The organism is Trinickia sp. (assembly GCF_036503415.1).
GTDB lineage: Bacteria > Pseudomonadota > Gammaproteobacteria > Burkholderiales > Burkholderiaceae > Trinickia.
Genome location: NZ_DASXWY010000079.1, coordinates 1 through 57,671, shown reverse-complemented (window position 1 = coordinate 57,671; position 57,671 = coordinate 1). Strand labels below are relative to the sequence as shown.

The window sequence follows — 57,671 nt, the reverse complement described above, 5'->3', positions numbered from 1 at the left end:
CCAGTGCCCGCCAGTACGCGCCCCCATTAGTGCAGGAGTGCAGAACAAGGCGAGGCGAGAACGCGGGATGAAAAGCACGACTATGACCTCAAGTCAGTGGCCAGCGAGTAATCAAATCAAGAATGCGGCAGTCGTTCCATTAGAGCGCATCTGTAAGCATTTTGCAAGGTTACCGGGTGATATCGCCGTGCGGCATTGGGACGCAAAGGCATTTCATCCTGGGCGCCCCAATCCTGGATGCCGTAAACCGAAATGTGGTCACAGGCGACGCACGCCCTTGAAACGCCGGGTGCAACGGCGGAACCGTGTGTGGCCGGCGCAGACGACGGGACCACTCTGTTAGCTGCCTGTGGATGCGCGACCGCGTCACGGAGCAGCGGACACGTCCTTCGCTGCCAATGAGTGGATTCGCGCCAGCGGCGCCGGGGCGATACTCCCCGTGTTGTCGCGGTCGCCCGGCCCTGGGATCGGGGGACGCACGCGCCGCCTGTCCCCAAGACGGACTTTATTACTCGGGATCATCATTGGTGTAAGCGCAACGGCTATCGCCACCACAATACTTGACATCTAAACTATTCCAACCTAAATTTCCTCCATCGCCAAGGAGGATGGAACATGCGCATCGTCTGTATCGGAGGGGGTCCCGCCGGCCTCTACTTCGGCCTCCTGATGAAATTGCGCAATCCGGCGCACCATGTATCGGTCATCGAGCGCAACCGCCCCTACGACACGTTCGGCTGGGGCGTAGTTTTCTCGGATCAAACGCTCGACAATCTCCGCGCAGCCGATCCGCCAAGCGCGGATATGATCCTGGATGCCTTCAACCACTGGGACGACATCGATATCCATTTCCGTGGCCGCACCCTGCGCTCATCGGGTCATGGGTTCTGCGGTATCGGACGCAAACGTCTGCTCAATATCCTGCAAGCCCGTTGCGAAGCGCTCGGTGTCGAACTCGTGTTCGAAACCAGCGTGACAGACGACGACCGCTACGACGCCGACCTGATCATCGCGTCCGACGGCGCGAACAGCGCGATCCGACAGAAGTACGCCGCGACTTACCAACCGGATATCGACTTGCGCGACTGCCGCTTCGTATGGCTCGGCACGAAAAAGCGCTTCGATGCCTTTACATTTGCATTCGAGCAGACGGAATGGGGTTGGTTTCAAGCGCACGCTTATCGCTTCGACGACGACACATCCACATTCATCGTGGAAGCACCCGAGCGCGTCTGGCGTGCCGCCGGACTCGAAGAGATGAGCAAGGAGCAAGGCATTGCGTTTTGCGAGCGCCTCTTCGCGAAGTACCTCGACGGCAACCCGCTGATCTCGAATGCGGCGCACCTGCGCGGCTCCTCGCAGTGGATTCGTTTTCCACGGGTGGTCAATCGCGAGTGGGTTCATCTCAGGCCGCGTTCGGACGGCGGATCGACGCCGGTTGTTCTGATGGGCGACGCAGCCCATACGGCGCATTTTTCCATCGGCTCCGGCACCAAGCTCGCGCTTGAAGACGCAATCGAACTCGCGAACAGTATCGATGCTCATGCCGACGATCTTCCAGCCGCGCTCGATCGATACAAACGCATACGCAGTGTCGACGTGCTGCGGCTGCAAAACGCCGCTCGCAATTCGACGGAGTGGTTCGAGCATGTCGACCGATACGCCTCGTTCGAACCGGAGCAATTCGCCTATTCGCTACTGACGCGATCGCAGCGTATTTCGCATGAAAATCTGCGGGCACGCGATGCCCATTACGTGGCCAGCTTCGAAAACTGGCTCGCCGCGCGCACGGGTACGCCGCAACCGCGCACGGCACGCTCGATTCCGCCGATGTTCACACCCTACGCTGTACGCGGAGTCCGGCTGAAAAACCGCATCGTCGTTTCGCCGATGGCGCAATACTCGGCCGTCGAAGGCACGGTGGGCGACTATCACCTGACCCACCTCGGCGCCCGTGCCATGGGCGGCGCGGCACTGGTAATGACCGAAATGACGTGCGTCAGCGCCGAAGGCCGCATTACGCCCGGCTGCCCAGGCATGTATACAAGCGAACATCGTCAAGCGTGGCAGCGCATCGTCGATTTCGTACACGGCGCAAGCGATGCCAAAATCGGCATGCAGCTCGGCCACGCCGGCGCAAAAGCATCGACGCGCGTCAGTTGGGAAGGCATCGACCAGCCGCTCGACGAAGGCAACTGGCCGCTCGTTTCTGCTTCGCCGCAACAATATCTGGCGGGCATCAGCCAATGGTCACGCGAAGCCACGCTCGACGATTTGCGCGAAATCGAAAACCAGTTCGTGCGCGCAGCGAAGATGGCGGACGAAGCGGGCTTCGATTGGCTCGAACTGCACTGCGCGCACGGCTACTTTCTATCCAGCTTCATTTCTCCATTGACGAATCGGCGCACGGACGAATACGGCGGGGCGCTCGAACATCGGCTGCGCTATCCGCTCGAAGTATTCGCCGCCATTCGCCGTGTATGGCCTGAGAACAAACCGATTTCCGTACGCATCTCGGCGCACGACTGGGTGGAAGGCGGCACGACGCCGGACGACGCGGTACAGATTGCCCGCGCATTCAAAGCGGCCGGCGCCGACATGATCGACGTTTCCTCGGGGCAAGTCAGCAAGCTCGAAAAACCGGTCTACGGCCGCATGTACCAGACGCCGTTTTCCGATCGCATTCGCAACGAGGCCGGCATCGCGACGATAGCGGTTGGCGCGATCTCAGAGGCCGATCACGCGAACAGCATCATCGCAGCCGGTCGCGCGGATTTGTGCGCCGTCGCGCGGCCGCATTTGGCCAACCCGGCATGGACGCTCACCGAGGCCGCAAAAATCGGCTACCTCGACATCGGCTGGCCCAAGCAATACACGGCCGCAAAGGCCCAACTCGAACGCAACGCAGAACGCGAGCGTGCTCAAACCCCATCTTTGCCGATATCGGACACGCAATGAACAACCACTCGCTCAACGGTAAGCATGCCGTCGTGACAGGCGGAGGCAGCGGCATCGGCGCAGCAATTGCACGCTCGCTCGCGCAAGCCGGCGCGCGCCTGACGCTGACGGGCCGCGATGCAAAGAAACTTGCCGCCCAACGCGAACAGCTGGCCGCCTATGACGATGTGGGCTGCGTCACGATGGACGTGACGGAACCCGACTCGGTCGCGCAAGCCTTCGCCGCTGCGGTGCAGGCGATGGGGCCGGTCGATATCCTGATCAACAACGCCGGCCAGGCGCAGGCCTCCCCCTTCACGGCTACCGATCTGGCGCTGTGGCGCCGCATGCTCGACGTCAATCTGACCGGCGTCTTCCTGTGCACGCAGGCGGTCATGCCCGCGATGCTCAAAAGAAAATACGGCCGCATCGTCAATGTGGCCAGCACCGCGGGGCAAATCGGCTATCCCTACGTAGCCGCCTACTGCGCCGCGAAGCATGGCGTCATCGGTCTGACCCGGTCGCTGGCGCTCGAAGTCGCGGCCAAAGGCATCACCGTCAACGCGGTTTGCCCCGGCTACACCGAAACCGAGCTGCTGCATACCGCACTCGATCAAGTCGTCTCCAAAACGGGCCGAAGCATGAACGAAGCCCGCACCGCGTTGCAGCGCGCCAACCCGCAACAACGCTTCATGTCGCCGGAAGAAGTCGCGCATGCGGTGCTCTGGCTCGTGCAGCCCGAATCGTCGGCCATGACCGGGCAATCGATTTCAATCTCTGGTGGAGAAGTAATGTGAGCCGCACTGCCCGTTCCTCGGCAAAAAAAGACGCCGCGCAATCGATCGAAACGACGAAGCCAGCGCACGGCGACAATGTCGTCGATATGGAAGCCCGTACAGGCGCCGATAGCCACATGAGTCTGCGCCTATGGTTGAGATTGCTCGCAACCACCAATCTCGTGCAAGCCGAGCTGCGTCGCCGCCTGCGCGACGAATTCGAGACCACACTGCCGCGCTTCGACTTGATGGCCCAACTCGAACGCCATCCCGAAGGACTGAAGATGAGCGAAATCTCGCGGCGCCTGATGGTCACCGGCGGCAACGTGACAGGCATCACCGATCAACTCGAGAAAGAGGGTTTCGTTGCACGCGAGGCGGACCCGAACGACCGACGCGCCTTCAGCGTGCGTCTGACGCCTGCGGGCCGCATCGCTTTCGACAAGATGGCGCGCGCCCACGAACAATGGGTCGTGGAGCTGTTGGGCGGCCTGGGCCGCGACGAGAAGTCGAAGATGTATCAGCGTCTCGGCAAATTGAAAACGCATTTGGTCGGAAACGCGCAGCGTTGAATGGTCGCTTACGCGCCATCACGCACTGTGCCTGACGTCCAACGAACGATTCGAACCCGCCCATGACTCATTCACCCTCATCCGCCGCACGCCTTCGCGCAGGCAACGCCGTCGCCCTCGCCGGCTATGCAGCCCACCACTTCGGCTGGTCCGTCAGCGACGGCGTGGGCACGATCGTGCTGAACCGTCCCGAGCGCAAGAATCCACTGACCTTCGATTCCTATGCCGAACTGCGCGATCTGTTCCGCCAGCTTGCCTACGCAACAGATGTCAAAACAATCGTCATCTATGGCGCCGGAGAGAACTTCTGCTCGGGCGGCGACGTGCACGAAATCATCGGTCCGCTGATCGGCTTGCCGATGCCGGAGCTGCTGATGTTCACGCGAATGACGGGGGATGTCGTGAAAGCCATGCGCCATTGTCCGCAGCCGATCGTGGCCGCCGTGGACGGCGTATGCGCCGGAGCGGGAGCGATTCTCGCCATGGCGGCCGATCTACGCTACGCCACCGCGCGCAGCAAGCTGGCGTTTCTGTTCACGCGCGTCGGTCTCGCGGGCTGCGATATGGGCGCCTGCGCCATTCTGCCGCGCATCATCGGCCAGGGACGTGCATCGGAGCTTCTTTTTACGGGGCGGGCGGCGAGCGGTGAAGAAGCCTACGCCTGGGGTTTTTATAACCGCCTCTGCGAGCCCGGCGATTTGGTTGCACAGGCAACCGAATTGGCGCGCACACTCGCGAGTGGCCCGACCTTCGCGCACGGCATGACGAAGCGGATGCTGCATCAGGAATGGAGCATGAGCGTCGACGACGCCCTCGAGGCGGAGGCCCAGGCGCAGGCAGTCTGCATGGCCACCCAGGACTTCGAGCGGGCTTACCGCGCATTTGCGGCGAAGGCACGTCCCGAATTCAAAGGAGATTGACGTGGCGATCGATGCCCCTTCGAGCATGCTGGATTGGCCGTTTTTTGAAGCGCGGCACCGCACCCTCGCGACGGATATCGATGCGTGGTGCAACGAGCACTTGCCTGCAGTGAGCTCGCTGTTGCACGAACGCGATGGCGCGGATGAAGGATGTCGCCAACTCGTGCGTATGCTCGGCGAAGCCGGGTGGCTGCGCTACGGCATCGGCGGACGAACGTACGGCGGCGATGGCGACGAGATCGATACCCGTGCGGTCTGTCTGTTACGCGAGACCCTGGCGAAACACGCGGGTCTCGCCGACTTCGCGTTGGCCATGCAGGGGCTGGGTTCGGGCGCAATCACGCTCGCCGGTACGCAAGCGCAAAAGCAGCGGTATCTGCCCGCCGTTGCCAACGGCACGGCGATTGCCGCGTTCGCCTTGACGGAGCCCGAGTCCGGCTCGGATGTGGCCGCACTCACGCTGACAGCGCACGACGACGGCGATGCCTATGTTCTCGATGGCGAGAAGACATGGATTTCGAACGGCGGCATTGCCGACTTCTATATCGTCTTCGCACGCACGGGCGAGGCACCCGGTGCACGCGGCATCAGTGCATTCATCGTCGACGCCGATACGCCCGGACTCACGATCGCGGAGCGCCTCGAAGTCATTGCACCGCATCCGCTCGCCCGGCTGGAATTCGCGGGCGCACGTTTGTCCAAGCGCTGCATGCTCGGCGCGCCCGGCGAAGGGTTCAAGCTTGCCATGCGTACGCTCGACATCTTCCGCACTTCGGTCGCGGCAGCAGCGCTCGGTTTTGCCCGCCGCGCGCTGGCCGAGGCGCTGCACCGCGCAAGCACGCGGCATCTTTTCGGGCAAACGCTTTCCGACTTGCCGTTGACGCAGGCAAAGCTCGCGCAAATGGCGTTGACGATCGATAGTGCCGCACTGCTCGTCTATCGGGCCGCCTGGATGCGCGATCAAGGCAAGCGCGTGACGCGCGAAGCGGCCATGGCGAAGTGGCACGCCACGGAAGGCGCGCAGCAAGTCATCGATGCGGCCGTGCAGATCTGGGGGGCTCAGGGCGTGCAAAGCGGAACGACCGTCGAGACGCTTTATCGCGAGATCCGTGCGTTGCGCATTTACGAAGGCGCGACAGAAGTTCAGCAATTGATCGTTGGGCGCGACCTTCTGGCGCAATATGCTGCGCGCGAAGGGGCTGTGCGATGAGCATTCCGGGCGCCATCCTCTTCGAGCGGTCGGTGCGGGTTCGCTTCTCGCATTGCGACCCGGCCGGCATCGTTTTTTTTCCGCAATATCTGACGCTCACGAACGCCCTTGTCGAAGATTGGTTCAACGAGGGGCTCGGGATCGACTATGCAGCGATGATCGGAACGCGCCGCATCGGCCTGCCGATTGTCAAACTCGAATGCGAATTCGTCCGCCCGAGCCGAATGGGCGAATCGCTATCGATGCGATTGTCACTCGATGCGCTCGGACGACGCTCGATCTCCATCGGCATCGAAGCGCTTCGTCATGACGGTGTCTGCTTCCGATCAAAGCAAGTGCTCGTGACGACATCGCTGGCTTCACATCAATCGATCGATATTCCTGACGATATCCGCATCGCGCTCGAACGCGCTGCATCGTCACCTTTGAGCTTCGAGGCCCAGTCTCTATGAAACGCACTTTTCTGCCATCCGGCTGGACGAAGCCGCGCGGGTACGCCAACGCGGTTGCCGCACGCGGTACGTCCGTTTATATCGCCGGGCAAATCGGCTGGGACGCCGACGAACAATTTCATTCGACAGAGTTTGCGGCGCAGGCGCGTCAGGCGCTGCTCAATGTCGCCGCTGCACTGGAGGCCGCAGGCGGCCGGCCCGAGCATCTCGTGCGCATGACATGGTACGTCACCGACAAGCGCGAATACCTGGCTTCATTGCGGGAAGTGGGACAGGCGTTTCGCGAGGTGATCGGCGACTACGACATCGCCATGAGCGCCATGCAGGTGGCCGCACTGATCGAAGATGAAGCCAAAGTCGAAATCGAAGCCACCGCCGTCATTCCCGACTGATCCCGGAGGGATGTCATGGAACCGTCTGCCCACGTCGATACTTTCGCCCGGGACAATTTGCCCCCGCTCGAGCAATGGCCCGTATTGCGGCTCGACGATCCCGGCCTTGCCTACCCTGCCCGCTTCAATTGCGCCGCGGCGTTGCTCGATGAGGCAATCGACGCGGGGCACGGCGAGCGGGTTGCGATCTGGTCGAACGTCGACGGTGAGCCGAACGCGACGACCTACAACGAGCTTCGTGCCATGGTCGATCGCTGGGCGCACGTGCTCGTAGAGGACTTGGCACTCCGACCCGGCAATCGTGTGCTGCTGCGCGGACCCAATACGCTGCAAATGGCTGCAGCGTTGCTGGCCAGTCTCAAAGCCGGGCTTGTCGTCGTGCCGACGATGCCGCTTTTGCGTGCCAAAGAACTGAAGCAAATCATCGATAAGGCGCGCATCGGCGCTGCGCTGTGCGATGCGCGGCTTGCCGATGAATTGAACCGGTGCCGCGAGCCCGGCGATGAATACTTCGCCCCGGATCTCGCACAGGTGGCGTTCTTTCATAGCGATGCGGACGATTCGCTCGACACGCGCGCCGCTGGGAAGCCTGCACATTTCGATGCTTGCGATACGGCGGCCGACGATGTCTGCCTGATCGCTTTTACCAGCGGCACGACGGGCGCACCGAAAGGCTGCATGCATTTTCATCGCGATGTGCTGGCGATGTGCGACCTTTTCCCGCGCCACGTTCTGCGGCCGAACGCCGACGACGTGTTTTGCGGCACACCTCCGCTCGCATTCACATTCGGGTTGGGCGGTCTGCTCTGCTTTCCCTTGCGTGTCGGCGCATCGACGGTGCTCATCGAAAAGCTCACCCCGGAGTCACTGCTGCAAACGATCGAGCGTTTTCGCGCGACGATCGTGTTCACGGCACCGACGTTTTATCGGCAAATGGCCCCGCACGTCGCGCGCTTCGATCTCTCGAGCCTCGCAAAGACCGTATCGGCCGGCGAAGCGCTGCCCGACGCCACGCGCGCGCTCTGGCGCGAGGCCACGGGTATCGAAATGATCGACGGTCTCGGCGGCACCGAGATGATCCATATTTTTATTTCATGCGCAGCCGAAGATATTCGCCCGCACGCTATCGGCAAGGCGGTGCCGGGCTACGAAATCGCCGTCGTCGACGATGCCATGCGGCGGCTGCCACCGGGTACGGTCGGCAAACTCGCCGTGCGCGGGCCGACGGGCTGCCGCTATCTTGCGGACGAAAGGCAGAAAACGTTTGTGCGCGAAGGCTGGAACCTGCCCGGCGATGCGGTCTATATGGACGAGGACGGCTACGTGTTTTACCAGGCGCGTGCCGACGACATCATCGTATCGGCTGGCTATAACATCTCGGGGCCTGAGGTCGAAAGCGTGCTGCTCGAGCACGAAGCTGTCGCGGAGTGCGGTGTGATCGGCGTGCCCGACGACGAACGCGGGCAAATCGTCAAGGCGTTCGTCGTCGTCAATCCGGGTTATGTGGCGGACGATACGCTGGTTGCCCAGTTACAAGCCTTTGTGAAAAGCCATGTGGCGCCGTACAAGTATCCGCGCGTGATTCGATTCATCGAGGCATTGCCGCGCACAGAGACAGGCAAATTGAAGCGTTTCGCGCTGCGGACAATGTAGGTTCTGTCGGCAGCCGAGATCACAGGGAATTCATAAGCAAATATTACCAATTGCACAAGTTGAGATTCGGAAAAATATTCTTATCGAGTAATTGACGGCTCATTCTATTTTGTGGGAACAAATTTGTGTGTAGAATCGCGCGACCGTCGATATCGGCGATCCGTCAAGCATACAAATGAATACCGACCTGTCCGTTCAAGACCTCCGAAAGCTCGCTGCGGGAGGTCAGAATAATCGGTTTTTGACGCTGTCGTTTCCAGACGGCGACGCTCCCGGGGAAATTCTGCTGGCGAATCGTCTCGAAGGGGAAGAATTCCTGTCGCGCGATTTCCGATTCATTGTCGAAATTCTGTCCGACAATGCGAAGCTCGACCCGAAAGATTTCGTTGGAAAGTTGGTGTCCGCGCGATTGCTGCGCAACGATGGCAACTTTCGGTATTTCACCGGCTATATATTTTCGTTTCGCTTGACGAAGGCGGATGGCGGGATTGCGTTTTACGAAGCCGAGATCGGCCCCTGGTTACGCTATCTGACGCTGCGCAAGAATAACCGGTTGTTCAAGGACTTGACGATAGCCGGTCAAACCGACGCCATCTTTCAAAATTACGGCTACCTCCCCGTCTGGGAGTGGAGAGTCCGCGAGGACGACCCGAGGATGAAGATGGCGTGCCAGTTCGACGAGCACGACCACAATTACGTCCATCGTCGCTGGGAGCACCTGGGCCTCACCTACTGGTACGAACATACGGCCAAAGGTCATAAGCTGATCCTGTCCGATCCGCTTCGCGACGACCAGCCGATCGACGGCAGCACACCGGAGATTCGCTATCAGAGCGAGGCCGGGTCGCAGGAAGCGGATGGTATTGCATCGTGGTCCCCCGTTCAGACGGTCACGTCGACGCACATGGCGCTATCGCGGGCCGACTTCAAGGATCCTGGGCGCACGGCAAATACCGGCGGCCTGGCCGATGCGCAGGTCGACGGATGGGACGGCCGCATTCCGAAGCTGGAATGGTACGAGTACGCCGGTGCGTACGGCTATCGCAACGCCGACGATGGCCAGCGGTTGGCGCAGCGACGCGTCAACGCAATCGAGGCGAACGCGCGGCACTATGAAGCGCGCGGCAATTGCCGCTCCGTGATGCCTGGCCGCTGGTTCCGGTTGACCGATCACTTCGGCGGCATGATCGGCCGCACGAGCCGCGACGACGAATACCTGATCGTTTCCGCGCGTCACGTTGCGACGAACAACTACCTTCAGGGCGTTGACGCGCCGGCTGCGTACGAGAACGCCTTTACGTGTGTCCGTCGGGACCTGCGGTGGCGGCCAGCGCCCGGTTACAACAGCGTCGATACACGCATACTGGCGCCGCAGACCGCCACCGTCGTCGCGCCGCAACCCGTCGTCGACTCGAAAGGCGACAGTATCTTCACGGACGAGCACGGGCGGTGTCTCGTGCAGTTCCATTGGGACAGAGAAGGCAAGTACACGACCTGGGTGCGCGTGTCGAGCGGCTGGGCCGGCGGAAGCCAGGGCATGACAGCGCTGCCGCGAATTGGCGCGGAAGTGGTCGTTCAATGGCTCGACGGTAATCCGGACCATCCGATCGTCACGGGGCGGGTCGGCAATACGACGAATCAGCCGGCGTGGCAGTTGCCGCATCAGCGCGCATTGACGGGCATTCGCAGCCGCGAGTTGGTGGGCGATGCCGGCAACCGGGCGGCGGGCAACAGCAATCATTTGATTTTCGACGATACGGCGGGCGCCATTCAGACGCAATTGCGCAGCGACCATAAGGCCAGCCAATTGTCGCTGGGCAGCGTCACACGTATCGAGGACTGGCAGGGACGGCAGGATGCGCGTGGCGAGGGCTTCGAGTTGCGCACCGACGGAGTCGGGGCGGTCCGCACGGCTCAGGGGATGGTTGTCAGCACCGAGGGCCGGCCGAAGGGTCAAGCGCATATCGCGGATGTGAGTGAACCCGTGTCGCGTCTGTCCAAGGCGCAAACACTGCACGATCAACTTGGCAAGCTCGCTCAGAAGCATGATGCGCAGGACAGCGGCGCCGATCAGAGCCTGGTCGCCGATGAACTGAAATCGCAGGCCGACGGCATCAAGGGCTCAGGCGGTGGCGCTAGCGGCGATGGATCGTTCCCGGAGCTGAACGAACCGCACTTGTTGCTGGCGGGCGCGGCCGGCCTCGAGATGACTACACCTGCAACCGTTCATATGGCGGGCGGCCAGCATGTGGCTGTCACTGCAGGCCAGAACGTCTCGATCGCGGCGGGCAAATCGCTTTTTACGAGCGTCTCGGAAAAGTTCTCGTTGTTCGTGCACCGCATGGGTATGAAGCTCGTCGCGGCGAGCGGTAAGGTTCAAGTGCATGCGCAAAACGACGACCTCGAACTGCTCGCGAAAAAGGTCGTTGCGATCATCAGTACAACGGACTGGATAAATATCACTGCGAAGCAGGGTATCCGGTTGACGGCGGGCAACAGTCAGTTCGAGGTCAGCGCGAAAGGCATCGTCGGTTATACGCCCGGCGAGAACAAGGTTCATGCGGGCAGTCACGATACGGTCGGACCGGAGAGCGTGCCTGCGCAGTTCCCCGGCAACGATTTGTGCGAGCAGGTCGCTGGCGCTGCGTCGCAGGCCGGTCAGGCATCGGTCGCGCTGACCTGAGGAAGCCGTCATGACGATCTCCCAGATGCAGGCCGCCCCAGCGTCTTCGGGGCCATTGATGCACGGCTTTTTGCTCGTCGAACCGACTATGCTCGTCCATGTGCCTGAACTGGCCGCACTGGACATGCGCCCGTGTGTACACCGCACACTTGCCCATCGGGAAGAGCTGATGCCGCAATTGATCGACGTTGCCGCGTTGGACGATGAAGCACGTGTGCTGGCGACTGAGTCCTGGATGGCGGAAACGCATGTCGAACGTCCGCCAGTGGTGTGCGCATGGTTAGATTGCGATGCCGGGGTCGATGCCGTTAGCGAACATATCGCACAGTATTTGGTAGGCCCGGGAGCTGGCGGCAAGTCGGTGTTCTGGCGGTATTACGATCCGCGTGTATTGGCATTGACGTTGGCGATCCTCGATCCGGAGCAGCGCGAGGCGTTGCTCGGCCCGGTCAAGGTATGGCAGTTCGCATGGGCAGGACACCGCTGGAGCGTTACTGGTACTGCCGACGGGTCCAAGGACGCCGATCGATCGTCGGGCTGGCCACGCGCGGAGCAATGGACGCGCATCAATCGTAGCGAAACCGCGGATCGTGTGATGCGTCGTCTACCCGTCATGTCCGTCGAGCAAACTGCTCGGTTGCCGGCGGCCCTCGATCAGTTGTTTTCCGATGTGGCGCTGAACAGCGACGCGGAAGACGTGGATGTGCTTGTGGGGTTCATGTCGGAGCGTGTACGCAATGACTTTGCGCTCGATGCCGAAATTCAGGGATCAAAATCATGACAACTAAAGGATGCCCGTTGTGCGATCGGCAGTCGCTGCTGATCTATCCGGTTCGATATGCCCTCGCGTGCCCGCGCGGTGCGGCGAAAGCGCCGGCCCTGTCCGGCAACTTCAAGATCGATGGTCGCGCTCCGCCGTCAGTTGGTACCGCCAAGTACACCTTGCGTGCACTGCGAGAGGGCTATCTGTACACCTACGATGAAAAGCGTAAGCGGCTCAGCGCGTATATGGTTCTCGACGATGGCTCGTTGTGGTATTTCCCGCCGGATACGACGCCGCCGCCGGGCGCGAAGGACGCGCTCACCCAAAGCTGTGTCTACAACGGCGAAACGGACTTCGAATCGCTTGGGCGATGTATCAGTGTCCAGCACACGCCTGGCAGCGATGAAGCGACGAACCTTTGGATTGGTTGGTCGAATGTCCGATGGACCAAGGATCTCGTTCACAACAAGGTCGTTGATGAGGCTTGGCGCAAGCAGCATATGCAGTGCATCAACGTCCCGGCGATGCTCGCGGGTGGCGCCATCGATACAGGGGAATTTCAAGCCAGTCAAAGCAAGGTGGCGCATTTCGCGATGGACGATCACGCGATGAAGGACGCGTTCGGCTTTAGCAATCGCGCGCCCAAGGACGAAATCCGCCTGCGCCAACGCAACGTCGCAAAACGCATCAGCGACGCGATGGCGAAGTCACCGCTCAAGAAGGGCTTCATCGTCGCGGTCAACGATCCCGTCGGTATCGCGAACGATCTCGCGGAATTGACAGTCCCAAATCTGAATAACGGTTTCGACGAGCAGATCTACTGGAAGTACGTCTCAGCTCAACTTTTGGAGCGGGCCGAAGCCGGTATTCGCGCCAACGCCAAGGCATCGACTGGACTGTCGTACCGAATGTCTCAGACGGCCCAACAAGTCAACGACCTCAATTCGCGAATCGGCAATTACAACGCCCCGCCCATGGCCGATTTGACCGGGCTTTATCGTCTGATCAAGGGGGTCTTCAAGACGGGTAGCTTCGAACAGGCCGCGAAGGAAGAAGATGCGCGGATGGCCAACGTTCCAGCGACGGTAGAGGCGTCGGCCAATGAGGCTTGGGAAGAAGCGTCGACCAAGGTCGGGCCGGATGGCAAGCGAACCAGCGTGTTGGACGAGGAAGCACTGAAACGCTTCCCGCAGGAGTATCAGCAAGCGCTCGAAGCGTTCAAGCCGAAATGGCAGCCGCTAGTGCAAGCGCATGCCGATTGGCTCAATTCAAAGCTGCTCGCAGAATGGATGGCGGGTAATCACGACCCGCAGGATCTTCGTAGCGGCTATGCGTACAGTGAGTCATGTGCACAGGCAATTGGGTCGGCCGCCGGTACGGAACCATGCAAGAAGGTGATCGATGAGTGGCTAAACGGTCAGGCCGCGAATGTCCGCAATGTCTACGTGCGCGCCCTGCTGTTCAATCAGGATGCGATGATAAAAGCAGCGGATGCGCAGGTACACGGTTCCGATATCCAGTACGAGAACTTCCTGAACTTATACAAGGAAGCGTTCAAGAAGATCGAGAGTCTAGGTAACGCGGCCAGCTTGCGGGACCGGCTTATCGTGACTACCGCCAATCATATTGTCGGCGTACTCACAAGTACGGCACGCGGCGCGGCGATCGGATTTGTGACCATTCGTCTGGCGATGCAGTCCGGCGTTCGCCTCAAGCCATCGCAGGTCAGCAAGCTTGCAATTCGAGACTGGGTCCTGCGGGAAGCCCGGGCAGCGGGCGTCCAACTGGACGGCGACCGTACCGACCAGCGCGCATCGGCGACTCAAGTCGGTAAGCAGGTCATAAAAGCCGCGCCACCGCGCGATCCGAATATCGTTGCCTATGAGATGGATGTGGATGCCCTGGTCAAGGACGGAAAGTTGGACGCCGATGCGATCAAGGCCATCAGAGTACCTGGTGTGGACGCCGCAAAGAAGTGGCTCAATTCGTCCCGAGAGTTCAATCTCGGTGTCGTGACGGTGATTTTTCAGATGGCAACACTGACGTTCGCAGCTAAGGATTGGGCTGGCAGTGACCAGTTCAATCAAGGGGAAACCGGGCTCAAGGCGGTTGGCGCTGTCGTTTCGATCGTCGGCACCGTCATAGAGACGGCATCGGAGACCGTCGCCAAGGCACCGGCTCATCCGTTGTCGGCATTCATCATGAAGCAGTGGGCTGGGGCTAGCGAGTGGGCGGAGGTAGGTGCAAAAATCGGTCGCGGATTAGGTGCGATTGCTGGCATCGTTTTGGCTGGATATGACCTTTTCAAGAACGTACCGGAAGCATTTCGCAACAAAGAATATGGCTTAACCGCGCTCTATGCTCTAAGCAGCGTTCTCGGTGCATACGTGGCCGTCGCTGCCTTCTTCAGTCTACCTATGTTCTGGCCTGCCTTGATACTTTCCATTCTGGTTGGTGTCGCAATTGCAATTTTCAAAGCGTCGGCGCTTAAAGACTGGGTGTCAAGGTGCAAGTTCAGCAAGGAGGAACACTACGATTCTCTCGAGGCGGAACTCACGGCATTTAGCTCGGCGGCAGGAGGCTAGCGTATGGACGAACGCGTCATGAAAAAATGCATCGGCCAACCAGTCCCGGAGTGGGATCTGGCGCATCGATTGTCAATCAACCGATCGGCCGGTCCTACCATTCAGGATTTTGGCTCGACGTTCAGTGTCACATCGACCTACATGGATGTGATAGAGCCATCCTTTCTTGAAAAGCAATGGTTCGTCACGGGTACGGTGCTGGCTTTCTTGTGTATAGGAATCGGCCCATATATTTATTTTCTTACACACGCCGATCCGGCTCCTGCATTTTGGATGTTCATATTCAATTGTATCGCTATCCTTCCGGTAGTCCTTTTTGGCACGATTGTTTGGAAGCTCGGACGCGGCCTGTTCTTCGGCTTACTCCACCGCCCAATCCGCTTTCATCGTGAAGCCCGCAAACTATATGCGATCCGCGCGCGACGCTTCTTCGCCAAACCCGGCGAGGGTGACGTGGTCTGGGAGGCACCTTGGACGGAAGACTCGATTTTCTGCCTCCACCGTGAGGTGACATCCTTCGGCACGATCTTCCACATTCGGCACTATACGGTCGACGATCACGGCAATGTCACGCGTGTGTTCTCCATCGGCCGAGAATGGACTGGTAGGCTACAAGTCGAAATGGCGCTTGCACAATGGAACTACTGGCGCCTGTACATGAATGACGGCCCGAACGGTTTGCCTAAACCGATGCTGTTTCACACGCAGCACGAGACGCTGCGCGAGTCGTTCCTTTTTTCGATGTACAGCTTCGGAATGCGAGCTCCCGTCGTCGTTCGACTGTTTATGATGCCGCTTATCCTCGTCTTCACCGTCATGCGGACGTTGGCCAACAAGACTTGCCGCGCTCCTGTCTGGCCCGACGCCATCAAACGAATTTCGGCTGTTGCGTCCGACGATCCGTACGCCGAGCCGCGCCCCGGTACTCCAGTTGGCTGGGGCGACACCGTCTTGGCTCAACAGCGCGGTGAGTATCCAAACGATCCCAAAGCACGGGTTAACGGCTGGTCAGGGGAGGCTGATGGCCGCGAGTACGCGCTGGCTTGGCTTGAGAATCCTCATTCCAAGATGGCGCACTCGGCAGTACAAGGCTAATGACACCGAACAGAAAGATGAAAAGGCAAATCGTCACATCCCTGTATGTAGGACTCGCTTTGCTCGGTAGCTACCCACCAAGTGCATCGGCGAAATATGGCGCTGCAGAAACGGCTGTCAAATCCGCTCTAGCCAGCGCTCGAGATATTAGATTTGACGATGAATACGAAATGACTCATGACTTGCATGGAACGGACCCAGTCCGGAACTTGAAGCGAACTTTCATTTGCGGACATGTCGCATACAAAAATGCGGAAGGTAAAGGTGTCCGGGCGCGCTTTATCTACGTGACAGATTCGAATGATCCGCTACTCGCCGAATATGGCCCGCTTGCATTGGAGAAGCCCGAGCTGGATTACGGGATTCTTGATGAAAGCAATGGAGGGAGGTATGCGACCGCATTCGAATTTTCCGGCTGGAATAAGACTTGCGCCAATGCGCAACATCCCAAGACGTTTAGCGGGGTTGCTCCAAAGAGCGACAATTGAGCCGCACGGAGGAGTCCACGCAGCGGTTCTTGGCCCAGCGCGTCGATGCGACACCGAACTACGGTCCAAGGATGAACGTCCGGCAACCCGCCGGGGCTTGAATAGGGTGACTGCCACGATGACAAACACAGTTGACGGGGAAACGGGCAGCGTGCATGAGTTGCCTCTGACAGAGGAGACCGCTCATGACTTGGCTGATCCGTCCGCTACCGCCGCCAGTGCGGAAGGCATTCCCCATAATCTCGTCTGTCTCAATACATTGTGGACGCTTGCTCTCATTGATCAACCACTTTACGAGCAGGCAAAGAACCAACTAGGCGATCGTCCGGATTTCGCGAAAGACGGTCAGCAGCCGGCCATCGGCGGCCCCGCGGCTGCGCTGGAATGGATGATTGAAAGCAATCTGCTGACAAGGGCTCAATTTGAGGCACTCGCGGAGCGCTACATCCGGGAAGGCGTCGAGAGAGAGAAGAATCAAAAGGAAGATTTGCAACGAATATTGATCGTCGAGACTGTCGATTCTGGCTTCTGCGATGGCGTCTTTCGGAAGGAAATGAGCTTAAAAAAAGCAAGAATCTATAGTCCGTACATCTCCGGCGTCATCCTGTTTATCGCGTTCTTTTATCTGCTTCCTATGCTCGTTAGATTCTTGAGGCATGTTTTTGGTTGACTGTAAGGGGGGAACACTATGACTCGTTCGCAGCAGACTCAACTCACCTGTTCCGGAGTAGGAAGCTGACACATGGACGAACGAGTCATGACCAAATGTATTGGCAAGCCGGTGCCGGAGTGGGACATGGCCCATCGCTTATCGATCAATCGGCCAGCAGGCCCAGATATTCAAGATTTTGGTTCGACGTTCTGCATCAATTCTGTCTTTATGGACGCAATCGAGCCGTCCTTTCTAGAAAAGCAATGGTTCATCACAGGTGTGTTCGTTGCGTTTCTGGCGGCCTTAAATGGCCCATATATGTACAGCTACACTCACAAAGGTGATTCCTCATCGTTTTATCTGTTTGTGGCCGATGTGATGGCTCTATGCTTCGTAGTGTTGTTTGGCGGAATGGCTTGGAGACTGGGGCGAGGTCTGTTCTTCGGCTTGTGCTACCGTCCGATTCGCTTTCATCGTGAAGCCCGTAAGCTATATGCGATCCGCGCGCGACGCTTCTTCGTCAAGCCCGGTGAGGGTGACGTGGTGTGGGAGGCACCTTGGGCGCAAGATTCAATCTTCTGTCTCCACCGCGAGATCACATCCTTCGGCACGATCTTCCACATTCGCCACTATACGGTCGACGACCTCGGCAACGTCACCCGTGTGTTCTCAATCGGCCGTGAATGGACCGGCAGACTGCAAGTCGCAATGGCGCTCGCACAGTGGAACTACTGGTGCGTCTATATGAATGACGGCCCAAACGGTCTGCCCAAGCCGATGCTGTTTCACACGCAACGCGAGACGTTGCGCGAGTCGTTCCTGTTTTCGATGTACAGCTTCGGCATGCGCGCACCCGTCGCCGCCCGATTGCTCATGATGCCGCTGATCCTGGTGTTCACGGTCATGCGGACACTGGCCAACGCGACCTGCCGCGATCCGGTCTGGCCCGACGCGATCGAACGAATTTCAGCCATCGCTTCCGGCGATCCCTATGCCGAACCCCGCCCCGGTACGCCAGTTGGTTGGGGCGACACAGTCTTGGCTCAACAACGCGGCGAGTACCCGAACGATCCGAAAGCCAGGGTTAACGGCTGGTCGGGCGAAGCTGATGGCCGCGAGTACGCGCTGGCATGGCTTGAGAATCCGCACTCCAACCCGGCGCACTCCGCAGCGCGTATCTAGCGCTCATTGACGACGATGGCTCTCGGGTTGCACGGGGCCGCCTTTGCGGCTCACTCGAGGCGGAACTGAAGACAGGCTAGCTCGAGGAAATGAGGCGAATACATGGACGAACGAGTCATGAGGAAGAGTATCGGCAAGCCGGTGCCAGACTGGGATTTGGCGCATCGCTTGCCGATCGGCCGGCCAGGCGGTCCAGACGTTCAGGATTTCGGCGCGACGTTCAGCATCAACTCACTCTTCATGGACGCGATAGAGCCATCTTTTCTCGAAAAGCAATGGTTCATCACAGGTGTATTGCTTGCTTTCGTGTTCATCGGAATCGGGCCGTACATCTATTGGCTCACCAATATTCGCTATCCATACGCGGGCAACATATTGGGGGACGTTTTCGCAGTATGCGTATCCCTAGTTTTTGCCTCCATTGTCTGGAAACTCGGACGAGGCCTCTTGTTCGGCTTGCGCCACCGACCTATCCGCTTTCATCGCGAAGCCCGTAAGCTATACGCGATCCGCGCGCGACGCTTCTTCGCCAAACCCGGCGAGGGTGACGTGGTCTGGGAGGCACCTTGGACAGAAGACTCGATCTTCTGCCTCCACCGCGAGACCACATCCTTCGGCACCGTCTTCCACATTCGACACTATACGATCGACGATCATGGCAATGTCACCCGTGTGTTCTCGATCGGCCGTGAATGGACCGGCAGGCTGCAAGTCGAAATGGCGCTCGCGCAGTGGAACTACTGGTGCGCGTATATGAACGATGGCCCCAACGGTCTGCCTAAACCGATGCTGTTTCATACGCAGCGAGAAACATCGCGCGAGTCGTTCCTTTTTTCGATGTACAGCTTCGGAATGCGCGCACCCGTCCTCGTTCGACTGATGATGATGCCGCTGATTTTGGTCTTCACCGTCATGCGAATAATCGCGAACGCAACGTGCCGCGATCCCGTCTGGCCCGACTCGATCGAACGAATTTCCGTCATCGCTTCAGACGATCCATACGCCGAGCCCCGCCCCGGCACACCGGTCGGCTGGGGCGACACCGTCTTGGCTCAGCAGCGCGGCGAGTACCCGAACGACCCGAAAAGCCGTGCCCAAGATTGGAGCGGTGAATCAGATGGCAGCCTGAACGCAGCGGCTTGGCTCGACAATCCAGCTGCCGGCAGGGGCCGGGTGACGCAACGCGCATGATGCCGAACGGAACACAACGATATATACCAACGCGAGGTTGAGAATGAAAGACGAAAACGGACGCGGGGTAATCCGCTTGAACGACAAGACGACGCACGGCGGTCACGTAACAACCGCCAGCGATGATCTGAAGGCGTTAGGCGTGCCCGTCGCGCTGAAGGGCCATCTGACATGGTGCCCCAAGTGTGGCGGCCACTTTGCCATCGTCCCCGAAAACAGCACGCGCCAACACCATGGCGTACCAGTCGCGTTTCACAACGACCCGACCGAATGCGGCGCGCGCTTGATTTCGTCGCTGTAGCGCGAGAGCACGGAGAAAAAAACGTATGAGCGAACTTCCGAAGGCGCTCGCATTCCAACGCGATCACTGCGGTCGCCGACACGAAGCCTCGAAGAATCATATATAGGCTGATTCCTCTCGCCTCATGCGCCGGGTGGCGAACCGCCCTCACCCCCCAGCCACCCCCTGCGTATTGACATACAACGCATACACCGACTGACACGACGCCATAAAAAGGCGATTGCGCTGCAACCCGCCGAAGCACAGATTCGCGCATCGCTCCGGCAATGCAATACGCCCGATCAGCTTGCCGCGCGGCGAAATCACCATGACGCCGTCGAGCTCCTCGCTACCCATGCCCCAACCACACCAGAGATTGCCGTGAATATCGCAGCGCATGCCGTCGATGGTGCCCTCCCCTGCATCCAGGAACACGCGGCCGTTTTCGATCGTCCTGCCATCGTCGGCCACGTCATACACCCAGATCTTGCGGTTCGGCGTGCCCCGCGATTCGATGAGATAAAACAACCGCTCGTCAGGCGAAAAGCACAGCCCGTTCGGCCCGGCCACATCGGCAGCCACGACCGACGCCTCCCCCGTCGCCGCGTCGACACGATAAACATGCTGCGGTAGCTCAGGCTCCGCCTGATAACCCTCGTAATACCCAAGAATCCCGAAAATCGGATCGGTGAACCAAATGGAGCCGTCGGACTTCACGACAACATCGTTCGGCGAATTCAACGGCTTGCCACCGAAGGAATCGAGGATCACCGTCAGCGAGCCATCGTATTCGGTGCGCGTGACACGCCTGCCGCCATGCTCGCAACTGATAAGCCGCCCCTGGCGATCCCGCGTATGTCCGTTAGCAAAATTCGACGGCTTCCTGAAAACACTCACCGCTCCGGTCTCTTCCTCCCACTTCATGATCCGGTTGTTGGGAATGTCGCTCCACAGCAGATAGCGCCCATCGCCGAACCACACGGGGCCTTCGCACCAGCGAAACCCGGTGGCAATGCGCTCGACGGCCGCAAGCGGCAGACAAAACGCTTCGAACTCCGGATCGATGATCTGAACGCGGGGATCGGGGTATCGCTCGCTCTGCTGCCACATGGAAAAACGCTCCTCCGTTCGAATTCGCTTCGCTCAGAAATAGTTGAAATGCTACGACTCAATTCGCACGCAACGCCGTTGCAATCGGCAAGCGCGCCGCACGAATGGCAGGCAGCAGCCCCCCAAGCATGCCCACGGTACAGGCCAGTACAACGCCCGAAACGAGCAACGATGCCGTGACGGTCAGATGAAACACCACCTGGGTAAAACTGGCGCCAAGCGTATTGACCGTATTGCCGTCGAAAAAAATCCATGCGGCAACGGAGCCGATCGCACTGCCGATCAAGGCGAGCAGCAACGACTCTACCAGAACCGAAATGACGATCGGCAACCCGCCGAAACCAATGGCGCGCAGCGTCGCAATCTCGCGTGTCCGCGTGGAGACAGCCGTATACATGGTATTGAGTGCGCCAAAGCACGCGCCCAGCGCCATGATGCCGCCGACGAAATACGCCAGCAGATTCAGCAGCTTCGAGAGACGGCTCGATTGAGCCGCATAGTAGTCCGTCTCGCGCTCCACGCTGACCTTCAGCGTCGGGTCCGTCGTCAACGCGGCTTTGAAGCGATCGAATGCACCGGCCGACTCGAGCATCACCGAAACCGATTGAAAAAGATTGCGCCGATAAGCGGACAACACGGTCTCGACATCGCCCTGCAACTCGGATTCATGCGCATCTCCACCGGTTTCGAACACGCCCACCACGGTCCACTCTGAATCGCGAAACGCAATCCGGCTACCTAGCTCGAGGCCTTTGAACTGAGCCAGGGCCGACTTCCCGACGACGATCTCGCGCACAGCCGGCTTGAACATGCGCCCGGCAATCAGATGCATTTCAGGCCGCAACGTCGACGCATTTGCGCCGATTCCACGCAGCGTCACGTTGGCGTCCACGCCGTCCTTCTTCTGCGGCAACGCAACGATGACGACAGCTTCGGCCGATGCGATGGGCCGCCCCGCCGCATCCTTGCGAACGCCGGGCGCATCCATGATCGTCTGCGTGTTCTCCCGCGAGATCGTACTGGCGAGTTCGCCTTCCGAACCCGAGCGCAATACGATCGCGCGGTCTGTCCGGGCGGTGCCCTTGAGCGTCTTGGTGAATCCCTCGGCCATGGCGAGCACGGACACCATGACCGCAACGGTGACCGCAATCCCAATCACGATGACCCACGCCGTGCCCATACGCTGGGGCAAACTTCGCAGATTCATCGCGGTAACGGCAACGATTTGCTTCATCATCATGAGCGTAGGGCCTCCACGATCACTAGCCGCTTGGCACGCCACGCGGGCACGATACCCGTGGCGGCAGCCAGGATGGCAGCCATCAACACACCTTCGGCAATGACGCTCGCCGGCATCTTCACGACACCGAACGTGTCGCGCAACATCGGAAACAGCAAACTCGCAACGCCAAGCCCAACCAGGGCTGCAACGACGCACAACATCAACGCCTGCACGAGCACCAGCATGAGCATCTGCGTATCGCTGAACCCAAGCGTCTTCAGCACGGCAAGCTCAGGCACCTGCTCGCGCACCGCCTGCATCGCCGTGCTGCCGACGGCAAACAACAACGCAAAGAACACCGCAAAAAGAATGTAGGTGACGATCAGGCTGATATCCGCGATCTGTTTCATGAAGGACTGCTGAAACTCTTTCTCAGTCTGGGTCTTGGTCTCGTTGGGCGAATTGGCGAAACGCTTGTCGATCTCGGCGGCCACCTGAGCCGATTGCCGCGGATCGCTCAATTGAACGACATACCAGCCCACCGTACCCTTGCCGAAACTGCGCGCCTCGTCGAAATACTTGTAATTGAAGAACATGGCGTCTTCACGCGCGCGATTGGAAGGCTCCTCATAGATGCCGACGATATCGAAATCCCAATCCGACGTTCCGTCGGATGCCTTCACCCAGATCGTCGAATGCAGTGGGATGCGCTGGCCGATCTTCCATCCGTACTTCGCGGCAAGCCCTTTTCCGATGATTGCGCCTGTGCGCGTGCGCTTCAACGCTTCGATCTGGTCCTTAGGAACCACGACTTCCGGATGCGCAGCGAACTCGCGATCGGGCTCGACCGGGAACGCGGCGAGAAAGTTCTTCGGGTCCTGATAGTACGGACCGAACCACGACTCGTGCGACACCTTGGCGACGCCGGGGATCGTTTCGAGCTGTGACAGATAGGCGTACGGCAGGCTCTCGGTCAGCGAAATCCGGTTCGTCACGATGAGGCGATCGACATTCGACCGCTCAATGGTTTCCTGAAACGCCGCGTTGATGCCTTGCAGCATGCCGAACAGCAAGAACGCAATGACGATCGATAAGAGCGTCAGCGACGTACGCATTTTCTTGCGCCATAGCATCGCCCATATCAAGGGAATGAATTTCATATTTCAGCCTCCGGGGCTTACGCTTCAGTCCTGACGCGCTCGTCGACGAGCCTGCCCTTGTCGAGGTGCAGCGTATGCGTGGCGAAATCGGCCGCTTTTTGGTCGTGCGTCACCATGACGATGGTCTTGCCGTATTCGCGGTTGAGCACCTGGAGCAAATGCAAAATTTCATCGGCCGTGGCGCGGTCGAGGTCGCCTGTCGGCTCGTCGCATACGAGCAGCTTCGGATCGGACACGAGCGCGCGGGCAATCGCTACGCGCTGCGCCTGCCCGCCGGAGAGTTCGGACGGTTTGTGCTTCGTCCGGTCCTCCAATCCCACCACCGATAGCGCGGTTTGCACGTTGCGCCGCCGCTCTTCCTTGCTCAGCGACGTCAACAAAAGCGGCAACTCGACGTTGCGCTCGGCACTCAGCATCGGCATCAGGTTGTAGAACTGAAACACGAAGCCGACGTTATCTGCACGCCAACGGGCCAGACGGCTGCCCTTGAGCCGGTCGATGTGCTCTCCGGCCACGACGATCTCGCCGCTCGTCGGATGGTCGATACCACCGATCAGATTGAGCACCGTCGTCTTGCCTGAGCCCGACGGGCCCATCAGCGCGACAAAGTCGCCCTCGGCCACCGAAAGATTGAGGCGGTGCAGCACTTCCACGGACTGCTTGCCGCGCGTATAGGTCTTGACGACGTCGCGCAGAGAAACGATTGCACTCATGTGTTGCTCCTCGTTGAAGTGTCGGCTGCGTGTTGAGCGCCGTTCAGCGCTCGGCGATCTTGACGCGTGCCCCATCCTTCAGCTTTGAAAAATCGCCAAGCGCGACGCGCTCGCCCGCCGAAAGGCCCGACAGCACTACCTGTCCATCGGCGGAACGCGCACCGAGCCGCACGACGCGCCGCTCGACCGTATCGCCATGGATCACAAATACTGCGCCCGTGTCCGCGCCCGACTGAGCGCCCGGCACCACCGCTTCGGCCGGAATCACGACGCCGCCCGCGGCCGGCGTCGCCCCCGACTTGTTCTCGCTGCTCATGAACGAGACCCGTGCGCCCATCTCGGGCAGGATGCGCGGATCGCGCGACTTGAAGCCGACGCGCACCTTGACCGTCGCCTTGCTGCGATCGGCCGTGGGAATGACGGCGATGACATAGGCCGGGATCTGCCAGTCCGGATACGCGTTGAGCTTGAGGATCGCGGGTTCGCCGGCATGCACACGGCTGATGAAATTCTCGCTCACGTCGACCTCGACCTCGAGAGAATCCATATCGACAAGTGTGCAAATCCCCGTGCGGGTGAAGCCGCCTCCGGCAGACAGCGGCGAGACGATTTCGCCCGGCTGCGCATTCTTCGTCGTCACGACGCCGGTAAATGGGGCGTGCACGATCGTATCTTCCTCCTCGCGCTGCGCCACCAGCAAGGCCGCCCGGCGCACGGCGAGATTGCCTTGGGCCACCGCCAGATCGGTCTGCTTCGCGTCGAAATTCGCCTTGCTCGTATCGAGCACTTCGGCGCTGATGACGCCGGCGGCCGCGAGCTTGCGATCGCGACGGTAGATCGGCGCGATATCGTCGGCGGCCGCCTTGGCCTGCGCAACCGTAGCCTCGGCCTGTATCACGCCGGCTTTCGCCTGCATGAGCGCTGCGGCAGCGTTCGTATCATCGAGCTTTGCGACGACCTCGTTTTCCTTGATGTGCTGCCCCTCTTCGATGAAGAGCTCGGACAGCTTGCCCGTGATCTTGGCGGAGACGGTTGCTTGCCGGCGCGCCACGACGTAGCCCGAGGCATCCAGAATCGATGCGCCGGATGGCCCGGGCGCGTCGGAGCCCGTCGAAACCGCACGCGCGGCAGCGGCTTTGACTTCCGGCACGGCCGATCGGGACCAGATCAACGCGCCCGCTCCCAATACGATCAGCAGGGCGACGATCGCGACGACAACCCGTCGCCAGCGTGGACCGCCTTCGTCACCGCCTCGTTTGTCGCGATCGATGCGCAATTGGCGCAGGAGCTCGGATTTGTCCGTCTTGTCCGTCATATCGGGTTTTCTAGTGGTGTCGAACGACTGGTCTCATGGGTTCATTGCTGCAGCGCTGGCGCGCGCTGCGCACCGTCTCCGGCTTGCCGGTCGCGCCAATCGCCGCCGAGCGACAAAAACAGGGCCGCAGTGTCCTGATAACGCGAGGCCAGCGCTTGGACGTAAGCAATCCGCGAGCGCTCATACTGCTGCTGAGCGACGAGCAGCTCGACGTGATTGGCGCCACCGAGGCCAAAGCGTTGCTCGATCAGGCTCAGACTGTCCGCAGCCGCCTGCTGCGCGCGGTATTGAGCGTTGAGCGTCTGCGCATCGGTATCGAGCGCACGCAGTGAATCCGACACATTCTTGAATGCAAGCAGAACCGTCTGTCGATATTGCGCAAGCGATTGATCGTAAAGCGCGATCGCCGCGCGCCGCCTGGCATTGAGTGTGCCCCCTTGAAAAAGCGGCTGCGTGACATTGCCGGCCAGGGAAAAGACGCCGCTCGAAAAAAGCGAGCCCAGCTTTTGAGCCGAATCGCCCGTACTCGCACTGAGGCCGAACTGCGGCAGCATGTTGGCCGTAGCGACGCCGATGTTCGCACTCGCCTGATGCAATTGCGCTTCGGCGCGGCGGATATCGGGCCGCTGGCGCACGATATCGGACGGCAGCATGACGGGAATCTCGCGCGGTAAATGCAGCGACGCGAGTTCGAAGCTCGCCTCGGTGTAGTCGGCGGGAGAACGGCCCAGATAGACAGCCAACTGGGAGCGCGCCGCGGCAAGCTGCTGCTCGAGCGGCGGCAGCAGCGCTTGCATGGACGCGAGATTCGATTCGGCCGACAGCACGTCCGATCGCGATGCGCCGCCGAGCTCGAACTGCTGGCGGCTCAAGTCGGCCTGATGCTGGGCCGACGCGATGAGGCTCTGCGTCGCATCGATTTGCGCGCGCAGCGACGCTTCGAGCAGCGCCGCCGTCACGACGTTTGCCGCGAGCGTCTGATAAGTCGCCTGCAGTTCTTCCTGCTGTGCGTCGCGCGCCGCCTCCTGCGCTTCGATGCCGCGCCGCACGCCGCCGAATACGTCGAAGTTGTACGAGAGGCTGACGGACGCGTTATACAGCGTGAACAGGAAACTGCCCGCTTCAGGAAAGCCTTGGGCGGCGCCGTTGATCTTCTGCCGCGAAGCGGTGAAACTGCCGCTCGCCGAAGGAAACAGTCCGCCGCGCTGCGCGGCGACTTGCTGCTGCGCAGCGCGCAGCGCAGCCTGCGCTGACGCCACGGTCGGACTCGCGCGCAGCGCCTCGTCGACGAGCCGCTCCAGCGTTGGCGAGCCGTAGGCACGCCACCAGTGCGAATCGAGTGCCGCGGCAGCGGTGAATGTCTGCGATTCGCCGCCCGCAACGGGCGTGGCCTGCGTTTGCGGCGGCAGCGGCGTTTCCGTCACGGACGACGCGACAGGCGGCGGTGGAGCTTTGAAGTCGGGGCCGACTGCACACGCGCCAAGCAGCGTTGTCGCAATCAATACCAAAACCACCCGGTACGACTTCACCGGATATGGACACGCAATCGGATACCGTCGCGATTCGCGACGCTCTTTGTTATCCATGCTTGAAATCGAGGGGCTGCGCGGCTTGATTCCTCCGTTATTTCCCGGAGGGGCCCAAATCCCGTGACGGGCGTATGAGGTTTGCAAAGCGGCAACGAGTATAGCGCTGCGCTTCATTTATCGATAGTGACGGCGTACGTCAGCCAATGCGAATGGCGATTGCTGAAACCACGGATTTTCGCAGTCCGCGATGCGGAAAATCCTGCCGTCGCATCGTCGGCGCCGATCGTTCGAAAATAGCGACGAAAGGCCGCGCGCACTCGCGCGAGCACCGGCGTTTTCAGCGAATGCCCCATTCAATCGGTTGAAGCGCTTGCCCAAACCGTGCGATGGTGCGAAATGCTCGCGAAGCACCCTTCAGGCTGCGCTCGCTTCAACCGGAATTTCGCCCACGATGAAAACGCTGACCGATCAGCTCGCGCAATATGCGGCCTATCACCGCGACAGACGCAATATCGCCACCCATTTCGTCGGCATTCCAATGATCGTCGTCGCACTCGCCGTGTTGCTCAGCCGGCCCGCCTCGACGTTCGGTGTGCTCCCGCTCGCCGTCTCGCCTGCATGGCTCGTCTTCGGCGCGGCGACGCTCTATTACCTCGCACTCGATGCGCCGCTCGGCGTGGCGATGGCATTCGTCAGCGCCGGGTGTCTGGCGCTTGGGAGATGGATCGCGTCATCGTCGACGACGACATGGGTCGGCACGGGCGTCGCCCTCTTCGTCGTCGGCTGGGTCTTTCAATTCGTGGGGCATGCCGCCTACGAGCACAGAAAGCCCGCTTTTGCCGACGACCTGATCGGCCTCCTCATCGGACCGCTGTTCGTGCTGGCCGAGGCGCTCTTCGAACTGGGATGGCGGCCGCGCTTGCGCGAAGCTATCGAGAACGCAACAACAGCACGGCATGCGCGGCCGTGATTGCCACCGCGAACCAGATCGGCACGTAGGTGGCGAGTTGTCCCGCGCGCAGCGTCTCGCCGAGCAGCAGCACCGATACCAGAACGATCAATACCGGCTCCACATAGCCGAGAATGCCGAACAGTGCCATCGGCATCAGGCGGCTCGCTTTCAGATAGCAGGCAAGCGCGATCGTGCTGAGTGCGCCAAGCCCGGGCAGCAACAGCGCGCCGAGCACCGGAAGATGAAACGCGGCATGCGCTGTGGCGCTCGTGGCAATGAGCCAGATGGCGGCCGGCAGCAAAAGCAGTACCTCGGTCGCAAACGTGACAAGCGAATCCGAGGCAATCGTGCGTCGTACGACGAAGTACGGGGGATAGCCGAGCACGACGACGAGCGTGGGCCAGGAAAACGCATGTGTGGCACGCAGTTCGTGGGCGACGCCAATCGCGGCGCAGGCTACGGCGAGCCATTGCAACCGCGCGAGCTCTTCGCGATAGTAGAATCGGCCGACGAGGACCATGGAAAGCGGCAGCAAAAAATAACCGAGCGACACCTCGAGCATATGGCCATGGAGGGGTGCCCACATGAAGAGCAGGAGCTGGGAGCCCATCAACGCTGCGCACGTCACGAGCTTGAACGCCAATCGCGGCGCGCGGCTGGCTTGCACGAGAAGATCGCGCAATTGCGGCAGGCGCGAGCGCCACGCGACGAGCAGCAACGCGCCGGGCACGGTCCAAACGATGCGCCACGCAAAGATGTCCACACCGCCGAGCGGCGAAAGTAACCGCGTATAGGCCGCAAATAGTGCAAACAACGCTGACGCCGCGACTGACAGCGCAATTCCGCGACCCACTACAGAAGAATTCATTTAAAAGGGGAAATTGTTGGTATTGTGCTGGCCATCGCTTCGGCGGATCAGATCAGGAGCTCTCGTTCGATGACAATGCAACGAACAGGTGATATCGCTTGAACTCAATGCTGCTCGAAACGTGCAAAACGCTTCTCGAGCGCCCGCTCTTCGCTGACGAAATCGGTGACGCGGGCCGAGGGCGGCCCGCGCCGCATCCATTCGAGCATTCTGTCGATCTGTTCTGCCGGCCCCTGCACCAACGCCTCGACGGAGCCGTCCGCGAGATTGGAGACCCAGCCGGTGATGCCGAGTTCGTGCGCGCGCCGCACCGTCGCATGACGGAATCCGACGCCTTGCACGACACCGCGCACATGCACGTAATACGTTTCGATCCTCGTGTTCAAATCGGGCCCAGTCATACCCGCGTCTCCCAATGCTCGGCTGCTCCAAGCCGGCATTGTAGTCGTCTTGCGTGCACCGCATCGGGGCACCGCTTGCTAGTCTAAAGAATGCCGGCAAAACAGCCGTTAAATCGCACTATTGAGTTTGCGCGCTTGCTCATTGGCGTGACAGGAGACTTTACGGTGGGTCAACGACACCACGCGGCACGAGTCGATCGCCACGGAAAAGCCACGATTCGGTACGCCGAACAGGCACGGACCGTCGCGGCCCTCGCGCTGGGCGCGGCGGCTGCGTACGCCGCCTGGCTCGCAACCGGTCGCCTCGCATTGGGCCACCAGTTGGATGCCGCGGCCGTTGCGGCCGCCTGTGTCGTTTTCGCTTACGGCGTGCATGCGCATTGGCGCATCGGAATCGAACGTGCTCGCGCACAAAAAGACGCGATCGAAAAGGAACTGGCGCAAGCGGCCCTGCAGGAATCCAAGCAGATGCTCGAGGCGGTCATCGACAGTGTGCCGCAACGGATTTTCTGGAAGGACGTCAATTCCCGCTATTTGGGCGGAAATCGCGCGTTCGCGCAGGATGCGGCAATCGAGCACCGCGCCGCGATCGCGGGGCTCACCGACGACGATATGCCGTGGCATAGCACGGCGGCCGAGGCGCGTCGTCGCGATCGGGAACTCGTCGAAAGCGGCAAACCCCTGCACTACGAGGAATTGGTGCCGACCGCCCGCGGCGAGCTGCGCTGGCTGCATACCTCGAAGGCACCGATCAGAAGCGCCGACGGCACGGTGATCGGCGTGCTCGGCAGCTACGAGGACGTGACCGAACTCGTGCAATCGCGCGAGCTGCTCAATCGGCAAGCCAACGTCGATTCGCTGACGATGCTGCCGAACCGCAACCGGTTCACCGAAAGGCTCGAACAGGCGATTCGCGACGCGCAGACGTCCGGTACGCGCGTCGCACTCGTCTTCATGGATATCGATCACTTCAAGGATGTCAACGACAGCCTTGGCCACGGCGTCGGCGACCGCCTGTTGCAGGAGATCGGTGCACGGTTGTCCGCGTCCACGCAGCCCACGGATACGGTCGCGCGCTACGGCGGCGACGAGTTCGTGATCATCGTGCTCGAAAGCGGCGTCGACGATCGGCTGAGCGAAGTGCTCGCGCGCGTCTCGCAGACCTTCGCACAGCCCGTGGTCGTCGACGATAGCGAGTTTCATGTGGAGACGAGTATCGGCATCGCGTGTTTTCCGAGCGACGGCGCCGATGCGGAAACCTTGCTGCGGCGCGCCGATCTGGCGATGAACCGCGCGAAATCGAACGGCCGCAACGGTGTACAGCGCTTTACGGCGGAACTCGGCCAGCAGGCCGATCAGCGGCTCGCGCTGTCGCGGCGCATGCGCGTGGCACTTGCGAACGGCGAATTCCGTCTTGCCTACCAGCCGCAAGTCGACGTGCGGACGAATCGCGTGACGGGTGTCGAAGCGCTGTTGCGTTGGGACGATGCCGAGCTGGGCCCCGTGAGCCCAGCGACCTTCATCCCGATCGCCGAAGAAAACGGCCTCATCGTCGCGATCGGCGAATGGGTCATGCAGCAGGCCTGTTTTCAGGCGCAGACGTGGCAAGCGACTCTGCCGGGCCTGCGCATGTCGGTCAACCTTTCGCCCCGTCAATTCGCGCGCGGCGATATCGTGCGCGTCGTTCAGCGGGCGCTTTCGCGCGCCCAGCTCTCGCCGCAACTTCTCGAGGTCGAAATCACCGAAAGTGCGTTGCTCAATCTCGGCTCGCTCGATGTGTTGCGCGCCTTGCGCGCGTTGGATATCGACATCGCCATCGACGACTTCGGCACCGGCTACTCGAGCCTGTCGTATCTGCGGCGTTTTCGCGCCGAGCGCCTCAAGCTCGACATGTCGTTCGTGCGCGGCATCGGCGTGCATCGGGAGGACGAAGTCATCACGCGCGCCATCTTGTCGCTCGGGCGCGCGCTCGGCTTCAGCGTCGTCGCGGAGGGCGTCGAAACCGACATGCAGCTCGCCTTCTTGCGCCGCCACGGTTGCAGCGTCGTGCAAGGATATCGATTCGCCCGTCCGATGCCGGCCGCGCAGGCGCACGCGTTCATTCAGCGCTTCAATCAAGGTGTTCTCGCTTTGGAATGAGCGAATCGGTGCGCTGTCGTTGAATTCACGAAAACCGTTCGATTGCGGCTCTCGCCTTCGTCAGCGATTACAATCGCACGTTTCGGCGCGGCGGACCTGCCCGCGCCGCGGGTCATGAATCGAGGAATCCAGTCAGATGAGGGCCACTTCGGGCGATCTCGTGCTCGTCACCGGGGCATCGGGCTTTGTCGGCTCGGCTGTCGCGCGCGCGGCAATCGAGCGCGGCTTCAAGGTACGCGTGCTCGTACGCGCAACCAGTCCGCGCAAAAACCTTGAAACGCTCGATGCCGAAGTCGTCATAGGCGATATGCGCGACGAGACATCGATGCGCGCGGCACTCGGCGGCGTGCGGTATCTGTTTCACGTGGCGGCCGATTATCGCCTTTGGGCACCGGACCCCGGGGAGATCGAACGCGCGAACCTCGAAGGCACCGAGGCGACGATGCGTGCCGCGCTTGCCTCGGGTGTCGAGCGTATCGTCTATACGAGCAGCGTTGCCACGTTGAAAGTGACGCGCGAAGGACGCATCGCCGACGAAACGGCGCCGCTGCGCGCCGACGAAGCCATTGGCGTCTACAAGCGCAGCAAGGTCCTTGCCGAACGCGCCGTCGAGCGCATGATCGCTGCCGAACGCCTGCCGGCCGTCATCGTCAATCCATCCACGCCGATCGGTCCGCGCGATGTACGGCCGACCCCGACGGGACGGATCATCGTGGAGGCGGCGCTTGGCAAAATTCCCGCATTCGTCGACACGGGGCTGAACCTCGTGCATGTCGACGATGTCGCCACGGGACATTTGCTCGCGCTCGAACACGGGCGCGTTGGAGAGCGTTATATCCTCGGCGGCGAGAACCTGCCGCTTCAGCAAATGCTCGCCGATATCGCCGCACGCACGGGGCGAAAGCCGCCCACGATCAGCCTGCCGCGTTGGCCGCTCTACCCGCTCGCGTTCGGCGCCGAATGTGTCGCGAAGCTCACGCGCCGCGAGCCGTTCGTGACCATCGACGGCCTGAAAATGGCTAAAAACAAAATGTATTTCACGTCCGCGAAGGCCGAACGGGAGCTTGGCTATCGCGCGCGCCCGTATCGCGAGGGTCTCTACGACGCGCTGGATTGGTTCCGCGCGGCGGGCTATCTCGGCACGTAGCGCACCGGTGGCACGCCGCGCGTTGCGTGCATTTTGTTACAACGTCGATATCGGGCGATGCGGAGATACGCGTAGCGAGCCGGTAAAATCGCGAGTTCTTTCCGGACTATGCCGCGCATGAACCTTCAAGAACAGATCGGCGCACTCGAAGTGCGCGTCGATCAGATCAACGAGCTCAACCGGCTCGCACAAGCCGCGCTCGCCGCCGCAGCGCCCGAAGCCGCAGCCGCCCCGGCTTCGGATCCTGATTCAGACGAAAAGCCTGCGCTGCACGTGAGCCGCCCGTCGCAAAACGCGCTGACGCTCGCTATCGGCGCTCAATCGGTGACATTGCAGCCCGAGCAAATCGGGCAGCTCATCGAAGAGCTCGCGAACGCCCGCGCCTCGATGTCGCCGGAGCCCCCGATGGCGATCCCGCCCGGGTGGCGTTTCGCATCGACAAAAAACCCCGTGATGGCCGTGCAAAAACAGCCGAACGGCGACCGCCTGCTCGTGGCGCGCCACACCGGCCATGGGTGGGTGCCGTTCACGTTTGCGCCGGATGTCGTCGTTCAGCTCTATATGTTGTTGTCGCAGTGAGCCGGCTGAGGCGAACGGTCCCTCAGCGGTCCTGGACCGGTGCCTGCACGCGCGCCTTCCACTGACCGCCCTTACCGCGCCAATAGCGCACAGCCGAGGCAAGCGTTGCACCTACATAAAAAAGTGCGACGAGCGGCAACGCCGGCGCCCAATAAGGCGAGCGGCCGTAGTAACGCAGCATCGGCGCATAGGCGCAGCACATCGCGGCCCACGCGAGCCACGCCGGCCAACCGGGCGCACCGCGCACGAGCGCGATCACGGGCGGGGCGAGATAGATCAGCGCCATCCCCACCAGTGTGCCGGCCAGCAGCCACGGCGAATAACGCAGTTGCGTGAATGCCGTGCGCGCGATCATGTTCCAGATTTCGCGCGGACTATCGTAAGGCCGAAGCGACACGCTTCGCGCCGCCACATCGAGCCGAATCGGATGCCTGCCGCCGCCACGATGCTTGATCCGGGCGGCCAGACTGCAATCGTCGATGAGCTCTGCGCGAATCGACTCGATGCCCCCCGCCTCTTCGAGCGCGTCGCGCCTGACGAGCATGCAGCCTCCGGCCGCCGCCGCGGTCTTGTTGCGCGGATCGTTGACCCATGCGAACGGGTAGAGCTTTGCGAAGAAAAAGACGAATGCCGGAATCAGCGCCTTCTCCCAAAACGAATCGCACCGCAGGCGAACCATCAACGAGACGAGATCGCGCCCTTCGGCCGTTGCACGCGCAACGAGCTGGGCCACGGCATCGGGAGGGTGGCCGATATCCGCATCGGTCAGCAGTAAATACTGCGCGGCAAGCCCCAGCGATTTGACGGCCGCAATGCCTTGCGACTGTGCCCACACTTTGCCCGACCATCCGGCCGGCAGGGCGGCCGCCTCGATGACCGTGAGCCGCTCGGGCCGCCCGAGCGCGAGCGCGGCGGCGCGTGCGGCATCGGCCGTACCATCGGTACTATGATCGTCGACGACGATGACGTGAAAGTCCCCTGCGTACTCCTGCACCAGCAGGGTGCCAATAGCCTGACCGATCACGTCGGCCTCGTTGCGGGCCGGCACGATGGCCACCACGGCCGGCCATTCGGTGAGGGCTTCGAGCTGGCCGGCCGGCAGGAATGCCGGTGGGCGAGTGCGCCAGAAACCGCCGCGCGCGAAAAGCAGGACAACCCAGATGACGAGAGAAACGACGGATACGGCGAAAAGCACGGCGTTCATACTCGGCGCTCCAGCTTGCGAGCAACTATATTGATGGTGCGGGCCGGCGAATAGGTCATAGCGATCGAGTCAGCGAATTGTAAGGGTCTCGGCGAGGCTGCCTAGTTTACTGTGGTCGGCGCCGCGCTGCCGTGCGGCGGACGGGGCAGGCTCCGATGGCGCGTCCGTACAACGCGGCCAAGCCAGCTTGGGAGCGTGCATTGGCCGAAACGCGTTAGAATGCGCGTTTTGATTCCTTTGCCGGCTATCACGCCCGCTTTCTAATAATTGGTTGGGTCCGGGCGATTGCGAGCCATGTCGTTGGCTTGGTTCGATACCCCGATTCAGTCGGAGTTCGCCAGAATATGCGAGTCATCCTTGCTCAACCGCGCGGCTTTTGCGCGGGAGTCGTCCGCGCAATCGAGATCGTCGATCGCGCGCTCCAGCGGCACGGTGCGCCCGTTTATGTGCGCCACGAGATCGTCCATAACCGGCACGTGGTGGAAAACCTGCGCAGCAAAGGTGCGCGTTTCGTCGAAGAGCTCGACGAGGTGCCCCATGGCGCGGTGACCGTTTTCAGCGCGCATGGGGTGGCGCAGAAAGTGGAACACGATGCCGAAAGCCGCGGGCTCGACGTGCTCGACGCCACCTGCCCGCTCGTCACGAAGGTTCATGTCCAGGGGCGTCAGTATGTCGCCGCCGGGCGCACGCTGATCCTGATCGGCCATGCCGGACATCCCGAAGTCGAAGGCACGATCGGCCAGATTCCCGGCAAGGTGCTGCTCGTGCAAAGCGAAGCGGAAGTCGCCAAGCTCGAGCTGGCCAACGATACGCCGCTCGCATATGTGACGCAGACGACGCTTTCGGTCGACGATACGCGTGGCATCATCGATGCCTTGATGCGCCGGTTCACCGATATCGTCGGGCCCGACACGCGCGATATTTGCTATGCGACCCAAAACCGCCAGGCCGCGGTGCGGGAGCTCAGCGAGCATGTCGATGTTCTGTTGGTCGTGGGTGCGACCAACAGTTCGAACTCGAACCGCCTGCGCGAAATCGGCGCGGAGAGCGGCGTACCGAGCTATCTCGTGGCGGACGGCTCGGAAGTGAAGCCGGAATGGTTTGCCAACGCGCAAGCCGTCGGTATCACGGCGGGCGCTTCGGCGCCCGAGGAAATGGTCGAACATGTGATCGGCGCCTTGCGCGCGCTTGGCCCAGTCGAAGTATCGACGATGGCCGGCCGCGAGGAAAAAGTCGAATTCAAGCTGCCGTCGAAGCTCGCCGAGCCCGTCGCCGCACGTTAAGTTTAAGGAGGACGCCTTGTCGATCCCGCTTCTTCAGAAGGTCCGCGTGGGCGCTTATATCGCGCGCCAGCATTTCACGGGCAACAAACGCTACCCGCTCGCGCTGATGCTCGAGCCGCTTTTTCGCTGCAATCTCGCATGCAATGGCTGCGGCAAGATCGATTACCCCGATCCGATCCTGAATCAACGGCTGTCGGTCGAGGAATGCCTCGGCGCCGTCGACGAATGCGGCGCGCCGGTGGTCTCGATCGCAGGCGGAGAACCGCTCCTGCATAAGGACATGCCCGAGATCGTCCGCGGCATCATCAAGCGCAAGAAGTTCGTCTATCTCTGCACGAACGCGCTGCTGATGGAAAAGAAGATGGACGATTACCAGCCGAGTCCGTACTTCGTCTGGTCCGTGCACCTCGACGGCGACAAGGCGATGCACGATCACTCGGTATCGCAAGAAGGCGTGTACGACAAGGCCGTGGCTGCCATTCGCGAGGCCAAGCGCCGCGGCTTTCGGGTCAACATCAACTGCACGCTGTTCAACGACGCTCAACCGGACCGCGTGGCCGCGTTCTTCGATACGGTTGGCCCGATCGGTGTGGACGGCATCACGGTCTCGCCCGGTTACGCTTATGAGCGTGCGCCCGACCAGCAGCACTTTTTGAACCGCGACAAGACGAAGCAACTTTTCCGCGAGATCTTCAAGCGCGGCAGTCGCGGCAAGAACTGGGCGTTCAGCCAATCGGCGCTGTTCCTCGATTTCCTGGCCGGCAACCAGACCTATCACTGCACGCCCTGGGGCAACCCCGCGCGTACGGTATTCGGTTGGCAACGTCCGTGCTACCTCGTTGGCGAGGGATATGCCAAGACGTTCAAGGAACTGATGGAAGAAACGGACTGGGACGCCTACGGCACCGGCAACTACGAGAAGTGCGCCGACTGCATGGTGCATAGCGGCTTCGAAGCGACGGCCGTCATGGACACAGTGGCACATCCGTTGAAGGCGTTGGGCGTCAGCTTGCGCGGGCCGAAGATCGAAGGTGCCTACGCGAAGGACATCCCGCTCGACAAGCAGCGTCCCGCCGAGTACGTGTTCTCGCGGCACGTCGAGATCAAGCTCGAGGAAATCGGTCGCGCGGCGAGCACGAAGAAGACACAGCGGACAGCCCCCGCGCATTGACGGTTTTCATGGCGCGGCGGTATGCGCGCCTTGAAAACGGTGTTGCGGTTCTATCGTCGATAAAAACATAAGCCCCGCGCTCTTATTGCTGAGCGCGGGGCTTATTGCATTTCAAGGCCGATACTTCGGCGCACGGTGAGCTCGCGGCGGTGCCTGATCTAACAGGAAACCTGCCGCCCGCCCCGCCGATCAACGACCGCGATACAGGTCGTCGACGCTCGATTGGGCCCGAGCGATCGAGCTGTGAACCCCACCCGATTGCACGGCTACCGCGGTACCGCCAACATCGCTCGAGCCTGCGGCTTGTTGTTCGACCGCCGCCGCTTGGACAGGCACGTCGGCGTGTGACGAGGAATCGGCGATTACAGGCCGATAAAACGGTGCCGGGCCGAGGCCGCTTGCGAATGCGGGCGCTGCGAGTGCAGCCGACGTTGCGATCAAAAGACCTGCGATGAGTTTCGATTTCATGATGACCTCCGGTGCTTATCTGGTAACTGGAACGCGTCTCGGTTGGTTCGTTCGACGCGCTGGTTTCGATGTCGACAGGAGGCAGTGTAGGTTTGTGAGCGGCCCGGAAAAAGAGCCGAAAGTTGACAAGACTTTTTTCAAATTTCGAACAATCGTTGCCTATGCAGGTATCGACGACGACGCGCTGACCGGCTCACGGAGCCGGATAGGCTCCGAATCGCCTTCTCAGCAACACGTCCCGGCCCCGGCCCCATATCGCGCGTTCTGCCGCTCCCGAAAGAACGCTTCGTAGCTCATGACAGGCGCATCGGGATGCGTCGCGCGCATGTGATTCACATACGCGTCGTAATCGGGCAAGCCGACCATCAGGCGCAGCGTCTGACCGAGATAACGGCCGGCGCTGCGCAGTTCGCTGAGATTGGAGAACATCGTTTTGTGCCCCGATCACTGAGCGGCGGCGACGGTCTGCCCGATCTGAGGCGCCTGTTCGAACGGCGTTTCCAACGTGCTCGGCCGATCGCTGCGACGAGCGCGCATGATCGCGAGCACGCCGTACACCACCATGCTCAATACGACGACAACGAAAAGCGCACACAACGTCGCGTCGATGTAGTCGTTGAAGATGACACGGCGCATCTGCTCGATCGACTTTGCGGGTGCAAGCACCTTCCCTGCATCCACCGAAGCGCCAAGCTTTGCCGCATGAGCGAGGAAACCCACCCTCGGATCGGCCGAGAAGATCTTCTGCCAGCCCGCCGTCAGCGTACAGACGAGCAACCATGCCGTCGGCACGATCGTGACCCACGCATAACGCTCGCGCTTCATCTTGAACAGCACCACCGTTCCGAGCACCAGCGCAATCGCCGCCAGCATCTGGTTCGATACACCGAAAAGCGGCCAAAGCGTATTGATTCCGCCGAGCGGATCGACCACGCCCTGATGGAGGAAGTAGCCCCACGCGGCCACGCATAGCGCCGTCGCAATCAAGTTGGCCGGCAGCGATTCCGTGCGCTTGAGCGCCGGATGGAACGAGCCCAGCAGATCCTGCAACATGAAGCGGCCCGCGCGCGTGCCCGCATCGACGGCCGTCAGAATGAAGAGCGCCTCGAAGAGAATCGCGAAGTGATACCAGAAGGCCATCATCGCCGGACCGCCGATCACGCGATGAAGAATCTGCGCCATGCCGACTGCGAGCGTCGGAGCGCCGCCCGCACGACCGACGATCGTCGTTTCGCCTACCGCGCGTGCCGTCTCCGTCAGCATATCGGGCGTCAGCAAGAAGCCCCAGTGCGTCACTGTCTGTGCGACCGCCTCGGGCGTCGTGCCCAGCAACGCTGCCGGCGCATTCATCGCAAAGTAGACGCCCGGCTCGATCACGCAGGCCGCTACGAGCGCCATGATCGCGACGAGCGATTCCATCAACATCGCGCCGTAACCGATGAAGCGTGCATCGATTTCGTTTTCGAGCAGCTTCGGCGTAGTCCCCGACGCGATCAGCGCATGGAAGCCCGAAACGGCACCGCATGCAATGGTGATGAAGAGGAACGGGAACAGGTTGCCGGACCAGACGGGACCGGTGCCATCGACGAACTTGGTGAACGCCGGCATCTTCATTTCAGGCGCGACGATGAGAATGCCAATGGCGAGACCGAGAATGGTGCCGATCTTCAGGAACGTCGACAAATAATCGCGCGGTGCAAGCAGCAGCCACACGGGCAGGACCGACGATACGCACCCATAGCCAATCAAGATCCACGTGAGCTGCGCGCCGCTGAACGTGAACCACGCGGCGAGCGCCGGCACGTCATGCACATGCTGACCGAACGCGATCGACGCCATCAACGACACGAAGCCGATGATCGAGACTTCGCCGATGCGGCCGGGCCGAATGAAGCGTGTGTAGACGCCCATGAACAACGCGATCGGAATGGTTGCGGCCACCGTGAACGTCCCCCAGGGCGAGTTCGTGAGCGCCTTGACGACGATCAGTGCGAGCACGGCAAGAATGATGATCATGATCAGAAACGCGCCGAACAGCGCGATCACGCCTGGCACCGTTCCCAGCTCCATCTTCACGAGATCGCCGAGCGAGCGACCGTCTCGGCGCGTCGAAATGAAAAGCACCACGAAGTCCTGCACCGCACCCGCAAAGACGACGCCCGCAAGCAGCCAGAGCATCCCCGGCGTGTAGCCCATCTGTGCGGCGAGTACCGGTCCCACGAGCGGGCCGGCGCCGGCAATGGCGGCGAAGTGATGGCCGAACAGCACGAAGCGATGCGTCGGGACGTAATCGAGGCCGTCGTTGTGCTTGACGGCCGGCGTCATCCGGCGCCCGTCTAGCTGCAATACGCGGCTCGCAATGAAACGGCTGTAGAAGCGGTAGGCGATCAGATAAACGCAGACGGCCGCGATGACGACCCACAGCGCACTCACCCGCTCGCCGTGCGCGAGTGCAATGGTGCCGAATGCGTATGCGCCCGCCAGGGCGAGCAGTGACCAGAGCGCAAAGCGCCCGAGCCGATTCGTAGGATTCACGATTGTCTCCTCCTCCGTCGATCCTTATGAAGTTCCGATCCTGCGACCGGCCCGCAGCGGTCAAGCGAGCAAGAGGCATGACGCCCCGATGCGCGTGTAGTATTCAGATTCGCTCTGCCCCTCACAAGCGCATAACTACGTAACAGGGCTAAGTAGTAGTACGTATCAACTGCATGAGCGCCGCACGCGCGCATGCCATCAACGTTTCAGCGATGAAGGTCAAAACCAAAATCTTTCTGCTGGCGATCGTGCCGTTTCTCGTTGCGATAGCGGGTATCGGCATCGGGGTTCGACTGCAAGCGACAGCGCTCGCGAAAGCGCAACATGCAACCGTCGAAGCGGCCTATATGTCGAGCAAGCAGACGGAGTTGCGGCACTACGTGGAACTCGCGACGAGCGCGATCGCGCCGCTTGACGAGGCCGTCGCTCAGGATCCACGCGATGACGAGGCGCTGCGGCATCGCGCCCTGGCCGTACTGCAAAACATGGACTTCGGACCCGACGGCTATTTCTTCGTCTACGACATGGAGGGCAATTCGCTGATGCATCCGCGCGAGCCCGACCTCGTCGGCCGCAATCTTTGGGGAATGCGCGATCCGCAAGGCGCGTTGACCATCCAGGAGCTCATCGCGGCCGCGAAGCACGGCGGCGGCTATGTGCGATACGTCTGGCATCGGCCATCGACGAATCAGCTCGAACCGAAACTGGGCTATGTCGTCTTGCTGCCGCGGTGGGGCTGGATGATCGGCACGGGCATCTATCTCGACGGCGTGACTGCCGCCCTCGCACGGATCGACGAAAGTGCATCGGCCAACATCCGGCGCACGATGATGTGGATCGGGGCCATCGCGTTGGCGGGTTTCATCGTCATTGCCGCATGCGCCGTGTTCGTCAACGTCACCGAATATCGCAGCGCCGATGCGAAGCTCAAGCGCCTCGCGCAGCAAGTCGTCGAATCGCAGGAACAAGAGCGCGCCCGGCTCTCGCGAGAATTGCACGACGGCATCAGTCAGAAGCTCGTCTCGGTGAAGCTGCTCGTCGAATCGGCGCTCGCACGCCTCGAATCTGCCGGCCCGCAGCGCGTCGGCGCGTCCGATCCCCAGGCCCCGCTGGCCACCGGCCTCACGCGTCTCGCCGATGCGCTGCGCGAGGTACGCCACATCTCGCATGCACTTCGGCCCGCCATGCTCGACGATCTCGGACTCGCGGCGGCGCTCGAGCAACTGACTCGCGAGCTCGGTGAAGAAGCAGGCATCGATATCGCATTCGTTCGGACTACTGACGACGATGCGGCCCACGCTCGCCTGCTAGGGCTGTCCGAAGGCGTCAATACGGCATTGTTCAGAATCGCTCAGGAAGCGCTCGCCAATATCGTGCGGCACGCACACGCCGCGCATGCGACACTCGCGCTCGATGTGTCCGAGCACGCCGTCGCCCTCTCGATCTCGGACGACGGTCGCGGCTTCGACATCGACCGCGTGCAGGCCGATGCACGCGGCGGCATCGGCCTGCGCAACATGCGCGAGCGGCTCGAGCCGCTCGGCGGCACGTTGACGCTCGCGTCGGAGCCGGGCCGCACAGTCGTCACGGCACGCGTGCCGCTGCCGTCGAAAAAACGTGAATCCCCTTCCCTCGCCTCCCAGAGCCGCACTTCATGACCGCACAGCATCAGTCCATCGCCAATATCATTCTCGTCGACGATCATCCGCTCGTTCGCGACGGCCTGCGCCTGCGGCTCGAAGCGGTACCCGGCCTGCATGTCGTGGGCGAAGCCGGCAACGCGCAAGAAGCGCTCGCGCTGGCGGAAACGTCGAACCCGGATCTCGCATTGATGGATGTCGGCATGAATGGCATGAACGGCATCGTGCTCGCCGGCATCTTTCACGAGCGGTTTCCGGCGGTGCGCGTGCTGATGCTGTCGATGCACGACAACGTCGAGTATGTGACGCAGGCGGTGCGCGCCGGCGCAAGCGGCTATGTCCTCAAGGATTCGCCCGCCACCGAGATCGTGCATGCCATCGAGGCGGTGCTGGGCAATCGCACGTTCTTCAGCGCGGGGGTCGCTGCTCGCATGATTCAAGCGAGCGCGCTGCAAACGCCGGTGGAGCGGCTCACGCCGCGCGAGCTGGAGATTCTCGACGCACTGGCGGAAGGTCTCGCGAGCAAGCAGATCGCGGAACGCTACGGTTTATCGGTCCGTACCGTGGAAACGCACCGCCTCAATCTCAAGCGCAAGCTCGAGATCGAGGGGCAAGCGGAATTGATCAAATTCGCGGTCGAGCGGCGTCGCCGCTGAGGCTGCTCACTCGGTCCGCGCGTTATGCTTTTTGAGGAAGTCGATGAGCGCGGGCACGCCGCCTTTTTGCAGTTGCGTCTTGAACTGCCCTTGATAGACCTGGATCAACCAAGCCCCGGACATGTCGATGTCGTAGATTTTCCAGGCGCCGCCGACCTTGCCGAGCCGATAGGCGACCGTCTGGGAGTCGCCCGGCGTGGTCACCGTCGACGTGACGAGCGCATCGTTGCCCGTCGTGGTGCTTTCCTTGAAGCTGAACTTGGCGTCTTGCGTGCCCAGTTGCGCGAGCGAGGCGGCATAGGTGGCTGTCATCAACTTACTGAACTGGTCGACCAGCTCCTTTTGCTGCTCGGGCGTGGCCTGCTTGTACGCCTCACCGACGGCAATGCGCGTCGTGCGGCCAAAATCGGTCGCCGGAATGAAGTCGTCATTGACGATTTGCTTTATCTTCGTCATGTCTCCGCCGCTGGCGGCGGGGTCCTTCTTCATCGCGTCGACCGTGCCGCGCACCGCATGCTGGACCACGTCGACGGGCGCAGTCTGCGCCTGAGCGGCCAGGCTGACGAACGCAGCCGTGAAAAAAGCGAACAGATGACGTTTCATGGGGAATCGGGTTCGAGTGGAGAAGAAGCCGGAGCGCCAGCGCAGGCGCGTTGCCTGCTCGGGTGTCCGGTGTAGCGGCAGTATACCGAGCGGCGCGGGTCGAGCATCCGTTTGATACAGCTGCTTGCAAACGTATAACCGGCGATACAAGCATCGCGCGTACCCGGGCAGCTTTGGCCGTGCGTCGCGCGCTCGACGCGGCGCGATACCCGTTGGCCGGTATACTTGCTTATTTTGTCGTTTACCCTTTCCGAGCTGGCCGATTCATGCTGATGTCCCTCATCGTTCGCCTCGTTGCCTCGTCGGTGCGCCGCCCGGTCTGGGTCGTCGTGCTTTCGTTGGTGTTGGCGGCCGCAAGCAGCGTCTACATCGCCCGCCATTTTCGGATCAATACCGATATCAGCACGCTGATCGAGAACGATCCGCAATGGTCGGCGCTCGGCGACGCCATCGATCGGGCCTTTCCCCAGCGCGGCCAAACGATCCTAGCTGTAGTCGAGGCCCCGGCGCCCGAACTCGCCGACGCCGCGGCCGACGCGCTCGCGACCGGGCTCAAAGCGCCGGCGTATGCAAGCAAGGTGGGCGATGTCTCGCAACCGGGCGGCGGCCCGTTCTTCGAACACAACGGGCTGCTGTTCGTCTCCCCCCGCACGCTGAGCGGCACGACATCGCAGCTGGCCAGCGCCCGCCCGCTCGTCAACACGCTCGCGCACGACCCGAGTCTGACGGGGCTCGCCACGACGCTGTCGACCATGCTGGGTCTGCCGCTCGAATCGGGTCAAGTTACGCTGCCTGGACTGACGACCCTTTTTTCGCGCAGCGCGGACACCGTCGATGCGGTCCTCGCCGGCAAACCCGCCGCCTTCTCGTGGCGCGCGCTCGTCGATGCGGACTCCGCTCGCCAGCCGGCTCGCGCCTTCGTCACCGTGGCGCCGGTCGTGAACTATGCGGTGCTGCGGCCCGGCGCCGAGGCCACGGCGGCCATTCGCGCCGCGGCCCGGCAGCTCGAGCTGGAAAAGCGCTTCGGCGCCGTGGTTCGGCTGACCGGGGAACAGCCGCTCGCCGACGAGGAATTCGCTTCGGTCGAAGACGGAGCGCTCGTGAACGGCATCGCGACGCTCGCGGTGGTGCTCGGCATCCTGTGGCTCGCGCTGCGCTCGAAGCGGATGATCCTCGCCGTGTTCGTGACGCTGGCCGTCGGGCTGCCCATTACTGCCGCGCTGGGGCTGTTGATGGTCGGCTCGTTCAACATGATTTCGGTCGCGTTCATGGTGCTGTTCGTCGGTCTCGGTGCCGACTTCGCGATCCAGTACGGCGTCAAATATCGAGAGGAACGCTACCGCGACGAGCGCCTCGATCATGCGCTCGTCGGCACGGCGCATTCGATGGGCGCGCCGTTGACGCTGGCTGCGACGGCCGTCGCCACGAGCTTCTTCGCGTTTCTGCCGACGGCTTATCGCGGCGTGTCCGAACTCGGGCTCATCGCCGGCGTCGGCATGATCGTCGCCTATCTGAGCACCATGACGCTGCTGCCCGCCCTGATCAAGCTGATGGCACCGCCCGGGGAGCCCGCGCGGCCGGGCTTCACGGCGCTCGCACCCATCGACGAATACCTGCAGGACCATCGCAAGCCGATACTGATCGGCACGCTCGTCGTGGTAATCGGTGCATTGCCGCTGCTCCTGCATCTTCGCTTCGATTTCAATCCGCTGCATCTGAAGGATCCCCACACCGAATCGATGGCGACGCTGCTTTCGCTCAAGGACTCGCCCGAAGCAGCGGTCAACGACGTATCGGTGCTTGCGCCATCGTTGAGCGCCGCGGATGCCGTCGCGGCGCGGCTGACGAATCTGTCCGAGGTCGGGCGCGTAACGACGCTCTCGTCGCTGATTCCCCCCGATCAACCGCAAAAGCTCGCATCGATCGCACAAGCCGCCCAGTCGCTGCTGCCCGCGCTGACGCAGCAGCCGGCTGCGCCGGCGACCGACGCTCAGCGCGTCGCCGCACTCAAGCGCGCCTCCAATCAGCTCTCCTATGCGGCCGAGGATCACCCCGGGCCCGGCGCGGCCGAAGCGAAGCACCTGTCGGCATCGCTCGCACAGCTCGCTGCCGCCGATCCCGCCACGCGCGATCGCGCCGAAGCGGCATTCTCCGTTCCGCTTCGCCTTGCGCTGCGCCAATTGACGATGCTATTGCAGCCTTCGGCAATCACACGACAGACGCTGCCGCCCGAGATGGTTCGCCAGTGGGTTGCCCCGGACGGTCGTGCGCTGGTGCAGATCTCCCCGCGCGTGCCGCCGGGCGTGGACCCCGGCGACGATACGATGCTGCGCCGCTTCGCCAATGCCGTGAAGAAAGCGGAGCCGGGTGCCACGGGCGGCCCAATTTCGATCCTGCATTCGGCCAACACGATCATCAAGGCGTTTCTGCAGGCGGCCGCACTGGCCGTTATCGCGATCACGGTGCTGCTCTGGATCGCCCTGGGCCGCTTCGCCGATGTGTTGCGAACGATGATCCCGCTGCTCGTTTCGGCCATCGTCACGCTGGAGCTCTGCGTGGCTTTCGACATGCCGCTCAATTTCGCCAACATCATTGCGTTGCCGCTGATGCTGGGCGTCGGCGTGGCGTTCAAGGTCTACTTCGTGATGGCGTGGCGCAACGGCCAGACGAGCCTGCTCGCATCGAGCCTCACGCACGCTGTGCTGTTCAGCGCCGCTACGACGGCTGCAGCGTTCGGCAGCCTCTGGCTCTCGCACCATCCCGGCACTGCTAGCATGGGCAGACTGCTCGCGCTCGCGCTTTCGTGTACGCTCATCGGCGCGGTCGTCTTTCAGCCCATATTGATGGGCAGACCGCGCGACGCTCACCCGCCCACAAAAGAACTAGAAGGAATCGATGGATAAGTTGCGGACCCTCCCTGTGGCGCTGGGCGCCGCGATCGTCCTGGCCGGCTGTGCGAGCGCACCGAACCGAACGGCGGGCGACCCGCTCGAGCCGATGAACCGGGCGATCTTTCGCTTCAACGACGCCGTCGACAAAAGCGTGGCCGTGCCGATCGCGAAGGGCTATCAGAAGATCACGCCGCACCCGTTGCGCACGGCCATCAGCAATTTCTTCTCGAATCTGGGCGATTTGACCAACGTGGCCAATGAGTTGCTGCAACTCAGAATTACGGATGCCACTTCGGACCTGATGCGCTTCACGATGAACACCACGTTCGGGGTAGGCGGCCTGATCGACTTCGCGACGCTCGCCCGGCTGCCCAAGCACCATCAGGACTTCGGGCTGACCCTCGGGCGTTGGGGCATCCCCTCCGGACCCTATCTGGTCCTGCCGATCTTCGGTCCCAGCACGTTTCGCGACAGCGTCGGACTCGCCGTCGATGTTCGCTTCAATCCGCTGAACTACGTCGAGCCGGCGGCACGCACTCCGCTTTACATCCTGCAGTTCGTGAGCGTGCGCTCCGACATGCTCGGCGCGACGAACATCCTCGAACAGGCAGCCCTCGACAAATACTCGTTCGTCCGCGACGCCTATCTGCAACAACGGCGCTCACGGACGAACACGGGCGGCGCCGCGACCGCACCCGCGCTGCCGAACTATGGCGACGAGGGTGAAAGCGATTCGAGCGGCACGACCGCAGCACCCGCTGCCGCGAGCGACGCCCTGCCTTCGGCGCCCACACCCGCGCCGGCAAGCGGCGTCACCCCCGCTCCGGCCGCGGTCACGCCCGAGCCTGCGGCGCCAGCCAGCGCGCCGCAATCCAAATAGCGGAAAAAGGCGACGTCAGGGCCGCGCGAATGCGGGCCCAAGCGTGCGGCGCGCTTCGGTGAGCGCGGCACGCGCCGCGTGCGCATCGGCGGCCAGCCGGATCATCGCGCCGAGCTGCGAAGGCGCACGTATGAGCGACGCGAGAATCGGGACGAGAGCCGTCGTGCCGTCGTCGCGCAGGCCCGCTGTGGCCGCCTCGGGCAGCGCTCGCCACGCCGGGTCGACGATCGCCCGGCAGGCCATGAACGGCAGGCCGTGCGCGCGCGCCATCCCGGCCGCGATGTGAGACTCCATATCGACAGCCAACGCACCGCGGGCCCGGTTGAGCGCGGCCTTTTGTTCGGTGCTCGTCAGCGGTGCCGTGACGGCCGCGAGCACGCCGCACTGCCAGGGCGCGTCGAGCGTCGCGGCAGCAAGCCTCGCGACGATGCGCTCGCGCCAGGCGGGGTCCGTCGGCATGCTACCGTCCGGGCCATCGATGGCATCGGCGACGATCAGCGTACCGGCCCGGAGATCGGCGGCGAGCCCGCCCGCCGTACCGAAGCTGATGACACCCGATGCGCCGCGTGCCAGCGCCGCGGCCAATGCGCGTTCGAGCAAGTCGCTGCGGGCCGCATAGACCGCATGCACACCCTCGCCGCGCGCGATGCGGGCTTCGAATGCCATGCCCGTCACGGCAATCACGGGCAGTGGCGCGTGCGGTTCCATCGTCACATGCCGACAGATACGCGCACCTGCCGGCCGCGCACGAGGTTCCGATAGCGGGCAAGCGCCCATAGCGGAAAGAACTTGCGGTAGCCGTGATAGCGAAGGTAAAAGACGCGCGGAAAGCCGGTCGCGGTAAAACGCGTCTCGTCCCACAAACCGTGCTCGCGCTGCGTGCGCAGCAGGTAGGCCACTCCGCGTTCGACCGCGGGATGCGCGACCGCACCGGCCGCCATGAGCCCAAGGACCGCCCAAGCCGTTTGCGAGGCCGTGCTGAGCGCGCGCTCGTAACCGCGATAGTCGAGCTTGTAGCTCGTACCGTCCTCGCCCCAGCCGCCATCGTCGTTCTGGATCGCCGCGAGCCATTGCACGGCGCGGCGGATCCGCGGGTCCTCGTGAGACATGCCGGCCGCGTTGAGCGCACAGAGCGCCGTCCAGGTGCCGTAGATGTAATTCATGCCCCAGCGGCCGTACCAGCTGCCGTCGTCCTCCTGCTCGTCGAGCAAGTAGTCGTAGGCGCGCCGGGCAGGCTCGCTCGCGGCCGGCAGCTCGCCCAACTGCGCGAGCATCGACAGACAACGCCCTGACACGTCGGCGGTCGGCGGATCGAGCAACGCACCATGGTCGGAGAACGGAATGTTGTTGAGGTGGTAATGCGTGTTCTCGGGCTCGAAGGCGCCCCATCCGCCGTCGCTGCTCTGCATGCCGACCACCCACTCGCGTGCGCGTGCGATCGCCTCGCGGTCCACGTTGGAGCCCGTGAGCTTCGCTGCGCGCTCCATCGCCATGGCAACGACAGCCGTATCGTCGACATCGGGGTAGTGCGGATTCGCATACTGGAATGCCCACCCCCCCGGCCGCACGTTCGGGCGACGCGAGATCCAATCGCCCCGCACATCGAGAATCTGCAGCGGACGCAGCCACTGGATGCCCAGCAACGCCGCCTGCTCGGCGCGCGGCAGCTCCGTCTCCAAGAGCGCATGCGCCGCGAGCGAGGTGTCCCAGACCGGTGACAGACACGGCTGACAGTAAGCCTCGTCGTCGCCGATCACGAGCAGCTTCTCGATCGATGCCCGCGCGATCGCACGGTTCGGATGATCGGGTGGATAACCGAGCGTGTCGTACATCATGACGGCGTTCGCCATCGCCGGGAAAATCGCGCCGAGCCCGTCTTCGCCATTCAGGCGCTCGTCGACGAACGCGACGGCCGCCTCGATCGCACGCTGCCGTGTCGCCTTCGGAAACAATCGGTCGGTCACGCGCAGCACGCTGTCCACGGCACGAAAGAACGCGAACCAGCCCTTGCTTTGATGCGGTGCGCGCGGCAGCAGCCGGGCATCGTCCGGCGCACCGCGAAACAGCTCGTCGATGCGAACGCCACGTGGATTGCGCGCCACCGGACGCCGGGCGTTGAGTACGAGCAACGGCACGATCACCGTGCGAGCCCAATACGAGACCTTGGACAGATGAAACGGAAACCACTGCGGCAACAGCGCGATTTCCACGGGCATCATCGGGACGGCACGCCAGGGCATCACGCCATACAGCGCAAGCAGGATGCGCGTGAAGACATTGACGGCTTCGGCCCCGCCCGCGGCCAGAATCGCGCGACGCGCGCGCTGCATGTGATCCGCGCTCTCGGGTTCACCCGCCATTTTCAGCGCGAAATAAGCTTTCACGCTGGCGCTGATATCGAGCGCGCCATCCGTGAAAAGTGGCCAGCCGCCGTCGTCGAGCTGAATCCGGCGCAAGTAGCGCACGATCTTGCGTTCGAGCTCTGCGTTCGGCGTCTCGCCGAGGTAATGGACGAGCAGGATGTATTCGGCGGGAATCGTCGCATCGGCTTCGAGCTCGTAGACCCAATGGCCGTCAGGGCGCTGATCGGCCAGGATCGCATCGGTCGCGCGCGAAATCGCGCTCTCCAGCGCATCGTCCCCGGGTGCCGCGCGCGTGGCATCGAGCGCGGCAACGGCGGCATGTGCTGAGGAAAAATCGTTCATCGGCATGTATACGTTTGATTGAGAAGCGCTCATGTCGCCCCGTTGCGCTTTGTGCGGTGTGCTTCCGCTCGCCCGGATCTAAAAGAGCGCGTACCGGGCGACGATCCACATGAGCCGCAGGCGTGGCTTGGACACCGGCGTGCGCGGCACGTCGAACCCGCGTTCGAGCGTGCGCTCGAGCAGGAACCGATAGACGCCCGACATGATCCGTGGCGCCCGCACGACTTTCTTCGGGGCGGCGTTCATGATCGCATCGGCTCGACGGAAGTGGTCAAGGGCACGCTCGGCCAACGTCGCGCAGATGCGCGGCAGCGATGGATCGTCCGCGATCGCGAGCGGATTCGCAGCCGCGATCCCTTCCCGCGCCAACAGCTCGCGCGGCAGATAACAGCGATTGATCGCGGCGTCTTCGTCGATATCGCGCAGGATGTTCGTCAACTGCAATGCCCGGCCGAGATGGTACGACAGGGCCCTTCCCGGCTCCTCCTGCATGCCGAAAATCCGCACCGAGAGCCGCCCCGCGGCACTCGCGACGCGGTCACAGTAAAGATCGAGCGTGGCTTCGTCGGGCGCACAGATATCGGCGGCCGCATCCATCGCCATGCCGTCGATCATCGCGTGAAAATCCTCGCGTTGCAGATCGAACGTGCGGATATGACGCGTCAGCGCGGCGAGCGACGGCCGCGGCGTGCCCGCGTAACAGGCGTCGATATCGTTGCGCCATCGCCCAAGAGCGGCGCTGCGTTCCGCGCGCGGCGCGTCGCTGTCCGCGATGTCGTCGACCGCCCGGCAAAATGCGTAGACCTGATACATCGCATCGCGTTGCGGCGCAGGCAGAATGCGCATCGCGAGATAAAACGAGCTGCTCGAGGTGACGGCGGCGGCGTCGGTTTCGGATTCGTCCACGACGAGATTTGAAACAGCCAAGGCGAACTCCGCTGTGGCGCCCTCCCGGGCGATTGAAAGTCGATACCCCACGCGGCGTGCCGTTAAGGCACCACGCGGCGTCATCGGCCCGCGCGATCAGCCGCAATGCGCCGGCGGGAGTGCCGGAAACGCGCCAAAGTATATCAACCTTTTTTGGGGCCCGTCAGGCCAGCGCGACCGAGCGGTTGCGCCCTTGCCGTTTGGCGCTGTAAAGCGCCGCATCGGCCTCGTTGATGAGGACTTCGTAGCCCGGCAGGCCGGGGCGCGCAGCGGCACCGCCGACACTGGCGGTCACGGGCACGCGCATGCCTTCGGCTTCCACGGGCGTATCGCAGATCGTGGTCCGGATTTTTTCGGCGACGATCATGGCATCGGCAAGCGGCGTGCAGGGCAACAGCAGCGCGAATTCTTCGCCGCCGAAACGCCCGAAGATGTCCTGCGCGCGCAATGCATCGGCCACCCGCTGCGCCATCACGCGCAGCACGGTATCGCCCACGGCGTGCCCGAACCGGTCGTTGATGTCCTTGAAATGATCTAGATCGAAGAGCAGCACCGAAAGCTCGCCGCCGTAGCGCTGCCAGCGCGCAAATTCGTCGCGCAGCCGCGCTTCGAAAAAGCGCCGGTTCGCGATGCCCGTCAGACCGTCGCGATTCGCATACTCGCGCAGCTTGACGACGGCCTCCTCGCGCTCGCGTTGCATCACGCTCACATTCGTGACGTCGGAAATCGTCACGCACACCGCGACGACTTCGCGCCCACGCGTAAGCGGCATGAACGTGCAATCCTGCTGCATGAAATCGACCCCGCCGGTGATGGGCCGGTCGTGGTCGAACTTGAACAGATAGGGGCGCTGCTCCCAGGAGCTGAAGGCGAAGCTGCCGAGCTGAAAGACGCTCTCCACCTTGCGCGTGAGCCAGACGCGCGGCAGTTCGGGAAAACTATCGAAGACCGACTTGCCGACGACTTGTTCGGCCGGCAATCCGCTGTGGTCCTGCATGAAGCGATTCCACATCAGTACCTTCATCGTGCGATCGAGCACGAAGATGCCGAAGTCCACCCGCTCGATGACGAGATCGCTGAGAGACTGCTCCATCACTTGATTCATAGGCTGGACAGGATCGCATTGAGCGCCTCGTTCATGCGGCGAATGGATTCTTCGGCCATCAGCATGACGAGATGGGCGCGGAACGTCTTATCTTCGAGCGAGAAATTGACTTCGAGCAGCAGTGCCGTCCGCCAGGCCAGCACGTCGGCATGGAAGACGTCTTCGAGCGCGAGCTTTTCGCCGAGCAGCCCGGGCGCCGAGAAGATCGGCGTGCGATCGAGCTGATTCATGATGCACGACACGCACGCACCGGTCAGCACGTTCGCCACATCGAACATCAACTCGGTCTGGCTGACCGATTCATATGCCGAATGAACGTAAGGGTCATTGACGAGTGCGCATAGACTGCCGACGCCGCTGCTGCGGCAGATGACGAGCGCCTCGCCTTTGATGTCCGACCGAAAACCCTGACGCACGGCGATGACATGCTCGTCGATGCCGGTCATGTCGCGCAGCGTGCGCGCCGCATCCTCGACTCGCACCACCCTCACCCGCGGCACGGACAGCTCGATGAACGTATCGAGCAGCGTCGCGAGGCGCGTGGCGGCCTGGCCCATCGCCAGATTGGCGATTTCCTGCAATGCGTCGCGCTGGTCTTCGGTCAGAACGGTCTCACGCATACAAGCCGTACTCCTTGAGGATCGGCAGCAAGGCCTCGGGGGTCACGGGCTTGGCGACGAACGCGGCGGCGCCGAGCGCGCGAACGCGCTCCTGCGCAAGAGGTTGCACGTCTGCCGACACCACGATCACGAAGGTATTGAGGTCCTCGTGCTGCAAGGCCTCGAGTACCTGATAGCCGTTCATGTCGGGCATCGTCAGGTCGAGGAACATGACCGACGCTTTGCCCGCCCGATAAAGCGCGAGCGCCTCGCGGCCGTTCGATGCATAGGTGATGTCGACGTCCCAGTCGTCCGGCAAGGCTTTCGTCAGAACCTTGCGGGCAAGCAGGGAGTCATCGGCGATCACAATCGGCAAGGGCATGGCAGGCGTGACGAAAAGGCGGATCAATCTACACCGAGTTAACGGCGGCTCGGAAACCTTCTTTAGCGAGAGGGCGAGCTCAGGTCGGCAGGCTGCGAGCGCGCGGCGAGCAGCGCGCTTTCCGGACGGACCGGAAGAGGCGCCGCGGCGGCTCCGCGCACGCGTATGGCGGCGAAGCAGGCATGCCTCACAGGTGCGTCCCCCCCGCAGGACGCGTGTTTTCTCGTAAAAGTGAGCCAAATTCTCTTGGCAAACAGACGGAAAATCAACTCCCCCAGTTTTGGCAGAACGATGAAACGTCGCAGCATTTATCAATGTGAAGAAATGGAAGGGACATATTTCGCTAATATTGCGTGGATTATTCTTTTGTGTACGTTTGCGCTTCCGATTTCGTCGCTGTTTTCGTCGGCCGAAAGGTCGACGAGCCTCATAAATGTAACGGAGCACACGTTAGGCAGCGATTCAAGTCGCTTATGATTGGAATCAGGCAACCTATCCCTCCTTGGATCTCTCGACCATGACGCGTCACCGGCGCGACGCACCGGCAGCGAACCCGACGCCTTCGAGTTGGCAGGAAGAGTCGTCGTACCCGAGCGTCCCCGAGCCCGACTTCGCGGGCCGGCGCACCACGCTGATCGTCATGCTCGGAGCGGCGATCGTCCTGCCGTGCGTCTATGCGGCGGCCGTGGCCTATTCGGATTTCCGCACCGGTGTCGCTCGGGCGACCGACGCTGCGGTGCGCACCGTGCGCATCGCCGAGGAGCACGCGCTCAAGGTTTTCGATCTGAACGAAACGCTCGATGCCCGCGTGGACGACCTCGTGCACGGGCTCGACGACAGCCAGGTGCGCGCCCGCGAAGCATACATCCACGACAGTCTCGTCAAAATCGGCGGCGGCTACCCGCAGGTGGGCTCAATTTCGATCTTCGGGCCCGACGGGCTGCTCCTCGCGAACAGCCGCTATTACCCCGCGCCGCTCGCGTCGATCGCCGGGCGCGACGATTTCGTGGGCATTCGGGGCGGGCAGATTCTCGAGCATGTCTCGAAGGTCATGGTCTGGCATGCCGGCAGCGGCGAGGCGGTATTCAATACGGGCATTGCCCGGCGCCTGCCCGACGGCAAGTTCGGCGGCCTCGTTTCTGTCGCGCTGCGGCGTTCGTACTTCGAATCGTTTTACCGGGAACTGCTTGGCTCGGAGAGCCGCGCGCTCACGATCTCGCTGATGCGCTCGGACGGCGCGGTGCTGGCGTCGTACCCGCAGTCGAGCGAGGCCGCCCCGCCGCCGGCGTTTGCTTCCGCGCTCCAACGCGGCACCAAGGCGGGTGTGATTCGAGTCGGTCATTCGCCGGAGACCGGTCACGGCGAGATTCTTGCGTTCCGGCGCGTCGGCGCCTACCCGGTATATGTCTCGTGCGCGTATAGCGGTGCGGCGATTTGGGCAGACTGGTCGCACCGCGTTGCCGTGCTTGCTGTATCGATTTTCGTTCCATCCATCGTCCTTTGGTTCGTTCTCGGCCTATCGTTACGACGTCTTTCGGCCGAAGAAGAAGCGTGGACGCGCTGGCAAGCCGAAGCTTCGATGCGGCGCTCCATCGAAACGGCGTACCGGCAGTCGCGCAAGATGGAGGCGTTGGGCAACCTCGTCGGCACGGTCGCGCACGACTTCAACAACCTGCTGATGATTGTTGCCACCAACGTCCAGATCGCGCGGCGCCGCGGGTCCGCCCAGATCGAAAGCGAACTCGGTGCGATCGAGCGCGCGCTCAAAAGCGGCCAATCTCTCACGCGCCAGTTGCTCGGCGTCGCGCGCAAACAACCGCTGCGCAGCGAGACGATCGATCTGGCGCGTTGGATCGCAGCCAGCCGCGAATTCCTGCATGCATCGCTCGGCGCGAAGGTCAGTCTCGTCATCGACATCGCCAACCCGATTTGGCCTATCGAGGTCGACATCGCCGAACTCGAGCTTGCGCTGATCAATATTGCCGTCAATGCGCGAGACGCGATGCCGAACGGCGGGCAGTTCACGATTCGCGCGCATGACATTCGCCTCGAGCGCGAAAGCGGGTTCGCGCTTACTGGCGAATTCGTGGTCGTGACACTCGAAGACACCGGAACGGGAATGTCGCCGGAAGTCCTTGCTCACGCATTCGAGCCGCTTTATACGACGAAACCGCAGGGCATGGGTACGGGGCTCGGATTGCCGCAAGTCTTCGCATTTTGCGAGCGTTCAGGCGGACTCGCGACGATCGATAGCACGTTGGGCGTCGGGACATCCGTACGACTGTATTTGCCGCGCTCCACCGCCACGCCGGCCGAGCCCGCTCTTGACTCGCCGCGCTCCGGAAGCGCAGAGGGCAGCAGCGGTCTGCGCATTTTGCTCGTCGAAGATAACGACGAGGTCGCCGCTGGCACCGAAGCCTTGCTGCGCATGATGGGGCATGACGTCACCTGCCTATTCAATGCGGATGCCGCACTGCAACTCATCGGGCACCCCACGACGCCGGCATTCGATGTCGTCATTTCGGACATCCATATGCCGGGTACCCGCAATGGCCTCGATCTAGCGGAGTCGGCGCAGTCGCTCGTGCCCCCGCTGCCCGTCATTCTTGTGACGGGTTATGCGCAAGAACTCGAACGCGCGCGGAATGTCCGCGTACGCGTGCTGTCAAAACCTTTCGATATCGCCCTGCTCGACGCGATGCTGCAGACCATCCGGCGAGAACGGGAAGAACACGCCCCAGCGGCGGGCAAGGCGAGTTGAGCGGGGCCGGCCCATTATTTGCAACAATTAATGTGCCGTGACTAAAAGTCGATAGGGGGAGCGCATCATGCAGCACACGGTCATTGCATTTTTCGATACGTACGCCGGGGCGGAGGAAGCTCGCGACGCATTGGTCGTCCAGGGAATCGCCCGGACGTCTATTACGCTGCAAGCGCGTTGTGAGCCGACGTACGCCACCGACGCCACAACGGTTGTCGAGCCGCCGCATGTCGACGAAGGGCTGCTCGCGAGCATCGAGCGATTCTTCGAATCGCTTTTCGCGAGCGAGCCGCCACGGCGCGAAACGACTCAATACGCCGAAGCCGTGCGCCGGGGGGCGGTCATGCTGAGCGTGGATGTCGTCGATGACGCGCAATGCGAGGCGGTTCGCGCCGCCCTCGCCGCGCGCAACCCGATGGACATCGAAGAACGGGCTGCCACGTGGTGCGCTCCGGCCGACGAGGTGGCGCGGGAGCGCTCGCCGCTCGAGGAACTCGGTTTTCGGCGAAACCCCACCGTGACTACGCGCGGCAGGGTGCATAGTTTCGCGCGAAAAGAGCAAGCCGCGGAGCCGTCCGGCCCGGCAGCAGCCAAGGACGTGGCCGCGAGCGAGGCAGACGCCATGGCCGTTGCCGCGGGCGCTGCCCCCGGTATGGGCGCGGTGTTCGCTGGACGGCGCGACGAGGCGCGGGCACAAGATGCCGGCACGCCTTCCGGTGCGGCCGTCACGCCAGCAGCGCCAAGCGCTTCACCGTCGTCTGTACCCGACGAGTACCTGCAGGAGGAAGAGCATTTTCACGGCAGCGAGCGCGACGATCGATAGCGGTCGCTAGCACGCGACGCACGATCAATGCTTCGCCGTCTGGCGTTGCACCCAGGCGGCGAAGCGATCGACGAACCCTTGCAGGAACTTGCGCGTGCTCTCGTTGGCGATATTCCCCGACGCGTCGAAAAAGTCTTCGGTGTGCTTGAGGAATATTTCGGGCTGGCCCATCGTGGGCACGTCGAGATACGCGAGCACGTTGCGTAGATGCTGCTGTGCGAGCGCCGTACCCGTCGCACCGACAGAGATACCGCAAACGGCCGCGGGTTTGTCCTTCCACGAGTTGTGTCCCCATGGACGCGAGCCCCAATCGATCGCGTTTTTGAGTACGCCAGGCATCGAACGGTTGTACTCAGGCGTCACGAACAAGAGCCCATCTGCTGCTTCTATCCGCTGCTTGAATTCGCGCGCGACTGGCGGGAAGTCCGCATCGTAGTCCTGCGAATAAAGCGGCAACACGCCGAGATCCAGGTACGAGAACGTCATCTCCGAGCCTGCGAGCCGGGCGAGCGCCTGCGCCAGTTGCTTGTTGAACGAATCCCGGCGCAGACTGCCCACCACCACTTCGATTCGATAAGCCATCAAGTCGCTCCTTGCACATTGAGAGGCGCCGCCCCAGGTACCTCCGGGACGACGAGCTTTCCATGATAGTCGCCCATGTGTCGAACCAGCGGCCAATTTATGCGCAGCCCAGTCAGATGGCAGCGGGCTCTGGGTTTCAGGCCGCCTTTCCACAACCTTTTCCACAGAATCTGTGGATAACTTCGGTTTCCCCCTCCCCGCTTACCGAACGTCACAATCATGACGTTCGGATGACGACGGCGTCCGTCCAGGACTGCCGACTGTAAGGTAGATCAGGCGAACAATGCACGGACCGCCTCGGGCGGTCGCCCGATGACGGCTTTACCGTTGCGCGTCACGATCGGCCGCTGGAGCAAGATGGGATGGCTCGCAAGCGCAGCGAAAAGAGCATCGTCGTCGAGCGAAGCGTCCGCGAGTCCGAGTTCGTCGTACACGGGCTCCGTATCGCGAATCATGTCGCGAACCCGCCCGCCGAGCATGCGATGAAGCGCTTTCAATTCGTCCACACTGAGCGGTTCCTTCAGGTATTCGACGATGCGCACCGGCTCCCCGGAGGTATTCAACGTACTGTCGATCAGTTCGCAGGTGGAACGTGACTTCGAACAGCGCGTGTTGTGATAGATGGTGATCATGGATAAACAGCTCCTGCCTGAACGTTGGAAATATTCGGTCGTGATTCTACGAAACGCGGAACCGCCGCGGTAGCGCAGCTTAGTGGATGTGCTCCGGAAATACTGGCGATGCTTCGAGCGAGGAGCCTGCTAGGGGGCGGCAGGACGGCCGGGAGTTGTTAGGGAATAAGTTGCTCTTCGTCGAATTCAACATATTTTTATTTTTTGTCGAACGCATCTCGATGACGCAGTAATGAGCTGGCTCCGGATTGGGTTCGCGGCTTATGGACTGTAAGACCGTGGCGCTGGAAGGGATTGTGGAAGGTGCCTGCTCGGCGCAGGTTTGCTGACGGCCATCTCTGACGAGATTACGGGCCACTCGGCGAGGCGAGCGCAACGTCTCGTTGTCATTTGGCACCGGCAACCGTCCGCGGGAACCGAGAACTTTATGCGCATAAAGCGTCGGCCCCTTTGCCGCTCCCCGGGAAGGAGTGTGAAAAGCGCGATCACCACGGGGCGCGAGCCACGGCGGCCCGTGCGCGATGGGGCGTTAAGAAGCGGACGTCATTCCGATCCAGCGATAGGTGCCCTGATGCAGGTGTGGTCCGTTGATCCACAAAACATTTTCGGGCGACGCAATTGCGCCCAAGCATTCGACGCTGCCTCGGGGAGCGCGTTCGGCGCGGGGCTCGCGCCAGACAGACCTAGACCCATGAGACGCTAGCCACAGTCCTGAATTGTTCCGATCGGCTCTCGGCTCTCGGCTCTCGGCTCTCGGCTCTCGGCTCTCGGCTCTCGGCTCTCGGCTCTCGGCTCTCGGCTCTCGGCTCTCGGCTCTCGGCTCTCGGCTCTCGGCTCTCGGCTCTCGGCTCTCGGCTC

Annotated in this window: 50 protein-coding genes; 29 read left to right on the top strand and 21 right to left on the bottom strand. The window is 62.1% G+C overall.

What is annotated here, in order from left to right; all coding sequences use genetic code 11:
• Window positions 1–615 precede the first annotated feature (615 nt).
• The 17 genes from VGL01_RS11000 to VGL01_RS10920 all read left to right on the top strand — a co-directional run bounded on the left by VGL01_RS11000 (window position 616) and on the right by VGL01_RS10920 (window position 19,852).
• A complete protein-coding gene (locus tag VGL01_RS11000; RefSeq protein ID WP_331569166.1) occupies window positions 616–2,958 on the top strand; it encodes a bifunctional salicylyl-CoA 5-hydroxylase/oxidoreductase in 2,343 nt (780 codons plus the stop codon).
• Complete coding sequence (locus VGL01_RS10995) at window positions 2,955–3,734, top strand: SDR family oxidoreductase (protein WP_331569164.1); 780 nt, start codon at window positions 2,955–2,957, stop codon at window positions 3,732–3,734. Before VGL01_RS11000 ends, VGL01_RS10995 begins: the two co-directional genes overlap by 4 nt.
• The gene (locus VGL01_RS10990; protein WP_414720225.1) at window positions 3,731–4,285 is read left to right on the top strand and encodes a MarR family winged helix-turn-helix transcriptional regulator; all 555 of its coding nucleotides are present in this window, start codon (window positions 3,731–3,733) and stop codon (window positions 4,283–4,285) included. The genes VGL01_RS10995 and VGL01_RS10990 overlap by 4 nt, the downstream gene beginning before the upstream one ends.
• Before the next feature lie 62 nt (window positions 4,286–4,347).
• Complete coding sequence (locus tag VGL01_RS10985) at window positions 4,348–5,205, top strand: enoyl-CoA hydratase family protein (RefSeq protein ID WP_331569162.1); 858 nt, start codon at window positions 4,348–4,350, stop codon at window positions 5,203–5,205.
• 25 nt (window positions 5,206–5,230) lie between these two features.
• Entirely contained in the window at window positions 5,231–6,415 is a 1,185-nt protein-coding gene (locus VGL01_RS10980) for an acyl-CoA dehydrogenase family protein (protein ID WP_331569176.1), read from the top strand.
• Entirely contained in the window at window positions 6,412–6,867 is a 456-nt protein-coding gene (locus VGL01_RS10975; RefSeq protein WP_331569160.1) for a thioesterase family protein, read from the top strand. Before VGL01_RS10980 ends, VGL01_RS10975 begins: the two co-directional genes overlap by 4 nt.
• Window positions 6,864–7,259, top strand: coding sequence for a RidA family protein (locus VGL01_RS10970; protein ID WP_331569158.1), 396 nt, complete (start codon window positions 6,864–6,866; stop codon window positions 7,257–7,259). The genes VGL01_RS10975 and VGL01_RS10970 overlap by 4 nt, the downstream gene beginning before the upstream one ends.
• Window positions 7,260–7,274: 15 nt before the next feature.
• Complete coding sequence (locus tag VGL01_RS10965) at window positions 7,275–8,912, top strand: AMP-binding protein (RefSeq protein WP_331569156.1); 1,638 nt, start codon at window positions 7,275–7,277, stop codon at window positions 8,910–8,912.
• Window positions 8,913–9,087: 175 nt separating this feature from the next.
• The gene (locus VGL01_RS10960; RefSeq protein WP_331569154.1) at window positions 9,088–11,595 is read left to right on the top strand and encodes a type VI secretion system Vgr family protein; all 2,508 of its coding nucleotides are present in this window, start codon (window positions 9,088–9,090) and stop codon (window positions 11,593–11,595) included.
• A 10-nt stretch (window positions 11,596–11,605) separates the two neighbouring features.
• Window positions 11,606–12,376: a DUF4123 domain-containing protein gene (locus VGL01_RS10955; RefSeq protein ID WP_331569152.1), complete on the top strand. Its 771-nt coding sequence runs from the start codon at window positions 11,606–11,608 to the stop codon at window positions 12,374–12,376.
• Window positions 12,373–14,943: a T6SS effector BTH_I2691 family protein gene (locus VGL01_RS10950; protein WP_331569150.1), complete on the top strand. Its 2,571-nt coding sequence runs from the start codon at window positions 12,373–12,375 to the stop codon at window positions 14,941–14,943. Before VGL01_RS10955 ends, VGL01_RS10950 begins: the two co-directional genes overlap by 4 nt.
• Before the next feature lie 3 nt (window positions 14,944–14,946).
• Window positions 14,947–16,038, top strand: coding sequence for a DUF6708 domain-containing protein (locus VGL01_RS10945; protein ID WP_331569148.1), 1,092 nt, complete (start codon window positions 14,947–14,949; stop codon window positions 16,036–16,038).
• A 17-nt stretch (window positions 16,039–16,055) separates the two neighbouring features.
• Window positions 16,056–16,526, top strand: coding sequence for a hypothetical protein (locus tag VGL01_RS10940; protein WP_331569146.1), 471 nt, complete (start codon window positions 16,056–16,058; stop codon window positions 16,524–16,526).
• Between the two features lie 118 nt (window positions 16,527–16,644).
• Window positions 16,645–17,196, top strand: a complete 552-nt coding sequence (locus VGL01_RS10935) for a hypothetical protein (protein WP_331569144.1) — start codon at window positions 16,645–16,647, stop codon at window positions 17,194–17,196.
• A 72-nt stretch (window positions 17,197–17,268) separates the two neighbouring features.
• The gene (locus tag VGL01_RS10930; RefSeq protein ID WP_331569142.1) at window positions 17,269–18,360 is read left to right on the top strand and encodes a DUF6708 domain-containing protein; all 1,092 of its coding nucleotides are present in this window, start codon (window positions 17,269–17,271) and stop codon (window positions 18,358–18,360) included.
• 102 nt (window positions 18,361–18,462) lie between these two features.
• The gene (locus VGL01_RS10925; protein WP_331569140.1) at window positions 18,463–19,551 is read left to right on the top strand and encodes a DUF6708 domain-containing protein; all 1,089 of its coding nucleotides are present in this window, start codon (window positions 18,463–18,465) and stop codon (window positions 19,549–19,551) included.
• Window positions 19,552–19,594: 43 nt separating this feature from the next.
• Window positions 19,595–19,852, top strand: coding sequence for a PAAR domain-containing protein (locus VGL01_RS10920; protein WP_331569139.1), 258 nt, complete (start codon window positions 19,595–19,597; stop codon window positions 19,850–19,852).
• A gap of 147 nt (window positions 19,853–19,999) precedes the next feature.
• Here the strand turns inward: VGL01_RS10920 and VGL01_RS10915 are convergent, their stop codons facing one another.
• From VGL01_RS10915 to VGL01_RS10890, 6 genes are read right to left on the bottom strand one after another with little or no spacing between them, the layout of a single operon-like run.
• Window positions 20,000–20,941: an SMP-30/gluconolactonase/LRE family protein gene (locus VGL01_RS10915; RefSeq protein WP_331569137.1), complete on the bottom strand. Its 942-nt coding sequence runs from the start codon at window positions 20,939–20,941 to the stop codon at window positions 20,000–20,002.
• Between the two features lie 58 nt (window positions 20,942–20,999).
• Window positions 21,000–22,181, bottom strand: coding sequence for an ABC transporter permease (locus VGL01_RS10910; RefSeq protein WP_331569135.1), 1,182 nt, complete (start codon window positions 22,179–22,181; stop codon window positions 21,000–21,002).
• Window positions 22,178–23,323: an ABC transporter permease gene (locus VGL01_RS10905; RefSeq protein WP_331569133.1), complete on the bottom strand. Its 1,146-nt coding sequence runs from the start codon at window positions 23,321–23,323 to the stop codon at window positions 22,178–22,180. The genes VGL01_RS10910 and VGL01_RS10905 overlap by 4 nt, the downstream gene beginning before the upstream one ends.
• A gap of 17 nt (window positions 23,324–23,340) precedes the next feature.
• A complete protein-coding gene (locus VGL01_RS10900; RefSeq protein WP_331569131.1) occupies window positions 23,341–24,036 on the bottom strand; it encodes an ABC transporter ATP-binding protein in 696 nt (231 codons plus the stop codon).
• A 43-nt stretch (window positions 24,037–24,079) separates the two neighbouring features.
• Complete coding sequence (locus VGL01_RS10895) at window positions 24,080–25,351, bottom strand: efflux RND transporter periplasmic adaptor subunit (RefSeq protein ID WP_331569129.1); 1,272 nt, start codon at window positions 25,349–25,351, stop codon at window positions 24,080–24,082.
• Between the two features lie 41 nt (window positions 25,352–25,392).
• Window positions 25,393–26,937 (bottom strand): efflux transporter outer membrane subunit, encoded by a 1,545-nt coding sequence (locus VGL01_RS10890; protein WP_331569127.1) that lies wholly within the window; start codon window positions 26,935–26,937, stop codon window positions 25,393–25,395.
• Between the two features lie 394 nt (window positions 26,938–27,331).
• On the opposite strand from VGL01_RS10890, the gene VGL01_RS10885 reads away from it, so the two are divergent.
• A complete protein-coding gene (locus VGL01_RS10885; protein ID WP_331569125.1) occupies window positions 27,332–27,850 on the top strand; it encodes a DUF962 domain-containing protein in 519 nt (172 codons plus the stop codon).
• Here the strand turns inward: VGL01_RS10885 and rarD are convergent.
• Together rarD and VGL01_RS10875 are read right to left on the bottom strand one after the other, a co-directional pair.
• Entirely contained in the window at window positions 27,810–28,700 is an 891-nt protein-coding gene (gene rarD / locus VGL01_RS10880) for an EamA family transporter RarD (protein WP_331569123.1), read from the bottom strand. The genes VGL01_RS10885 and rarD overlap by 41 nt on opposite strands.
• A gap of 104 nt (window positions 28,701–28,804) precedes the next feature.
• Window positions 28,805–29,101 (bottom strand): acylphosphatase, encoded by a 297-nt coding sequence (locus VGL01_RS10875; RefSeq protein WP_331569121.1) that lies wholly within the window; start codon window positions 29,099–29,101, stop codon window positions 28,805–28,807.
• 165 nt (window positions 29,102–29,266) lie between these two features.
• Between VGL01_RS10875 and VGL01_RS10870 the strand changes: the two genes are divergently transcribed.
• The 3 genes from VGL01_RS10870 (at window position 29,267) to VGL01_RS10860 (ending at window position 32,966) form a co-directional block, all read left to right on the top strand.
• Entirely contained in the window at window positions 29,267–31,240 is a 1,974-nt protein-coding gene (locus VGL01_RS10870) for a putative bifunctional diguanylate cyclase/phosphodiesterase (protein WP_331569119.1), read from the top strand.
• A 136-nt stretch (window positions 31,241–31,376) separates the two neighbouring features.
• Complete coding sequence (gene hpnA / locus VGL01_RS10865; RefSeq protein WP_331569117.1) at window positions 31,377–32,387, top strand: hopanoid-associated sugar epimerase; 1,011 nt, start codon at window positions 31,377–31,379, stop codon at window positions 32,385–32,387.
• Window positions 32,388–32,504: 117 nt separating this feature from the next.
• Window positions 32,505–32,966, top strand: coding sequence for a hypothetical protein (locus tag VGL01_RS10860; RefSeq protein ID WP_331569115.1), 462 nt, complete (start codon window positions 32,505–32,507; stop codon window positions 32,964–32,966).
• 22 nt (window positions 32,967–32,988) lie between these two features.
• On the opposite strand, the gene VGL01_RS10855 is transcribed toward VGL01_RS10860, so the two are convergent.
• Entirely contained in the window at window positions 32,989–34,170 is a 1,182-nt protein-coding gene (locus VGL01_RS10855; protein ID WP_331569113.1) for a glycosyltransferase, read from the bottom strand.
• Window positions 34,171–34,514: 344 nt separating this feature from the next.
• Here VGL01_RS10855 and ispH point away from each other — a divergent pair, with 344 nt between their 5' ends.
• A complete protein-coding gene (gene ispH, locus VGL01_RS10850) occupies window positions 34,515–35,453 on the top strand; it encodes a 4-hydroxy-3-methylbut-2-enyl diphosphate reductase (protein WP_331569111.1) in 939 nt (312 codons plus the stop codon).
• 16 nt (window positions 35,454–35,469) lie between these two features.
• The gene (gene hpnH / locus VGL01_RS10845; RefSeq protein WP_331569109.1) at window positions 35,470–36,624 is read left to right on the top strand and encodes an adenosyl-hopene transferase HpnH; all 1,155 of its coding nucleotides are present in this window, start codon (window positions 35,470–35,472) and stop codon (window positions 36,622–36,624) included.
• 189 nt (window positions 36,625–36,813) lie between these two features.
• Here hpnH and VGL01_RS10840 read toward each other — a convergent pair whose 3' ends face one another.
• From VGL01_RS10840 to VGL01_RS10830, 3 genes are all read right to left on the bottom strand, one after another.
• Window positions 36,814–37,092 (bottom strand): hypothetical protein, encoded by a 279-nt coding sequence (locus VGL01_RS10840; RefSeq protein WP_331569107.1) that lies wholly within the window; start codon window positions 37,090–37,092, stop codon window positions 36,814–36,816.
• A 225-nt stretch (window positions 37,093–37,317) separates the two neighbouring features.
• Entirely contained in the window at window positions 37,318–37,521 is a 204-nt protein-coding gene (locus VGL01_RS10835) for a YbdD/YjiX family protein (RefSeq protein ID WP_331569105.1), read from the bottom strand.
• A gap of 15 nt (window positions 37,522–37,536) precedes the next feature.
• Complete coding sequence (locus tag VGL01_RS10830; protein ID WP_331569103.1) at window positions 37,537–39,627, bottom strand: carbon starvation CstA family protein; 2,091 nt, start codon at window positions 39,625–39,627, stop codon at window positions 37,537–37,539.
• Window positions 39,628–39,839: 212 nt separating this feature from the next.
• On the opposite strand from VGL01_RS10830, the gene VGL01_RS10825 reads away from it, so the two are divergent.
• Window positions 39,840–41,285: a cache domain-containing protein gene (locus tag VGL01_RS10825; RefSeq protein ID WP_331569174.1), complete on the top strand. Its 1,446-nt coding sequence runs from the start codon at window positions 39,840–39,842 to the stop codon at window positions 41,283–41,285.
• Window positions 41,282–41,923, top strand: a complete 642-nt coding sequence (locus tag VGL01_RS10820) for a response regulator transcription factor (protein ID WP_331569101.1) — start codon at window positions 41,282–41,284, stop codon at window positions 41,921–41,923. Before VGL01_RS10825 ends, VGL01_RS10820 begins: the two co-directional genes overlap by 4 nt.
• 6 nt (window positions 41,924–41,929) lie before the next feature.
• Here VGL01_RS10820 and VGL01_RS10815 read toward each other — a convergent pair whose 3' ends face one another.
• Window positions 41,930–42,526: an ABC transporter substrate-binding protein gene (locus VGL01_RS10815; RefSeq protein WP_331569099.1), complete on the bottom strand. Its 597-nt coding sequence runs from the start codon at window positions 42,524–42,526 to the stop codon at window positions 41,930–41,932.
• Between the two features lie 266 nt (window positions 42,527–42,792).
• Between VGL01_RS10815 and VGL01_RS10810 the strand changes: the two genes are divergently transcribed.
• Both VGL01_RS10810 and VGL01_RS10805 read left to right on the top strand, forming a co-directional pair.
• Window positions 42,793–45,429, top strand: coding sequence for an MMPL family transporter (locus VGL01_RS10810; RefSeq protein WP_331569097.1), 2,637 nt, complete (start codon window positions 42,793–42,795; stop codon window positions 45,427–45,429).
• A complete protein-coding gene (locus VGL01_RS10805) occupies window positions 45,422–46,297 on the top strand; it encodes a VacJ family lipoprotein (protein ID WP_331569096.1) in 876 nt (291 codons plus the stop codon). The genes VGL01_RS10810 and VGL01_RS10805 overlap by 8 nt, the downstream gene beginning before the upstream one ends.
• A 15-nt stretch (window positions 46,298–46,312) precedes the next feature.
• On the opposite strand, the gene VGL01_RS10800 is transcribed toward VGL01_RS10805, so the two are convergent.
• The 6 genes from VGL01_RS10800 to VGL01_RS10775 all read right to left on the bottom strand — a co-directional run bounded on the left by VGL01_RS10800 (window position 46,313) and on the right by VGL01_RS10775 (window position 52,015).
• Window positions 46,313–47,005: a phosphorylase gene (locus VGL01_RS10800; RefSeq protein WP_331569094.1), complete on the bottom strand. Its 693-nt coding sequence runs from the start codon at window positions 47,003–47,005 to the stop codon at window positions 46,313–46,315.
• A gap of 2 nt (window positions 47,006–47,007) precedes the next feature.
• Entirely contained in the window at window positions 47,008–49,002 is a 1,995-nt protein-coding gene (shc, locus tag VGL01_RS10795) for a squalene--hopene cyclase (RefSeq protein WP_331569093.1), read from the bottom strand.
• 78 nt (window positions 49,003–49,080) lie between these two features.
• Window positions 49,081–49,929, bottom strand: a complete 849-nt coding sequence (gene hpnD, locus VGL01_RS10790; protein ID WP_331569092.1) for a presqualene diphosphate synthase HpnD — start codon at window positions 49,927–49,929, stop codon at window positions 49,081–49,083.
• 163 nt (window positions 49,930–50,092) lie between these two features.
• Window positions 50,093–51,022: a sensor domain-containing diguanylate cyclase gene (locus tag VGL01_RS10785; RefSeq protein ID WP_414720223.1), complete on the bottom strand. Its 930-nt coding sequence runs from the start codon at window positions 51,020–51,022 to the stop codon at window positions 50,093–50,095.
• A gap of 8 nt (window positions 51,023–51,030) precedes the next feature.
• On the bottom strand, window positions 51,031–51,654 hold the full coding sequence (locus tag VGL01_RS10780; protein ID WP_331569088.1) for a chemotaxis protein CheC: 624 nt from the start codon (window positions 51,652–51,654) through the stop codon (window positions 51,031–51,033).
• The gene (locus VGL01_RS10775) at window positions 51,647–52,015 is read right to left on the bottom strand and encodes a response regulator (RefSeq protein ID WP_331569086.1); all 369 of its coding nucleotides are present in this window, start codon (window positions 52,013–52,015) and stop codon (window positions 51,647–51,649) included. Before VGL01_RS10775 ends, VGL01_RS10780 begins: the two co-directional genes overlap by 8 nt.
• A gap of 517 nt (window positions 52,016–52,532) precedes the next feature.
• On the opposite strand from VGL01_RS10775, the gene VGL01_RS10770 reads away from it, so the two are divergent.
• Both VGL01_RS10770 and VGL01_RS10765 read left to right on the top strand, forming a co-directional pair.
• Window positions 52,533–54,776 carry a hybrid sensor histidine kinase/response regulator gene (locus VGL01_RS10770; RefSeq protein WP_331569083.1) on the top strand — a complete coding sequence of 748 codons (2,244 nt, stop codon included), beginning with the start codon at window positions 52,533–52,535 and terminating at the stop codon, window positions 54,774–54,776.
• A gap of 67 nt (window positions 54,777–54,843) precedes the next feature.
• Complete coding sequence (locus VGL01_RS10765) at window positions 54,844–55,599, top strand: hypothetical protein (RefSeq protein WP_331569081.1); 756 nt, start codon at window positions 54,844–54,846, stop codon at window positions 55,597–55,599.
• Window positions 55,600–55,623: 24 nt separating this feature from the next.
• Here VGL01_RS10765 and VGL01_RS10760 read toward each other — a convergent pair whose 3' ends face one another.
• Together VGL01_RS10760 and arsC are read right to left on the bottom strand one after the other, a co-directional pair.
• Window positions 55,624–56,181 carry an NADPH-dependent FMN reductase gene (locus VGL01_RS10760; RefSeq protein ID WP_331569079.1) on the bottom strand — a complete coding sequence of 186 codons (558 nt, stop codon included), beginning with the start codon at window positions 56,179–56,181 and terminating at the stop codon, window positions 55,624–55,626.
• A gap of 272 nt (window positions 56,182–56,453) precedes the next feature.
• A complete protein-coding gene (gene arsC / locus VGL01_RS10755) occupies window positions 56,454–56,813 on the bottom strand; it encodes an arsenate reductase (glutaredoxin) (protein ID WP_331569077.1) in 360 nt (119 codons plus the stop codon).
• Between the last annotated feature and the right edge of the window lie 858 nt (window positions 56,814–57,671).

Coding starts and splice junctions, on each gene's coding strand:
- VGL01_RS10950 (WP_331569150.1), top strand. CDS start 12,373: ATGACAACTAAAGGATGCCCGTTGTGCGATCGGCAGTCGCTGCTGATC.
- VGL01_RS10925 (WP_331569140.1), top strand. CDS start 18,463: ATGGACGAACGAGTCATGAGGAAGAGTATCGGCAAGCCGGTGCCAGAC.
- VGL01_RS10955 (WP_331569152.1), top strand. CDS start 11,606: ATGACGATCTCCCAGATGCAGGCCGCCCCAGCGTCTTCGGGGCCATTG.
- VGL01_RS10805 (WP_331569096.1), top strand. CDS start 45,422: ATGGATAAGTTGCGGACCCTCCCTGTGGCGCTGGGCGCCGCGATCGTC.
- VGL01_RS10975 (WP_331569160.1), top strand. CDS start 6,412: ATGAGCATTCCGGGCGCCATCCTCTTCGAGCGGTCGGTGCGGGTTCGC.
- VGL01_RS10900 (WP_331569131.1), bottom strand. CDS start 24,036: ATGAGTGCAATCGTTTCTCTGCGCGACGTCGTCAAGACCTATACGCGC.
- VGL01_RS10840 (WP_331569107.1), bottom strand. CDS start 37,092: ATGAAATCGAAACTCATCGCAGGTCTTTTGATCGCAACGTCGGCTGCA.
- VGL01_RS10995 (WP_331569164.1), top strand. CDS start 2,955: ATGAACAACCACTCGCTCAACGGTAAGCATGCCGTCGTGACAGGCGGA.
- VGL01_RS10965 (WP_331569156.1), top strand. CDS start 7,275: ATGGAACCGTCTGCCCACGTCGATACTTTCGCCCGGGACAATTTGCCC.
- VGL01_RS10875 (WP_331569121.1), bottom strand. CDS start 29,101: ATGACTGGGCCCGATTTGAACACGAGGATCGAAACGTATTACGTGCAT.
- VGL01_RS10945 (WP_331569148.1), top strand. CDS start 14,947: ATGGACGAACGCGTCATGAAAAAATGCATCGGCCAACCAGTCCCGGAG.
- VGL01_RS10810 (WP_331569097.1), top strand. CDS start 42,793: ATGCTGATGTCCCTCATCGTTCGCCTCGTTGCCTCGTCGGTGCGCCGC.
- VGL01_RS10890 (WP_331569127.1), bottom strand. CDS start 26,937: ATGGATAACAAAGAGCGTCGCGAATCGCGACGGTATCCGATTGCGTGT.
- VGL01_RS10960 (WP_331569154.1), top strand. CDS start 9,088: ATGAATACCGACCTGTCCGTTCAAGACCTCCGAAAGCTCGCTGCGGGA.
- arsC (WP_331569077.1), bottom strand. CDS start 56,813: ATGATCACCATCTATCACAACACGCGCTGTTCGAAGTCACGTTCCACC.
- VGL01_RS10980 (WP_331569176.1), top strand. CDS start 5,231: ATGCTGGATTGGCCGTTTTTTGAAGCGCGGCACCGCACCCTCGCGACG.
- VGL01_RS10885 (WP_331569125.1), top strand. CDS start 27,332: ATGAAAACGCTGACCGATCAGCTCGCGCAATATGCGGCCTATCACCGC.
- VGL01_RS10910 (WP_331569135.1), bottom strand. CDS start 22,181: ATGATGATGAAGCAAATCGTTGCCGTTACCGCGATGAATCTGCGAAGT.
- VGL01_RS11000 (WP_331569166.1), top strand. CDS start 616: ATGCGCATCGTCTGTATCGGAGGGGGTCCCGCCGGCCTCTACTTCGGC.
- VGL01_RS10940 (WP_331569146.1), top strand. CDS start 16,056: ATGAAAAGGCAAATCGTCACATCCCTGTATGTAGGACTCGCTTTGCTC.
- VGL01_RS10785 (WP_414720223.1), bottom strand. CDS start 51,022: ATGGAGCAGTCTCTCAGCGATCTCGTCATCGAGCGGGTGGACTTCGGC.
- VGL01_RS10820 (WP_331569101.1), top strand. CDS start 41,282: ATGACCGCACAGCATCAGTCCATCGCCAATATCATTCTCGTCGACGAT.
- VGL01_RS10985 (WP_331569162.1), top strand. CDS start 4,348: ATGACTCATTCACCCTCATCCGCCGCACGCCTTCGCGCAGGCAACGCC.
- VGL01_RS10770 (WP_331569083.1), top strand. CDS start 52,533: ATGACGCGTCACCGGCGCGACGCACCGGCAGCGAACCCGACGCCTTCG.
- VGL01_RS10920 (WP_331569139.1), top strand. CDS start 19,595: ATGAAAGACGAAAACGGACGCGGGGTAATCCGCTTGAACGACAAGACG.
- hpnA (WP_331569117.1), top strand. CDS start 31,377: ATGAGGGCCACTTCGGGCGATCTCGTGCTCGTCACCGGGGCATCGGGC.
- VGL01_RS10935 (WP_331569144.1), top strand. CDS start 16,645: ATGACAAACACAGTTGACGGGGAAACGGGCAGCGTGCATGAGTTGCCT.
- ispH (WP_331569111.1), top strand. CDS start 34,515: ATGCGAGTCATCCTTGCTCAACCGCGCGGCTTTTGCGCGGGAGTCGTC.
- VGL01_RS10895 (WP_331569129.1), bottom strand. CDS start 25,351: ATGACGGACAAGACGGACAAATCCGAGCTCCTGCGCCAATTGCGCATC.
- VGL01_RS10835 (WP_331569105.1), bottom strand. CDS start 37,521: ATGTTCTCCAATCTCAGCGAACTGCGCAGCGCCGGCCGTTATCTCGGT.
- VGL01_RS10765 (WP_331569081.1), top strand. CDS start 54,844: ATGCAGCACACGGTCATTGCATTTTTCGATACGTACGCCGGGGCGGAG.
- VGL01_RS10860 (WP_331569115.1), top strand. CDS start 32,505: ATGAACCTTCAAGAACAGATCGGCGCACTCGAAGTGCGCGTCGATCAG.
- VGL01_RS10915 (WP_331569137.1), bottom strand. CDS start 20,941: ATGTGGCAGCAGAGCGAGCGATACCCCGATCCCCGCGTTCAGATCATC.
- VGL01_RS10775 (WP_331569086.1), bottom strand. CDS start 52,015: ATGCCCTTGCCGATTGTGATCGCCGATGACTCCCTGCTTGCCCGCAAG.
- VGL01_RS10855 (WP_331569113.1), bottom strand. CDS start 34,170: ATGAACGCCGTGCTTTTCGCCGTATCCGTCGTTTCTCTCGTCATCTGG.
- VGL01_RS10930 (WP_331569142.1), top strand. CDS start 17,269: ATGGACGAACGAGTCATGACCAAATGTATTGGCAAGCCGGTGCCGGAG.
- shc (WP_331569093.1), bottom strand. CDS start 49,002: ATGAACGATTTTTCCTCAGCACATGCCGCCGTTGCCGCGCTCGATGCC.
- VGL01_RS10825 (WP_331569174.1), top strand. CDS start 39,840: ATGAAGGTCAAAACCAAAATCTTTCTGCTGGCGATCGTGCCGTTTCTC.
- VGL01_RS10970 (WP_331569158.1), top strand. CDS start 6,864: ATGAAACGCACTTTTCTGCCATCCGGCTGGACGAAGCCGCGCGGGTAC.
- VGL01_RS10800 (WP_331569094.1), bottom strand. CDS start 47,005: ATGGAACCGCACGCGCCACTGCCCGTGATTGCCGTGACGGGCATGGCA.
- VGL01_RS10760 (WP_331569079.1), bottom strand. CDS start 56,181: ATGGCTTATCGAATCGAAGTGGTGGTGGGCAGTCTGCGCCGGGATTCG.
- VGL01_RS10905 (WP_331569133.1), bottom strand. CDS start 23,323: ATGAAATTCATTCCCTTGATATGGGCGATGCTATGGCGCAAGAAAATG.
- rarD (WP_331569123.1), bottom strand. CDS start 28,700: ATGAATTCTTCTGTAGTGGGTCGCGGAATTGCGCTGTCAGTCGCGGCG.
- VGL01_RS10780 (WP_331569088.1), bottom strand. CDS start 51,654: ATGCGTGAGACCGTTCTGACCGAAGACCAGCGCGACGCATTGCAGGAA.
- VGL01_RS10815 (WP_331569099.1), bottom strand. CDS start 42,526: ATGAAACGTCATCTGTTCGCTTTTTTCACGGCTGCGTTCGTCAGCCTG.